This window comes from Pseudomonas sp. GL-B-12 (assembly GCF_019955895.1).
Lineage (GTDB): Bacteria > Pseudomonadota > Gammaproteobacteria > Pseudomonadales > Pseudomonadaceae > Aquipseudomonas.
Genome location: NZ_JAHBCX010000015.1, coordinates 57,320 through 105,078 on the forward strand (window position 1 = coordinate 57,320; position 47,759 = coordinate 105,078).

The window sequence follows — 47,759 nt, forward strand, 5'->3', positions numbered from 1 at the left end:
GGCGGCAACAACGGCTTCACCAACTTCCGCACGATTCTTGGCTTTGGCATCACCGAACCGGGCACCCGTGCTGTGCTGTTTTTCGCCACGGTGCTGTTGCTGGTGGCGAGCCTGTTTATCGGCTGGCGCCTGGCGCAAAGCAAGTTCGGTCGGGTGTTGACCGCGCTGCGCGATGCGGAAAACCGCCTGATGTTCTGCGGCTACGATCCGCGCGGTTTCAAGTTGTTCGTGTGGGTGTTGAGCGCGGTGTTGTGCGGCCTGGCCGGTGCGCTGTATGTGCCGCAAGTGGGGATCATCAACCCGAGTGAAATGTCGCCGACCAACTCCATCGAAGCAGCCGTTTGGGTCGCGCTCGGCGGGCGCGGGACCTTGATCGGTCCGTTGCTCGGCACCGGCGTGGTCAACGGCATGAAGAGCTGGTTCACCGTGGCGTTCCCCGAGTACTGGCTGTTCTTCCTCGGCGCGCTGTTCATCGTCGTGACCCTGTATTTGCCCAAAGGCGTGATCGGTCTGTTGAAGAAAAGAGGTGAGCAATGAGAGTCACTGCAACCGCTGAATTCATGCTCGAACCAGCGTTTTTTCCTGTGGAGCCCAACAAGGACGCCGGCAGCAGCCGCGATGCCATCGGCCTTGGCCAACGCGTCGGGCCAGGCCTGAACACCCGCCACGGCACCATCCTGACCCTGGAAGATATCAGTGTCAGCTTCGACGGCTTCCGCGCCCTGAACAATCTGAACCTGTACATCGGCGTCGGTGAGCTGCGCTGCATCATCGGCCCCAACGGCGCAGGCAAGACCACGCTGATGGACGTGATCACCGGCAAGACCCGCCCCAGCCACGGCAAGGCCTGGTTCGGCGAAACCCTGGACCTGACGCAAATGAGCGAAGTGCAGATCGCCCAGGCCGGCATCGGTCGCAAGTTCCAGAAGCCCACGGTGTTCGAAGCCTTGAGTGTGTTCGAGAACCTGGAACTGGCGCAGAAAACCGACAAGTCGGTGTGGGCCAGCCTGCGGGCGCGTTTGAGCGGCGAGCAGAGAGACCGCATCGCCGAAGTGCTGGAGACCATTCGCCTGACCAGCTCGGTCAATCGCCCGGCCGGCCTGTTGTCCCATGGTCAGAAGCAGTTCCTGGAGATCGGCATGTTGCTGATGCAGGACCCGCAATTGCTGCTGCTCGATGAGCCGGTGGCGGGCATGACCGACGCCGAAACCGAGTTCACCGCCGAGCTGTTCAAAAGCCTGGCCGGCAAGCATTCGCTGATGGTGGTGGAGCACGACATGGGCTTCGTCGGTTCGATTGCCGACCACGTCACGGTGTTGCATCAGGGCAGCGTGCTGGCCGAAGGGTCGCTGGAGCAGGTACAGGACAACGAGCGGGTGATCGAGGTTTATCTCGGTCGATAGACATGTGAACACTGCCCCATGTGGGAGCGGGCTTGCTCGCGAAAGCGGTGTGCCAGTCGATGCAAATGTTGAATGTCAGTCCGCATTCGCGAGCAAGCCCGCTCCCACAGGGTTCTGTGTAAAACAGAAGGAATTCGAACATGCTGCAAGTCGAAAAACTGCACCAATACTACGGCGGAAGCCACATCCTGCGCGGCCTGACATTTGACGTGAAGGTCGGCGAAGTCACCTGCCTGCTCGGCCGTAACGGCGTGGGCAAGACCACCCTGCTCAAATGCCTGATGGGCCTGCTGCCAGCGAAGGAAGGCGCAGTGAACTGGGAAGGCAAGCCGATCACCACGTTCAAGCCGCACCAGCGTGTGCATGCCGGCATCGCCTACGTGCCGCAAGGCCGGGAGATCTTCGGCCGCCTGACCGTGGAAGAAAACCTGCTGATGGGTCTGTCACGCTTTCCCGGCAGCGAAGCGAAGGAAGTGCCAGCGTTCATCTACGAGCTGTTCCCGGTGCTGCTGCAAATGAAGCAACGCCGGGGGGGTGACCTGTCCGGCGGCCAGCAACAACAACTGGCCATCGGCCGTGCGTTGGCCAGCCGCCCTCGCCTGCTGATCCTCGACGAGCCCACCGAAGGCATCCAGCCGTCGGTGATCAAGGAGATCGGTGCCGTGATCAAAAAACTCGCGGCCCGAGGCGACATGGCCATTCTACTGGTCGAGCAGTTCTACGATTTCGCCGCCGAACTGGCAGACCAATACCTGGTGATGTCCCGGGGCGAAATAGTGCAACAGGGTCGCGGCGAGAATATGGAAGCCGAAGGCGTGCGCGGTTTGGTGACGATCTGAGCAGTGAACTGTCAGCGCTCATTCAGAAACCGGGCCGATTCGTCACGCCCTCCCATAGGGCCGCCATCGAGCGTCCACCAAACCTGGAATATTCCAGAACGGACTGGTTTGTTCGACCGTCAGTACACCCATTGCCGCAACACGTCTGACGAAAAACCTCGGACTCATGCGCCCGGTAAGCAAGAACCTGTCGATGTTGACGCCCAACTTGCCATCTGCCTCGAACATCAGGGATTCGGCGTCCGAAAACGTACTGTGATACTTCAGCAGTGCGCCGTCCGGAGTCTGGCGGAATACGGAAAAGCCCTGGGAGACGTCCACCAACCCTGATGTTCTGCCCTGCTGGATGCTGAACAACAATGACCGGGGCGAGAAAAACTGCTGGTAAATGTCAGCCTGTTCTTCCGGTAGTGACGTCGCCAGCAACTCTGGCCCTAGGTACACACCTGCAAACGTCTGATTTTCTGGTAACAGAAAACCGTCTGGCGTCGCGGGGAATACCTGCTCGATTGCCAGCAATCCATCAGGTCGTTGCAACGGCAATGTCGCGACATATTCGTCACGGTCGCGATGCTTGAGGATCAGTCCCATGCGCAGATGCGCTGCGGTGGCGGGTACGCGACTCAAGGCAGCGTTCAACGCCGACGCCGGATCGTCAAAAACCGACGTATAGAACGGTTGGAGAGTGGGAGGTCCGGGCAGGACCGGCTGGTTGGGAGTCCATTGAGCCGTGATCGGGCCGCGAAATCCCCCCCAGACCGTGCCTGGATCAAGGACACGCATCTGGCCGATGGTCACGATCCTCTTGATTCGACTTTCGGGCGTGGAGCCCAGTCCGAACTGAGGATTGCCGGATGCGTTCTGCGGATTGATGGAATAGGCCACCAGAGAACCATCGTGACTTGAAATGTAATTGGTTTTAAAGACGTCGACATGCCTGAAAGCTGAATCGAGATCGACTGTCGAGGGGAGCGCCTGATGCAACTTGACCTGGTCTGCGCTGTAGCGGGGGTGAGCCCGGGCAATCTGTTCCGCATATTCCGGATGGCTGTGATAGCGGCCCACGCAAAGGTATCCCGCAGGATGAATGATCGTCCGGGTTTGTCGGTCGTAGGCCAGCAAACGCTCAAAATCAAATGTAGTTGCCTCACCTTTTATAGGTGTCGTGGCGACACATTTACCATCAGGGCGCTGCAACAGGAGCGCACCGTACTCTCTGTCGCTCACGTGTTCATGTTGGTGCAGCCAAAGCGCCGCATCGTCCACGCCAATGAAGGGCTGGCTCACAGGTGGCAACACCGGTGCGGTCGAAGATGCAGGTGGTGCAGGATCATAAGAAGTGGTCATCAAGAGACTCCAAGGCGTTCAATCACCCCTCTGGATGTGGGGCGTACGCTTGCATCCTCGGTTTTTCACGACCACCGATGGCGGTAGATATGTATACCTCAACAGGCACAAGGCACCATTTTGTTGCGCCATATTTCATGGGGCGCCTCCTGTTGGTGCACAAACCCAGGCAATAACCGCTTCCTGCCTGCGAATCCTTGCGGCACAGCCTTTGCAACCATCGTGACGACCTCAAGATAAGCACTGACTATGACTCTTCCCGCTTCTGGCGCCTTGTTTACCCCCAGCTGGCACGCCGAACTGGAGCTGGGTTACGCCCGCTTCGACGGCTGCACGCGCCCGGTCCTGCGTCGCCACCTGGGCCCACTGCGCGTGCAAAAACACCTGTATGCCGAAGGGCCGGAAGTCTGCCAGCACATCATCGTCCACCCGCCCGGCGGAATTGCCGGCGGTGATCGTCTGGACATCTCGGCCAGCGTCGAGCGCGATGCCTGGGCACAAATCACCAGCCCCGGCGCGGCCAAGTGGTATCGCGCCGCCGGCCCCGCCTATCAGCAGCTGAAGTTGAAGGTGGCGGCCGGTGCGACACTGGAATGGCTGCCCCAGGAGACAATCATTTTCAGCGCTGCCCAGGCTGAACTCAGCACTGGCATCGAGCTTGAAGGCGATGCGCGACTGTTCTACTGGGACGTCTTGGCTTTGGGCCGTCCGGCCAGTGGCGAGCGCTTCGATCTTGGGCACTTCCAGGCGCAACTGGATATCCGCCGCGACGGCCAGTTGCTCTGGCATGAACGCCAGCGCATTGTCGGGGCGGACGGTTTGCTGGACTCGCCCATCGGGCTAGATGGGCAACCGGTGTTTGCGACATTGCTGGTGACCGGGGAAATCGATAGCGGACTGCTGGAGCGCTGCCGCTCGCTGCCCAACGACGTGCGCGGGGATCTGACCCAGCTGCCGGGGTTGCTGGTTGCACGGTGCCTGGCCAGTGAAGCGTTGTTGGCGCGGGGATGGCTGATTGATTTGTGGCGATTGCTTAGGCCTGCGCTGCTTGGCCGCGAAGCAATACCTCCAAGAATATGGAACACCTGAATCATGCTTTTCTGTGCAAGCAGATCCAACACTTTTTTAATCTGCCCTGATGGATGTCTACGATGGACCTGACCCCACGCGAAAAAGACAAGCTGCTGATCTTCACCGCCGGCCTGGTGGCCGAGCGGCGTTTGGCTCGCGGTGTGAAGCTCAATTACCCGGAGGCCATGGCCTACATTTCTGCCGCGCTGCTTGAAGGCGCCCGTGACGGCCAGACCGTGGCCGACCTGATGCACCTGGGCACCACCCTGCTGACCCGCGAACAAGTGATGGAAGGCATCCCGGAAATGATCCCGGAAATCCAGGTCGAGGCCACGTTCCCCGACGGCACTAAACTGGTCACCGTCCACCAACCCATCGCCTGAGGCCGCGCCATGACTTACCACATCCGCGATGCCGTGCATGCCGATCTGCCAGCCATCCGCGACATCTACAACGACGCGGTGCTCAACACCACGGCGATCTGGAACGAACAGGCGGTCGACCTCGGCAACCGCCAGGCCTGGTTCAGCGCCCGACAATCCCAGAGTTATCCGATTCTGGTGATTGTCGATGCCGACGACACGGTGCTCGGGTACGCCTCGTTCGGCGACTGGCGACCCTTCGACGGTTTCCGCCACACCGTCGAGCACTCGGTCTACGTGCGCAGCGACCAGCGCGGCAACGGCCTCGGCCCGCAACTGATGGAAGCGCTGATTGAACGCGCCAAAGGCTGCGGCAAGCACGTGATGGTCGCGGCCATCGAAAGCGGTAACGCCGCCTCCATTCGCTTGCATGAGCGCATCGGCTTTATCACCACCGGGCAAATGCCGCAGGTCGGCACCAAATTCGGTCGCTGGCTGGACCTGACCTTCATGCAACTGACCCTCAATCCTGGCGCGCAACCACCCGCCGCCAACAAGGAGTGATCGCCCATGAACCCCGCCCAACTGCGACGCGTCAACGTCGAAAGCTTTGCGCATTATCGCCAGGGCCTGATCGATCTGCTGCTCGATGCCGTCGGTTATGGCGCCAGCGTCGGCTTTATGGCTGACCTCGATTCCACCCAGGCCCACGCCTATTTCGATGAAGTCCAGGACAACCTGAACAAGGGCAATGTGTTGCTGTGGGTGGTGGTCAATGACGAACAGGTGCAGGCCAGCGTACAGCTGAATCTGTGCCAGAAAGCCAACGGCCTGAACCGGGCCGAAGTGCAGAAGCTGCTGGTGCGCGAACATGCGCGGCGTCGCGGTCTGGGCCAGCAACTGATGAGCGCGCTGGAGGCGGCCGCCCTGCAGCACAAGCGCGGCATGCTTTACCTCGACACCGAGGCCGGCTCGCCCGCCGAAGACTTCTACCGATCACTGGGCTATACCCGCGCCGGTGAGATTCCCGACTACGCCTGCGACCCGAGCGGCCGCTACAAGCCGACCGCCCTGTACTACAAGATTCTCCAAGGAGCCCATTGATGATTCCCGGTGAATACCAGATCCAGCCCGGCGAGATCGAACTCAACGTCGGTCGGCGCACGATCAGTCTGAAAGTGGCCAACAGTGGTGATCGGCCGATCCAGGTCGGCTCGCATTACCACTTTTTCGAAACCAACGATGCCCTGACGTTCGATCGCGCCGCCAGCCGCGGCATGCGCTTGAACATCCCCGCCGGCACCGCGGTGCGCTTCGAACCGGGGCAGAGCCGCGAGGTGGAGTTGGTGGATTTGGCGGGGCATCGTCGGGTGTTCGGCTTTGCCGGCAGGATCATGGGTGATCTCTGAGGAGCAGCCACAAGCTGCAAGCCACAAGCTGCAAGAAAAAAGCAGTTTTGCGGCACTCACAATTTTGCTTTTACTTGAGGCTTGCAGCTTGAAGCTTGCAGCTCAGTTCCGAGGAACGAGGAAATGAAAATCAGCCGTCAAGCCTACGCCGAAATGTTCGGTCCCACTGTCGGTGACAAGGTGCGCCTGGCCGATACCGAGTTGTGGATCGAAGTGGAGCAGGACTTCACCACCTACGGCGAAGAAGTGAAATTCGGTGGCGGTAAAGTCATCCGTGACGGCCAGGGTCAGAGCCAGTTGCTCTCCGCCGAGGTGGTCGACACGCTGATCACCAACGCGCTGATCATCGATCACTGGGGCATCATCAAGGCCGACGTCGGTCTCAAGGACGGGCGCATCGCGGCGATCGGCAAGGCCGGCAATCCGGACATCCAGCCCAACGTCAACATCGCCATTGGCGCCAGCACCGAAGTCATCGCTGGCGAAGGCATGATCCTCACCGCTGGCGGCATCGACACCCACATTCACTTCATCTGCCCGCAGCAGATCGAAGAGGCGTTGATGAGCGGCGTCACCACCATGATCGGTGGCGGCACCGGACCGGCTACCGGCACCAATGCGACCACATGCACCTCCGGGCCGTGGCACCTGGCGCGCATGCTTCAGGCCGCCGATGCGTTTGCGATGAACATCGGCCTGACTGGCAAAGGTAACGCCAGCCTGCCCGAGCCGTTGATCGAGCAGGTCAAGGCCGGAGCCATCGGCCTCAAGTTGCATGAGGACTGGGGTACCACGCCAGCGAGCATCGACAACTGCCTGAATGTAGCCGACCGGTTCGACGTGCAGGTGGCGATCCACACCGACACCCTCAACGAATCCGGTTTCGTCGAGACCACCCTCGCCGCCTTCAAGGGCCGCACCATTCACACCTATCACACCGAAGGTGCCGGTGGTGGTCATGCGCCGGACATCATCAAGGCCTGCGGTTTTGCCAACGTGCTGCCCAGCTCCACCAACCCGACCCGGCCGTTCACCCGCAACACCATTGATGAACACCTCGACATGCTGATGGTCTGCCATCACCTCGACCCGAGCATTGCCGAAGACGTAGCGTTCGCCGAAAGCCGCATTCGCCGCGAGACGATTGCCGCCGAGGACATCCTCCACGACCTCGGTGCGTTCTCGATGATCAGCTCAGACAGTCAGGCCATGGGGCGCGTCGGCGAAGTCATCACCCGCACCTGGCAGACTGCCGACAAGATGAAAAAACAACGCGGGCCACTGCCCGGCGATGGTCAAGGCAACGACAACTTCCGCGCCAAACGCTACATCGCCAAGTACACCATCAACCCGGCGATCACCCACGGCATCAGCCATGAAGTGGGTTCGGTGGAAGTAGGCAAATGGGCGGACCTGGTGCTCTGGCGCCCGGCGTTTTTTGGCGTGAAGCCGACGCTGATTCTCAAGGGCGGAGCCATCGCGGCCAGCCTGATGGGCGACGCCAATGCCTCGATCCCGACGCCACAACCGGTGCACTACCGCCCGATGTTCGCCAGCTTCGGCGGCTCGCTGCACGCCACCAGCTTGACCTTCATCAGCCAGGCCGCACAGGATGCAGGCTTGCCCGAAGCCCTGGGCTTGAAGAAGAAAATCGCCGTGGTCAAAGGCTGCCGTGACGTGCAGAAAACCGATCTGATTCACAACGACTACCTGCCGAACATCGACGTTGATCCGCAGACCTACCAGGTCAAGGCCGACGGTGTGTTGCTATGGTGTGAGCCGGCGCAAACCTTGCCGATGGCCCAGCGTTACTTCCTGTTCTAATCCGGCAACCACGACACGAGCAAAGGCCTCGCACACCCTGTGTCGAGGCCTTTGTTTTTTCCGTGGTTACTGAGTGGATTCAATCCGCAGCCGATCCAGCCTGGCCCGATTCATCGCTTCCCGTGTCAGTTTTTTCAGCAACTGCGTAATCTGCAGATCGATGTCATCCAAGGCTTGAACATATTCCTCGTCAGTCATCAGCCTGCCATCGGCAAAGTCAGTTTCACTTTTGCCCAATTCACTGCACAGCCCTTTGATTTGCGCCTCCACCGCAGCCTTTTCCTCGGTGCTCAACCCCGCACCTTCAGCCCTGCGCTGCAACGCATCCTGCAAATCGATGGTGGCGTCAATCCGGCGTTTCAAGCCGTTCAACTCCTCGCGGTAAGTCGACTCCAGCCAGGTTTTCCAGAGCGGTTGCTCGAAGATCCGGTCGATCAGCAGGTCACCTTCCTCCAGCGCCTTGATCCGCTGGAACGCTGCCTCGATCATCTCTTTGCTGACCTCGGCGATGCTGCGAAACTGCATGCCCCGTGCCTGCCACGGCAAATCCAGGCGCTCCGCCAGATCGGTCATGTAGGCCAGGTGCACTTCCACTTCATCGATGGTGCCGGTCACTTCGCCATCGGCGTCGTAACGGCGAAACCGCTCTCCCTTTGCCAACCGCTCTGACACCCGGCGACGGGCAATGGCAGCGAGTTCATCGAGCCGGGACTTGCCCAGGGCCAGTTCCAGCAACTGTGTTTCGATCAGGTCCGCACGCTCCAGGGCGTAAGCTTCGTGGACCAACACCTGCACGCCCATGGCATTGAACAGTTGCGTAACGCCATCCACGCATTCGGTGGGTGTTGCAGCTTCGTTGAACAACTTGATGCGCAGTTCACTGTCACGGGCCATGGCTTCGAGCATGCGCCAGACCTTGGCCGTCAGTTCTGTCTGATAGGTCCCACCGGCCTTGAAGTCAGCGGAATTTGTGAGTTTGTCGAGTTCATTGAAAAACGGCATTGAATTGAACTCATCCTCGACCGCGTCCCAGACTTCCTGCTTTTTCTGCCATTCTTGCTCGGACATACCCGTCCCCCATTCCGCGCTATCGATTACGCCACGGGGCGGATAAGGACGCTCCGGGTCCATGCCGACCGACTCGATGTAAGACTTGAGGAAATCGAGATTCTCCGGCGAGATCCAGCGCGGGGACCGACTGATCACGGTGCGCGCCAATAGCTCTGCGCGAAATGAACCGGGCGCGACCTCGGGTATCCGGCTGATCGGATTATCGCTCAGATCAAGATAGATACTGCGCGGCCGCGGTTGCGAAAACAGCCCGACAGGCCAGCTGTCCAGTCCCGTTTCGCCCAGCAACAGCACCTGCAAATGCGGCATTCGGCTGATGTTCGGAATGAGCTTCAGCGGGTTGCCGCGCAAGCGCAGGAACATCATGCGCGTCAGATTCTTCAGGCGATCGACCGCCACAACATCCAGTTCAATGTTATTGCCGTCAAGAAACAGGTGAGTGAGATGACGCATGTCCTTCATTGCCTGCGGAAGCGCCGTCAGCAGATTGTCTTGCAGGTTGAGGTAACGCACCTGATGGAACGAGTCCAGGAACGACAGGTGCCCGGAACGCAACTGCCCACCGCGCAGGCTCAGGCTGGTGACGTGATCAAAGTTGGCCTCCAGCTTCGGCAGGGTTTCCAGCAGTCGGCTCAGCCTGGGAATGTTGTCCAGTCTCAACGCCTGTGGTCGCACTACGCTGGAGGCCTCGATGCCCTCAGGCCCGGTGCGCTGCCAGCATTGCCTGAGCGCTTTGTAGATATTGTTCCGCGCATGCCACTCCGCCACGCCCGCCGGGGTAAAACGAGAGGACTGCGTCGGCGAGTTCATCCAGCGTTGCAGGGTGCGGTTCAACTGATTGAACTCGGTCTCGAGCACGGCCAGTCGTTCATGCACCGCACCTTCGCCCTGGCTGAACTGCGCCAGCAGCGTCTCGACCTCCTCCGAGGTAAAATCCGGATACAGTGCCTGAGCCCGGCGCCGCAGCCCCATGCCATGCGGTGCTTGCCGGGCATAGCCACGCATGCCGCCGCGCAGGCGCAAGCCGGTCGGATCGTAGGTCGGCTTGTAATTCGGGTTGTCCCGCAGAATCGGCTCAAACACCTGACGATCCAGGGGGCGTGCCTTAATCGCTTGCTCCAGTCGCGCAGCCTCGTTGATGCCGAAGCCCAGGGTTGTTCGCTGTGAATCCGGAAACGCATGCAGCACCGCGGCATACAGATTGTCCGCGCCGTGCAGGTGTTGATCGCTGTCGTCCCGCGCTTGGTATTTGCCATCCTCATCCAGGATCAGCACTTTGCGGATCGGCGCGTCGACGGGGCCCAGACTGTCGGTCAACGCTCCCCCGAATGAATACTCACGAACCTCCAGGCGCAAATCCGTCGGCCAGCCTGGCAGGGCCGCCAGGGAGTGCAACTTCAGGCGCGCGGTGTCAGCACTGTGCAAGGCGTCGAGGTAAAGTCCCTCATAGGCCCGTGTCACCCGCAATTGCTCGGCGGCCTTCCTCGCTTGTTCAGCCAGCCGCAAAGGCACGCGTTTTTTTTCGCTCAGGTGTTGCACGTCCGAGGGGTGCGCCTCACCCAGCAGTTCTTGCGCCTGGCTGATCGATATCTCTGCAAAATCCTCCTTGAGCAGATTCACCAAAGGATCGTCCGAACGGGTCCAATGACTGTACAGGAGGTCGAACAACTGCCGCTTGCGCCGGCCCACCTGTGCCGCCCATTGCTCGCGCAATGCTTGCGCACGCTTCTGCGCGTCACCGGATAACCATTCGGGGAGCAGTTCGCGAAGCGCCTGTTCGTCAAGGAACCCCACCACGCGCTCGGGCAGCGCCCCCGCCAGCAGGTAAGATCTGGTCATCTGCAACGTGTTGGCCAGTGACGCCTGGGCATAGCCGTTCTTGATCGACGCCCCCGTCAGTCCCGGCCCCTGGAAGACTTCTATAGCCTTGTCGCCGGACCAGCCGCCCATTTCGGTCATGGATCGCACGGCGTAATCGGCCCATTCCTCGCCGATCCGGTTGGCCATAATCTGCTCTGCGCAGGCTTGCGCATCAGCATGGGCCTTGAAGCGCTTGAGGGTATCGGCCAACAGAGCGGGAGGGGTCTGCTGTTCGACGTGAAGCCGGCGCAGCACATTTTCGTGCACGCCACTGGCGGTCAGAATCTGCTCCAGGGTTTCATCGGAGAATCCATCCACCGAAGCGCCCAGACGCCTGAGTATTTGCCCCTTGTCCCATTCGAGCGGTTGGTCGAGTTCCGTCTTCCAACTGCCGGCACCGTTGTGCTCCAGCAGCGGCTGATAGGCATCGGCGCGAGTCGCGTGTTGAAGCCGGTGCCGGCCGGTGTCCGGGTCTTGCCTGACTGCGTAGCATTTGTCATCGAGCCGCAGCAGGTCCTGATCCTGATGACGGTACAGCCCTGTGTCACTGGCCTTCGCCCCATCGGGCAACACGACCGGTTGTTCATAGGGAGCGAGGTCAGGGTTCCACAAACGCTCTTTGCCGCCGACCTCCACGGGTTTGAGGCCCTCGACAAACGGCGACACCTTGATCGGCGCGACACCGGTGCCGGGCAGCACATGTCCGGCGCCCATGAGTGCCAATTGCGCGAAGTTGATCAAGACCCCGTTGAAATAGGCAGAGGCTTGCTCCTTGTCACCCTTGCTCCAGTCCTCGACGCCTTCGGCCACCTCGGCGAGCATCTGCGCGACCATGATGCCGAGCATGGCTTCGCCCAGGCCGGGCACCAGCATTGCGGCGAAATTGAACAGGTTCCAGCCAATTGACAGGTAACTGGTCAGGCGTTTGAAGCGTGCATTGGCATCTTCATCGCCGGTCGGTACAGCGATGAGCCTGGCATCGGCGATGGCCTTGTCGCGGCGCTGCAGAAACAGCGCCACCCACAGATCACCCGTCATCTGGTTGGTGATGGGCTCTGCATCGGGGTTTTCAACCGCTGCTTCACGCCACCACGGGCCCATGTCGAGCGGCTCGCGCTCGTGCCAGGTGAAGGTCGTGAGACGCTCGTTGACCCGGGCGAAAAACAGCCCTTTGTCCTTCTGCGCGACGAAGCGGCTGAAAAAGGCCTGGTAATCGGCATTTCTCAACTGACCGATCAGCGTTTTCATGAACGCGGTCAGCGACGGATACTCCTTGAGGGGATGCTCCGGATCATCCGGGACATAGGCGATCAACGGACCGGTCAATCGGCTCTGTTGATATATATCTTCGCGGCGCAACAGCTCATCGCTCAGCCCCTGCGGTCCGTTGGCAAAGAAGGCTTGCAGCAGTTTGAATCGATCATATTCCTGGCCCGGCAGTACAGGGATGCGGCGCGACCAGTCTATCCAGAACCTCAACAGGGCCGGCGTCAACGCTTCAACTTCGCGCTTTACTTGCGATGGCTCAATGACTGCACTGAACAACACGATGCCAGTCATTCGAAAGCCCATCAGCGACAACCGATGACACTGCAACGGCTGGTCGTACAGCGTGATATCTGCCCGGCCCTCACGCACCTGGCCCAATTTTCCGTAGGCATGGTCACTGATATCACCCTTCAATCGGGCAATCAGCGCGGCCACATGAAGGGCCGCCTTTTCACTGGCCACCGAATTCCGTTGCAAGGTTCGCTGTGCCTGTGGGGTTTCGGACAACAGGACGGACTTGATGTGTCGCTGGTATTGCCCGCCGATGTCCAGGCTTCGGCACAAGGCTGCAAACGCAGGGAGGGTGATGGCCGTTTCAAGACTGAGACTGCCCCGACTGTCCTTGCGGTAAATACCGGAGCTGCTGCGCAACGCGCCAGGTGCCGTTTCGTCTTCTTCGAAATTGTGCAGCGCTGCTTCCAGTAACGTGGATCGGCGGACACGACTGGCCCCGGTATCGATGCCGAAAATGATCGTGCTCGGCACCTCGAGCTGTACGGTGAGCCCGTTGATGTTCTCGACCGTGTTGAATTTCGACTGCAAAGCCGTTTTGAGCAACGGTTCGGCGAAGGCATTGATGTCATGTTGCAAGTCGCCCAGGGTCTGGTCCAGTACGCCTTGCAAACGCCAGCGCTCATCCATCAACTGCTTGAGGTATTGACGGTCGATTTCCCGCGCGCCGCTATACCACTCGGGCATTTGCGGCTCGAGCGCCAGCAGGGACTTCAGCCTCGCCAGCGGCGCATTCTTGATGGCAGCGGGGATCACGTCGTTTGTTCGACGGTAATGTTTCCCGTGACTATCGATGGACACTCCGCCCGGGATTTCTTGTGAATTGCTTCCATGCAAATCAGACACTTTTGAATCACCTTGATGACAGGAAAAGAACCACCAGCTTATTCACCTACACCTGAAACAAAAGTCCAAATAGCTGCTTGGCCGGCCCCCTGAAAAGGCTCCGGAGGATCGAAAATCAGGGAGCCAAAAACATATATCTACCGCCATCGGCATGTCCGCCTGTGCCTCGGCATGAGCGGTCGTGTTTTTTTCGGCAAAGGGACTACTACCAGGGGACGATCGAGGTCAGTTCCCGTGAGATTGATGGCACGACGTTTACCGTGGTGTTGCCGAGGAAGCTTTAAGCGCTTTTGTGGCGAGGGGGCTTGCCCCCGTTCGAGCGCGCAGCGGTCGCAGAATCGGTGAAAGCGGTGTGTCAGACGATTACGGTGATTGGCTTTTGGGGCTGCTTCGCAGCCCAGCGGGAGCAAGCTCCCTCACCACAGGTTGGGTGCCACTCTTTGAGTTACTCCACCACCAACCGCCCCAATCGCTGCTTGAGCATGCGGTTCTCGGCCCGCAGTTGCTGGACTTCTTCGAGCAGGTCCAGCGCCAGGGCGACGCCTTCCCATTCCAGGTCAAGGTCGCGCCGCAGCTTGGCGGCGCGCTTGGCCAGGGTCAGCTCGTAGTCGTTGAAAACCCAGTCCTTGGGCTGAGCACCCTGAGGTTCGAGGATGCCGTGTTCGACGATTTCGATCACGTAGACGTCCGACAGCTCGGCCGCCTCACAGAATTCTGCCATGTCCAGTTGAACGATCAGGGGACTGCTCATAGTCAGTGACTCCTTGGTTCTAAGGGATCAAAAATGCTCCCGCGGGTCGAATGCGGCTTTTTTCGCCAGCTCCTGCCACAGGGCCTTGATGTCATCGTCGGATTTCTTCGGCATCACGGCCTTCAGTTGCACGAACAGGTAACCGCGCTCACCGGCCTTGTTCATCAGGCCGTGGCCCTTGGCCCGCATGCGCTGGCCGTTCTGGCTGCCGGCCGGGACCTTGAGGTTGATCTTGCCGGTCAGGGTCGGCACGGCGACTTCGGCGCCCAGCGCCAGCTCCCACGGTGCCAGTGGCAAGGTGATGATCAGGTTCTCGCCTTCGACGTCGAATTTCGGGTGCGGTGCAAAACGGATCGTCAGGTACAGGTCGCCATTGGCCCCGCCACCCACACCCGGAGCGCCCTGCCCCTTGAGGCGAATGCGCTCGCCGTCACTCACACCGGCCGGAATCTTCACATTCAGGCTTTTGCTGGTGTTGCTCACGTGCTGGCCGGCCGCGTTGTACTGCGGTACCTGGAAGGTGACCTTCTTCGATTCGGTCGACAGTGTTTCTTCGAGAAAAACCCCAAGTTCCATTTCCACGTCCTGCCCTCGACGTCCGGTGCTGCGACGTGACTCTCCACCCCCACTGAAACCAGGCCCACGGTTGCCGAAGATCGAACTGAAAAAGTCCGAGAAATCGCCCGTGTCCTGGCCACCACCACCGAAACCGCCACGGCTTTGCCAGCCCGGTGGTCCCTGGAACGGCTGGCCGTGCTGGCCATAGCGGCGCAAGTCATCGTATTCGGCGCGCTTGTCGGCGCTTTTCAGCGCTTCATAAGCTTCCGAGGCGTCCTTGAACTTCGCCTCGGCATCCTTTTCCTTGCTGACGTCGGGGTGGTATTTGCGCGCCAGCTTGCGATAGGCGGCCTTGATCGCCTTATCGTCTGCGGTCGGCTCCACACCGAGAATCTTGTAATAGTCTTTGAAGTCCATCGCGGGAATCACCATCCGTTATCAAATCGCGCCACGGGCCACAGCATGCGCTTGTTTGCAGCCATTGGTTTGACCGATCTCAAATTTGTGACCGGGCGGCGCGGCAGAAGTTTATCGGCAGCCGGCGGGGCTTCTTGCAAGCACTCCCGCGGCTGTCCGGTTGATGCAGGGTAGTTTGGGGGTAATGGTTCGTCTTTCAAGGATCATCAGGCGAGATTTAGCAGATAACCGGCCTTCGAATCTGGCGCGCACTGGCATACACTGCGCGGCCGTTTTTTAACCGGAACCTGAAAGACATGAACAACGCATCTCCAGCCCGTGCCTTGGGTATCGACTTTGGCACGTCCAACTCCACTGTCGGCTGGCTGCGCCCCGGCGTGGAAACGCTGATCGCGCTGGAGGACGACAAGATCACCCTGCCGTCGGTGGTCTTCTTCAATATCGAAGAACGCCGCCCGGTGTACGGCCGGCTGGCGCTGCACGAATACCTGGAAGGCTATGAAGGCCGCCTGATGCGCTCGCTCAAGAGCCTGCTGGGTTCCAAGCTGATCAAGCACGACACCAGCGTCCTGGGTACGGCGATGCCGTTCAAGGACCTGCTCGGGTTGTTCATCGGCCAGCTCAAGAGCCGTGCCGAAGCCGCCGCCGGTCGGGAATTCGAAGAGGTGGTGCTGGGTCGGCCGGTGTTTTTTGTCGATGATGACCCGATGGCCGACAAAGAAGCCGAAGACACCCTGGTAGACGTGGCGCGCAAGATCGGCTTCAAGGAAGTCTCGTTCCAGTACGAGCCGATTGCCGCTGCGTTCGACTACGAGTCGACCATCGAGAAAGAAGAGTTGGTACTGATCGTCGACATCGGCGGTGGTACCTCCGACTTCTCGCTGGTGCGCCTGTCGCCGGAGCGTCGGGGTGTGGATAACCGCCACGAGGACATCCTCGCCACTGGCGGTGTGCACATCGGCGGAACCGACTTCGACAAACAGCTCAGCCTGCAAGGCCTGATGCCGCTGTTCGGCTACGGCAGCCGCATGAAGAGCGGCGCCTACATGCCGACCAGTCACCACATGAACCTGGCGACCTGGCACACCATCAACTCGGTGTACTCGCAAAAGTCGCAACTGGCCCTGGGCAGCATGCGCTACGACATCGAAGACACTGGCGGCATCGACCGCCTGTTCAAGCTGATCGAACAGCGCGCCGGGCACTGGCTGGCCATGGAAGTGGAAGAAACCAAGATCCAGCTTACCCACGCCGAGAGCCGCCACGTGCCGCTGGACCGCATTGAAGCGGGCCTGAGCGTGGACCTGAGCCGTGCACTGTTCGAGTCGGCCATCGACAGCCTGCTGGAGCGGGTGCGCAACAGCGTCACCCAATTGCTGGCGGACGCCGATGTGCGGGTCGATCAGGTGGATACGGTTTTCTTTACCGGCGGTTCGAGCGGGATTCCGGCGCTGCGCAACAGTGTTTCGGCGATGTTGCCGAATGCGCGGCATGTGGAAGGGAATATTTTTGGCAGTATCGGTAGCGGTCTGGCGATCGAGGCTGCAAAACGCTACGGCTGAGGAGCAGCTGCAAGCTTCAAGTAAAAGCAGGGCGGCGCTTGTTCTTGGCTTTTACTTGCAGCTTGAAGCTTGAAGCTTGTGGCTGCCGTCAGACCATCCCCACTTGCTTCAACTCACTCTTCAGATACGCGTAGTAAATCGGCCCCGCCACCACCCCCGGCAGGCCGAACGCGGCCTCGAACACCAGCATCGCCAGCAGCAACTCCCACGACTTGGCACTGATCTGCCCGCCGACGATGCGCGCGTTGAGGAAGTATTCGAGCTTGTGGATAAAAATCAGGTAACCCAGCGCCGCCACAGCGACCCAGATCGACAACGACAAACCGACGATGGTGATCAGGGTGTTCGACATCAGGTTGCCGATCACCGGCAGCAGGCCGAGCAGGAACGTCAGCACGATCAGGGTTTTGGTCAACGGCAGCTTGATGCCGAACATCGGCAGCACCACCGCCAGGAAAATCCCGGTGAAGAAGGTGTTGAGCAGGGAAATCTTGATCTGGGCGAACACAATGTTGCGAAACGCCTGGACCAACAGGTGCAGGCGATCGAACAGCGCCGCCGCCAGCGGTTTGCGCTTGGTCAGATCCGGCACGCGCTGCAAGGCGATGATCGCGCCGAGCACCATGCCGATCAGCAGCGTCACGAACATGTGCGCCGCATCCTTGCCCACCAGTTGCAAATCACTGAGGTGCTTGCTCACCCACTCGCCAATCGCTACACGAAACTCCGCGGCACTGGCAGGCAGGTAAGCGTCGATGAACGGTGGCAGTTGTCCGCGCGCGCGGTCGACCACGCCCATGAATTTATCGAGGGAAGCGCCGGGGTTCTCTGCTTCGTGCAGCAGGAAGCTGATGGCACCGGCGAAGATCAGCGTCAGCACACTGACGATCAACGTCCCCAGCAAGGCCACGGCGAGCCAGCGCGCGCGCCGGCCTTCGATCAGCCGTTGCAGTTGCGGGGTGAGCATGTTGACCAGCTCGAAGACCAGCAATCCGGCCAGCAGACTGGGTAACAGACGCAACGGCAACACCAGCAACAAACCGCCAAAGATAATGACCCAGCTGATGACCAGCAAAACTTGACGCTGAGAAAACGTTGGCATACAGCCTCAAAAACGAACGGCGTAAAAAGGATTGGCAGTCTGCCAGCGATCCGGTGCGAGCACTAGGGATTGTGTGGGGCGACCTTAGTGGGGTGGCAGCTCGAGTGCGGGCCCCATCGCGGATCGTCGTACACATATCTGAAAATCGCCATCAATCAAATGTGGGAGCGGGCTTGCTCGCGAAGGCGTCGTGTCAGTCAACTTCAATGCTGTTTGAGGCACCGCTTTCGCGAGCAAGCCCGCTCCCACACTCGACTTAGTTGATCCCTGTGAATCATTTTTTCTTCAGGCAATCACTCATGAACGCCTTGCGCTCATCACCCTTGAGGGCTTTGGTGGCGGCGTCGGCGTTGCAGGTCTTCATCTTCTCTTGCTGTGGGGTCAAGGCCTTACCGACATCGTTTGCCGCCGGAGTCGCCTTCAGGCAGGTGCTCATGAATGCTTTGCGCTCGTCGCCCTTGAGGCTTTTAGCCGTAGCGTCGGCATTGCAGGTGGTCATCTTCTCTTGCTGGGCCGTGTTGGCGGCAAAGCCCTGGGAGCACAGCAGCAAACCGATCATCAACAAAGGGACACGCATCATCTTCATGGAGTTTTCTCCTGGTCGCCACACCGAGGGGCGCGGCCTTGTACTGGAGTGTAGACAACCCCTGTTACACCTTCCTGCTCTCCAGGTGGCTGCGGCGATACTGTTTTGGCGTACACCCGGCCTGGCGCTGGAACATCGCGATAAACGCCGAGCCGGTGCTGTAGCCCATGTCGAAGGCGATTTCCTGAATGCTGCGCTGGCTATCTAACGCTTCGATCGCCGCCAGAAAACGCAGGCGCTGGCGCCACTCACCGAAACTCATGCCCAGTTCCCGCACGAACTGCCGCGCCAGGGTGCGCTCGCTGACATGGATGCGTGCGGCCCATTCCGACAGGGGTCGGTTATCCCCAGGCTCGGCCTGCAATGCTTCGAGAATTCCGAGCAACCCGGGGCTGCTGGCATAGGGCAGGTAGCACTCGTGCACCGGAGCCTGTTGCAACTGGTCCACCAATACTTGGGCCAGACGCTGGTCGGCGGCCTGCTCGGGGATTTTCACGTCCCGCGCGGCGAAGTCCTTGAGGATTGCTTTGAGGATGTCGCTGATGGCCAGGGTGCAGGCTCGTGGCGGCAGATCGGCACACACCTTGGGTGCCAGGCACACGGCGCGGTAGTTGACCGGTTGGTGGCTGTAGAAACTGTGCTCGATCTGCGGCGGTACCCACACCGCGTATTGCGGTGGCGACATGAAGCGGCTGCCCTCGACGTCCATGTGCAACACACCGTGGGCTGCGTATTCCAGGGTCCCCCAGGAATGTCGATGGGGCGCGGCGTATTCGTGGGCGTCGAAATCGGCGTAGCGGAAGTACACCGCCGACGGCAGTTCGCTGAAATCCAGCAGGTCGATGTGTTTACTGCTCATGCTGTCCGTCATCAGGGGCGGGTTGTCTGGATCGAAGTATAGGCTTGCATCCAGACAAGCGGATAATTGCCCTTCATTAACGTTCTGGTTTTTCCCGATGCAATACGCTTATCCCCTGCTGGCCATTTTTATCTGGGCCGGCAACACCGTGATCACCAAAATGTCGGCCGGGGCGATCTTCCCCGCCGAGATCGGTTTCTACCGCTGGCTGCTGGCCGGGTTGCTGTTCACGCCCTTCATGCTCAAACCGGTGCTCGCCCATTGGCCGCTGATCCGCCCGAAACTGGGCAAGATCTTTGTCCTTGGTGTTCTCGGCATGGCGGTCTACCAAAGCCTGGCGTACTTCGCTGCGAGCCTGACCTCGGCCACCAACATGGGCATCATCCTGTCGCTGATGCCATTGATGTCGCTCGCCATGGCGATCATCAGCCTCGGCCAGCGCCTGACCATGGGGGCCTTGGCCGGTGCGGTGCTGTCATTCGCCGGTGTCCTGGTGGTGGTGTCGTCCGGCAGCCTTGGCGCATTGCTCGAACACGGGGTCAACCTGGGCGACGCGATGATGCTGATCGCCACCCTGGCCTACGCGGTCTACAGCACCCTGTTGAAAAAATGGCAGCTGAAACTGCCGCCGCTGGTGCTCCTGTATTTGCAGGTGCTGGTGGCCGTTGTGGTGCTGTTTCCGTTGTTCCTCGCCTCACCGAAAGTCGGCCCGACCCTGCAGAACATACCACTGGTGCTGTACGCCTGCCTGCTGGCTTCGATGGTCGCGCCGCTGGCGTGGATGCAGGCCGTGGTGCGGTTGGGGCCGAGCCGGACCACGCAGTTTTTCAACTTGCTGCCGCTGATTACCGCATTGATTGCGGCGGTGGTGCTGCATGAGCAGCTGGCGCTGTATCACCTGGTGGGCGGGGTGTTGACGTTGGGTGGGGTGATTGTTTCCGAGCGTTGGACGACGGTGTTGGGGCGCTCCTAGCTTTTTGTGGAGAGGGAGCTTGCTCCCTCTCCACAGGGCGGACTAAAGCCCAGCCGCATTCAACCGCGCCGCATGCTCGACAAACAAGCGGATCGGCTCGGCCCCCTTGCCCACCAGCCCCAGCGACTGGTTGACGATATCGAAGTGATCCAGCGGATACTCATCGCCAATCACCATGCCCAGATGCGAGCTGTAGCGCCCGACCATGCCGTCGCAATGCCCGGCTTCGCGGACGAAAGTTTTAGCGAACAGCCGGCAACTGCGGTTGGTGCCGTCCAGCAGATTGCGCCCGCGATCGGTAATGCCCGGTTGCAAAGTACCGGACCAGGAGTAATAGCGTACACCGTTGACCTCTTCCGGCCCGTGACCGCCCCAGGTGTCGGGCAGCCCCTGTGGGTAACGCTGGTTGAACAGCGCGACGCCTGCGCTGGTAAGGGAGTGATGGGACGCACGGATATCCACCGGCAGCTTCGGCCCGCGGTAACCGGTATCCAGCCACCCCATCAGCGCGCCGACCATCCGCAGCAAAAAGCACAGCAGACGACCGCGTACGCTGTCATGGGGATAATGCTCGTGCAGGTAATCGGCGAGCTCCGAACCGTGATTCGGCCCCGCCACCGAGGTCACCGATGCCACTAGGTCCGGGCGTTTGGCCGCTGCATAACGGGCGGTCAGCGAACCCTGGCTATGGCCGATCAGGTTGACCCTGGCGGCCCCGGTTTCCCGCAGGATTTCGTCGATGCGTGCCAGCAGTTGCTCGCCGCGCACTTCGTTCGAATTAAGCGGCGAGACCTGCACCGCGAACACCACCGCACCGCCGCGGCGCAGCGCCTCGACGATCCCGTACCAGTACGGATAAAGCACCAACCGGATGAACCCGAGCATTCCCGGGACCAACACCAACGGGTAGCGCGGGGCAAAACCTTGCGACATGGGCGGACATCCTTGTGGTCGGGCGGTGACGCAAGGCGGGATGCGAGACATCCGCCAAGCATCACCAGCGAAGATGACAACTCGACGACAAGTCTATGTCATCCGCCCTACTTCAACCCGACCACGCCCGCCACGATCAGGCCGACCGAGACCAGCTTGATCACGCTCAGGCTTTCACCCAGCAGCGCGAAACCGAGAAACACCGTGCCCAGCGAACCGATGGCGGTCCAGATCGGGTACGCGATGCTCACCGGCAACTCGCGCATGGCCAGGGTCAGGAAGTAGATCCCGCCCACAGCGGCCACCACGGTGATCAGCGAAGGCCAGGGCCGGGTAAAGCCCTCGGCATACTTCATGCCCATGGCGAAGGTGACTTCGAACCCGGCGGCGACCAGCAGAAACAGCCAGGCCATCTAGAACTCCCCGGCCAGCGCCAACAAGCGCTGCTCAGCCTCGGCGGCAGAGATCTCAAAGCTGCGCTCGGCGGACTCTTCGCCCTCGGCAGCTACCACGGTGATGTCCGTGATGCCGATGAATCCGAGCACTGTACGCAGTAGCGTGTCGGCATGGTTCATGGCTTCCAGCTCGCCGCCCGGGCCAAAACCGAAGCCGCCACGGCTGGTGATGATCAGGGCTTTTTTGCCCTGCACCAAGGGTTGGTACTGGGCCACGCCATTGTCCAGGGTGTGATCGAAGGTCACCCCCACCCGCACGATCTGATCGATCCAGGCCTTGAGGCCGCTGGGTACGCTGAAGTTGTGCATCGGCGTGGATATCAGCAACACATCGTGGCCAAGCAGCTCACCGACCAGTTCGTCGCTGAACGCCAGATCGGCCTGCATCGACAGCGGCCGAGCGGCAGGCTCGGGGTAAAACGCGGCGGCCACGAATGCCTCGTTGACCGGCGGTATCAGCGCTCGCCCGACTTCGCGTCGGGTCAACTGTGAGTGTGGATGACGGGCCTGCCAGGCCGACAGAAACACTTCGGCCAAACGCCGGGAGTGCGAACGGTCACCACGGGGGCTGGCGTGAACAGCAAGAATTCTACTCATCTGTCTCTCCTCAGGGCTAAACTCAAACGGCTTGTGGCTTGCAGCTTGAAGCTCACAGCTGCTCTTATTCAAATGAGCAGAAATCAGTCTGGATGAATCCATTTCATCCATGGAGTGTTCAATGTTTGCCTCGTTGCCGTTGACCGCCCTGCGGGCCTTTGAATCCGCCTCACGCCTGTTGAGCTTCAAGGCCGCCGCCGAAGAACTGTCCGTCACCCCGACGGCGGTGTCCCACCAGATCCGCTCCCTGGAGAGCTGGCTCGGCGTGCCGTTGTTCGAGCGCCTGCCACGCCAGGTACGCCTGACCGAATGCGGCGAACGGCTGTTCCAGAGCCTGCACGGGGCGTTCCTTGAAGTGGCGCAAAGTGTCGACACCCTGCGCCCGCAACGCAGCGGCGCCAGCCTGACGGTCTCCACCACCGCTGCCTTTGCCGCGCTGTGGCTGGTGCCACGGCTGGGACGCTTCTACGCCGGGCACCCGAACATCAACGTGCGCCTCGATACCCACTGCGAAGTCATCGATCTGCATCAGGACGCCAGTGTCGATCTGGTGCTGCGCTACAGCCTCGACGATTACCCCAACCTGTACGGGTTGTGCCTGTTTGATGAGTCCTTCGGTGTCTACGGTTCGCCCGAACAAGTGGCCCTGGCATCGAGTCGCACCCCCACACTGATCAGCGTGCGTTGGCACAACTCCAAACTCTATGCCCACGGCTGGGAAGCCTGGTGCGCACAGTCAGGCGAAACCTGGCTGAGCGGCCGGCCCGCCGTGCGCGAATACGACGAAGAGCATTACACCCTGCAAGCCGCGATTGCCGGGCAAGGCCTGGTGTTGGCAAGTAATATTCTGGTGTCGGAAAGCGTGGCCAGTGGTCTGTTGTTGCCGTACCGGGAGGAAATCCAGGTCGATGGCGCCGGCTACAGCGCCCTGTGCGTGCCGGGACGCGAACGTCATCCACCGGTTCGGGCGTTTTTTGCATGGCTGCGTGAAGAGGCATTGGCGTCGGGACATGCTTTGGCATAAGCAACCAAATGCAGTGCCTGCAAAACCGCCATCGCGAGCAGGCTCGCTCCCACATTAGTCCTGCATGCACAGATCCCCTGTGGGAGCGAGCCTGCTCCGGGCGGCGCTCCGACGATGGGGCCCTTATAGACACCCGATTATTTGGCTGGCTTGACGGTGACAGGCGCCTTGCCCGCTTTCATCTGCTCCAGCAACGGCGCGCACTGGTTCGTCTCGCCGCCGCTTGGCGCCACCAGCGCCAGCAACCCGGCCGCCGGGGCGGCGATCACGCCCAGCGCCACCATCCCCGCTCCACGCAACATCAACGGCACGGCCTTGACCCCGGCATCGGGCTTGATGAACTTGCCGCGCACATACAGCGGCGAGCGTAATGAAATCAGGCGCCAGCCCTTGGATTCCGGGGTGATGGTCAGGTCCAGTTGTTCGGTCGCCATGTTCGCCGTGCCATCGATGTAAACAATGGCGTTCTCGGTGTCGAACACAAACAGGCGGGTACTCGCCAGGCCGGACTGGATGCCAAAGTCGGCGGCGGCGCAGTTGATCTTCACTTCCTTGTCGCCAAAGATCTTGCCAACCACGTAGTTGCCGACGTTCAGGCCCGCCAGCTCCATCAGTTCGCGACTGATGGCGCCATCGTTGATCAGCATTTTCAGATTGCCATTGGCGCTGCCCAGCAGTTTGGCCACCGAATTACCGCGCCCGCTGAGATCAGCGTCGCCATTGAGTTCGCCGAAACTGGTTTTCATCGGTTCAAAGCCGGGGAACAACTGCTTGAGCTTGAAGCCTCGCGCCGAGAGTCTGGCCTGGCCTTCCAGTGGATCGGTGTGGCCGTTCAGGCGAATCTGCGCATCCAGCTTGCCGCCAGCCACGCCGAAGCGCAGCGGCTCGAGGCTGAGCACGCCATCGGTGAGCACCAGATGGGTATAGAGGTCGTTGAACGGCAGTTTTTCGCTGTGCGCGATGCGCTTGCCGGTGAACTCGACATCGGCGTCCATATCGCGCCAGCGATCGGTCTTGAACTCTTCGACCGGCAGCACTTTGTCCGCCGGTTGTTTGCTGTCTCCGCCGCGGGCCTTCTGTTCGGCATTGGAGTCGGCACCGATCAGCGGTGCCAGGTCAGCGAACAGCAATTGATTAGACAACAGCGAGCCGCTGAGTTTTGGCCGTGGCTGGCTGGCCACGTAAGTCAGATTGCCGTGGATGTCGCTTTCGCCGATCTTGCCGTTGAACTCTTCATAGCGGAACACCGCGCCACCCGCCTCGTGCAACTTGGCGATCAGATGGCCGTCGGTGGCATAGGGTGGCGTGTCCGGCAGGATCACGCCGGTCAGCGGGTAGAGATTGCCCAGGCTGGTGCCGGCCAATTTCAGGCGCAGGTCCAGGGCGCCGAGATTCAGCGGATCGGTCAGGGTGCCGGCCAGTTCAACGCTGGAGTCGGCGATCTTCACCTGTGCCTGAAGCGGAAACGGCCGCGCCGCGTCCTGCAGCGCCAACAGCCCGCCAATCTTGCCCAGGCCCGCGAGTTTCTGTCCGTGGTACTCACCGTTGACCTTGAGCGCGAACGCATAATCCTGGGGGGAAGAGCCCTTTTCCTGCGCGGCTTTCGCCGCTTTGTCGCCGACGATATCGCTGAACGGAACCGGTTTGCCCAATGGATCGATCAGCACGTCGAGTTGAGTCTTCAGGTTCTGGTCGTCGAGGGTGACGTGGCCCTTGTCGAAGCCGATCGCACCGATATCCACCACCCAACTGGAAGGCTCGGCGTTCGGATCTTCAGGGTCGAACTTGAACGTCCAGTTGGCACGCCCGTCAGCCAGGCGTTGCAGCTGGGCATTCGGCTCGGTGAGATCAATACGCGGAATCACCACCCGCTGCGCCAGCAACGCCAGGGGTGAAATACGCAGCTCCACCCGCTTGAGGGTGGCCATCTGCGGTTGTTTCGACCAGTCGGGATTGCCCAGGCTCAAGTCTTCGGCCACCACATGGGGCCACGGCACCCAGGCGCGCCAGCCGCTTTCATCGGGCTCGGGCTGCCAGACCACCGACAGATTGCCGTTGATGGCGAAAGCGCGGTGCAGCTCTTCGGAAACTTTGGCGTTGAGCGGCGGTTTGATCCGGTTCCAGTCGAAGAACACGATGATCAGCACCAGTACCGTCAACAAGGTAAGAAAAGTGGAAAGGGTCCAGACAAACGTTTTTTGAGTGCGCGTCATTGCACAGGGCTCCTGATACGACTGAGCGCCCCGACTGCGACGCACATGTGAAACGGTGAGCCGCAAGCGACCCGCCATGAAATCTACGACTGATAAAAAACCGGCAGGTTTAATCGATAGCCCGATTTCGCCGAATCCATCCAGTCCAATACTGACCAGCCAGTCGACCGGCGTTACCGGACCTGCACTTTTGCACGCTAAAGGTGGGTCGAAAATACCCACTTCGGTGCAAGACTGCTCGCCGGAAACGCCCGGTCTAGAGCTTCCGCAGCAAACAATCAATTCCGTTGATTATTACCATTGCGTTTATGAACTTTCATATCGACTTATCGAGAGTAGCATTGCTCTCGTACCCACTTATTCGCACCCCCAAGGAGCAAAACAATCATGAAACGCCAACTACTGCTCAGCCTTACACTCTCGATGCTGGCCAGCACTGCTTTTGCCCTGCCAGCGGCTGACCAGGCCACTCCACAAGTGAAACAGAACCACTCGGTGTTCAGCCAGACCGTCGCCGCCGATGGCGCCGACCGTACCCCACAAGGCCAAACCCTTGCCGAAGGTGGTAATGATCGCCTGAAAGAAAAAGGCCTGATCACTCAGGATGGCTCGGACCGCACCCCACAAGGCCAGACCCTCGCCGCAGATGGTTCCGATCGTACTCCACAAGGCCAAACCCTCGCTGCTGATGGCTCCGAGCGTACTCCACAAGGTCAAACCCTGGCTGCTGATGGTGCCGACCGTACTCCACAAGGCCAAACCCTCGCTGCCGACGGTTCGGATCGCACTCCACAAGGTCAAACCTTTGCTGAAGGCGGTGGTGACCGTGTAATCGAACGCAACAGCGCCGTGAGCTAAGCCCCATGGCGGCCCTGAAAAAAAGCCCAATCCCCGGATTGGGCTTTTGACTTTTCAGCGGTCCGCTTGATAGATGCCGCACTTCCCCGCTTGATCCCCCCACAGTCGTTCGACGCCGGCAAAGCCGATTTGCTAGAGTGCGCCGCGTCCCTGTCCAGAAAACGCCCTTGCGATGCTGCCCCGCGCCGAACAGAAACAACAAACCCGTAACGCCCTGATGGACGCTGCCCGGCGCCTGATGGATGGCGGCCGAGGATTCGGCAGCCTGAGCCTGCGCGAAGTCGCGAAAAACGCCGGGATCGTACCGACCGGTTTCTACCGCCATTTTGCCGACATGGATGAATTGGGCCTGGTACTGGTCAGCGAAGTCGGCCAAACATTCCGCGAAACCATTCGCCTGGTACGACACAACGAATTCGTGATGGGCGGCATCATCGATGCCTCGGTGCGCATTTTTCTCGATGTGGTCAGCGCCAACCGTTCACAGTTCCTGTTTCTCGCCCGTGAGCAATACGGCGGTTCGCTACCGGTGCGCCAGGCCATCGGCCGTTTGCGTGAAGACATCAGCTCGGACCTGGCGGCGGATTTGTCACTGATGCCGAAACTGCAGCATCTGAACATCGCCGGCCTGAGCGTCATGGCGGACCTGATCGTCAAAAGCGTGTTCGCCACCCTGCCAGACATCATTGATCCACCAGCCGACGCCTTGCCTGAGCACCTGACGCCCCAGGCGAAAATAACCCAGCAACTGCGGTTTATCTTTATCGGCCTCAAACATTGGCAAGGACTTGGCAGCACCGAGTAATGCCCTCGTTTCAGACTGCCCCCGAACCCTGTGGGAGCGAACCTGCTCGCTCCCACACTGAACCGTGCCGCTTCAACTTGGTGCGCAACTCAAAAACAACGCACCAACTTCAACCAAAAAACTCACTCCATCGACACCAGTCCCACGTCTCTTTCAGCCATTTCCTACGCATCATGTCGATTGGCAAGCCCCTTGCTCTAGCCTGAGCATTGTCCATTGCTGGAAGCCTTCCGATGCTGGTGATCCATCGCAGAATCGACCCTCAACCCGTTTGGGCCGCCGAACTGCACCTGACGTTCGAAGCCCGCAGCAAAAGCCGATTGCGCTGTTTCAGTGCCGAAGGCGAAGACGTCGGGTTATTTTTGGAGCGCGGCCAGCCGCCATTACATGATGGCGAATGCCTGCAAGCCGAAGACGGGCGAATCGTGCGGGTCTGCGCCCGCCCCGAACAATTGCTGCACGTCACCTGCGCCAATGCCTTCGAACTGACCCGCGCGGCCTATCACCTGGGCAACCGCCATGTCGCCCTGCAAGTCGGCGACGGCTGGTTGCGCCTGCTCGACGATTACGTGCTCAAGGCCATGCTCGAACAACTCGGTGCCGTTGCCTCGAACATCGAAGCGCCGTTCCAGCCGGAACATGGCGCATACGGCGGTGGCCATCACCACTCGCGCCACGGTGATGCAGCCTTCAACTACGCGCCGAAACTGCACCAGTTCGGCATACGCACATGAACCCGGCTTGGGCGCTGTTGCGTCTGGCCAGCCCGCAACTGCCGATTGGCGGCTACAGCTACTCCCAAGGGCTGGAAATGGCTGTGGATAACGGCCGCGTTCACGACCCCGACAGCGCCCGGCGCTGGATCAGCGATCAGTTGCTTTTGAATCTGGCTCGCTTCGAAGCGCCGTTGTTGCTCGCCCATTGCGTGGCCGCCAGCGAGGAAAACTGGGACGAATTGCTGCAGAGCTGCGAAGAGCATCGCGCCAGTCGCGAAACCCGCGAGTTGCATCAGGAGAGCCGGCAGATGGGCTACTCGTTGCAGCAATTGCTCAATGGCTTGCCGGAACTCGACGCGCCGGCCCGTGCCTTCCTCGAACAACGCCGCGAGCCACATCTGGCCCTGGGTTGGGCCTTGGCCGCGCGCGCCTGGCAGATCAGCCCGCAGGACGCCTTGGCCGCGTGGCTCTGGAGCTGGCTGGAAAACCAGTTGGCAGTGCTGATGAAAACCCTGCCCCTGGGCCAGCAGGCCGCCCAGCGCCTGACCAGCGAACTGCTGCCGCTGCTTCAACAAGCTCAACAGAACGCCACTCAAATCGATCCCGATCATTACGGCAGCGCCGCTTTCGGCCTGTCCCTGGCGTGTATGGCCCACGAGCGCCAGTACAGCCGTCTGTTCCGTTCCTAGGGCCTGTTATTTTGGAGAATCACATGAACACACAACCCCTGCGTGTCGGCATCGGCGGCCCGGTGGGCTCCGGCAAAACCGCCCTGACCCTGGCCCTGTGCCTGGCCCTGCGCGAGCGCTACAACCTGGCCGTCGTGACCAACGACATCTACACCCGCGAAGACGCCGATTTTCTGGTGCGCAATGAAGCCTTGGCGCCGGAACGCATCATCGGCGTGGAAACCGGTGGCTGCCCGCACACGGCCATCCGCGAAGACGCCTCGATCAACCTCGAAGCCGTGGATCAACTCAATCGCCGTTTTCCGGGGCTGGACCTGATTCTCGTGGAGTCCGGGGGCGACAACCTCTCCGCGACCTTCAGCCCGGAACTGTCCGACCTGACGATCTACGTGATCGACGTCTCGGCCGGCGACAAGCTGCCGCGCAAGGGCGGGCCGGGGATCTGCAAATCCGACCTGCTGGTGATCAACAAGATCGACCTCGCGCCGCTGGTCGGAGCCTCGCTGGAGATGATGAACAGCGACACCCAGCGCATGCGCAACGGCAAGCCGTTTGTGTTCAGCAATCAGAAAACCGGCCTGGGTCTGGAAGAGATCATCGCCTTCATCGAGCGCCAGGGTTTGCTGACCGCTGCCTGATCACGACTTATCAACAAGGAAGCTTATCCATGACACTCAAACGCATTCTCGGCGCCCTGGTCCTGCTGCTGGCCCCGGCCCTCGCCTTCGCCCATCCGGGACATGGCGACAACGGCTTGATCGCCGGTATCAGCCATCCGCTTGGCGGTCTCGATCACTTGCTGGCGATGCTGGCGGTCGGTCTTTGGGCAGCGCAGCAACAAGGTGCTGCACGCTGGGCGCTGCCGTGCACCTTTGTCGGCACCCTGTTGATTGGCGGGCTGTTGGGTTTTGAAGGATTGAACCTGCAGGCACTGGAGAGCGGGATTGCTGCGTCGGTGCTCGCATTGGGCCTGGCAGTGGCGTTGGCGGTGCGCCCACCGTTGAGCATGGCGGTTGGTGCGACTGCGTTGTTTGCGCTGTTCCATGGCGTTGCGCATGGTCTTGAGTTGCCGGACATGTCGAGTCCCTGGACCTACGCCGCAGGCTTTGTCGTCGCGACGGCGGTGTTGCACGCGGCGGGTTATGCACTGGTGCGGGTGTTGCCGCAGGCGGCGGCGCCATTGGTGCGATTGGCGGGTGCGGCCTCGGCAGCGACCGGGGTGTGGTTGCTGGCGGGCTGATTCCTCAGCGCCTGACCTGACCTCTTCGCGGGCAAGCCCGTTCCCACAGGTTTTTGTAGTGTGGTTACGATCGCATGTACACCGCGGGTCCCTGTGGGAGTGGGCTTGCTCCGGGCGGCGTTCCGACGAAGGCGGCCTGACAGACACAGCCTCTCTCAGGTCAGCCTCTCTGCTAACATGTCGCGCAATCGCCCCTGCCGTGACGACGCCAGCCAATGCCGCCTGTTTCCCGCTCCGCCTCTCAGCCTGAATTGACCGCCCTGTTCGCCTCGGTGCAACAGCACTTCCTGAACGTCATCGTGCCACTCTGGCAAGGTCCGGGCTGGAACGCCGACATGGCGTTGCCCTACGAGGCGCTGGATGCCGAACACCAACCGCTGCCACCGCAACGCTACCGGGCCATGGCCTGTGCGCGGCAGTTGTATCTGTTTGCCAGCCTGATCGGTCAGGTGCCGGGCGCCGAAGAGCGTGCCGCCGCGTTGTTTCGCTCGTTGCAGCGGCACTTCCACGATGCCGAGCACGGTGGCTGGTTCTACAGCGTCGATGCACAAGGTGCGCCGCTGGATCAGCGCAAGGACCTCTATACCCACGCCTTCATCCTGTTCGCCTGCGCCCATTACTGGGACAAAGTCCGCGAGCCACTGGTGGAGTCGGTACTCAACGCCTCGCTGGAAGTGATTGTGCAGCGATTCGCCACGGACGACGGTCTGTACGAAGCCACGCTTGAGCGTGACTGGTCGTTGCTGGACAGCGGCCCTTTGCAAAATCCGCTGATGCACCTGGCCGAAGCATTCCTCGCCACCCTGTCGGTGCGTGAAGACCTCGACGTGCAACAGGCACTCGTCGAGTTATGCACAGCCATGCACGCGCGCTTCATCGATCCGCAGCAAAACGTGTTGATGGAAAAGCCGCTGGGATCTGTGGATAACTGGTTTGAACCGGGGCATCAGTTCGAGTGGTATTTCCTGCTGGAATCCTCGGCGCTGTTACGCAATTCGACACTGCATGCCGATCTGGAGCGGGCCTTCGCCTTTACCGAGCAAGTGGGCGTCGATCAGCAGACTGGCGCCGTGCGGGCGATGCTCGACTTCGCAGCGGATCACGGCGTCCGGGACGCCACGCAGCGTATCTGGGCCCAGGCCGAGTACCTGCGCGCATTGACGCTGCGTCCGGACAGCCAGGCCGTCGTGCTGCGCCAATTGCAAGCATTGCAGCAGCGCTCGCTGCACGCGGGAGGCTGGTTTGAATGCCGTGACGAGCACGGTGAAGTCAGCCGCCGCGACATGCCGTCGACCACGCCCTATCACCTGGCGACCTGTTATCGCGGCTTGGCGGAATATCTCGCCACAAGGTGAAATCCAATCACTCAGTCCACTTGCGATCCCCGGTAAAGCTGATGGTCAGCCATCGCGCGGCATCCGGCTTACCGAGCTTCGCGGAAATTTCCTCGCGCAAACTGTCCAGTTGCCCCACACCGTCCAGCCAGTAATCCTTCGGCAATACGATGTGAATCTCGATAAAACAGGCCCTGCCGTGTTTCTGCACGTAGGAAATGTAATCGTCAAAACCATGCTCGACCTTCGCCACCTCCATCACCTGACGCACCTTGTCGTCCAGTTGATTCGGGACGATCCCCAGCACATCGCGCAATGCCGGTCCGAGGATTTTGAACGCAGGAGGAAGCATGCCCAAGGCCAGCAGGATCAGGATCATCGGGTCGACATACACCGCCCACTTGTCGTAACCCTGAGTCTTGAGCAGCAGCGCGATGAGGAAACTCACCAGCAGTCCCGCCGACAGCATCGCATCCACCAGCCAACTGATGTTGTCGAACTGGATCAGCGATGACTTGAGTGTGCGATTGCGATGGCGGACGTAGAAGAAGTAAATCAGTTCAACGACGGTGAACACCGCCGCGTAGAGGATCACCAGACCGAGCTCGACCTCGCGGCCACCACTGATGATGCCAAACACACCGTTGAGAAAGGCATAAATGGCAACCAGGAACAGGAAGCTGCCTTCGATCACCAGCACCATGGGTTCCAGGTGCCAGTAACCGAACTGGAAGCGCTGATTGCTTTCCTTGGCGATCAGCCTGGCGGTGATCAGCATCAGGACCTTGATGAAGGCCGCAACTAACGAAAAGAAGCCATCGAACAGGATGGATTGGGCGCCCGAAACAAAACCGGTGATGATCCCGGCGAATGTCACGGCGAGCATCAGGAAGGTCGATTGTTTGAGCAGCGACTGCTCGCCTCGATTACTCACTTGATCTCCTCTAAAACCTCTAGACCGCCGGGTGTGGCGGGTTGCTTGAGGGAGGAGTCTAGCTGATGTCCTGATTTATCCGTTCCGGCCCCTTCGCGAGCAAGCCCGCTCCCACAGTGATTCAGGGTGCACACAAGTTGTGTAGACGACACAAAATCCTGTGGGAGCGGGCTTGCTCGCGAAGAACGATGACTCGGTATTAAGCCTTGCCACCACTGCGATCAATAGTAAACCCGGCCCAGGTCTGGCTCACCGGCATCAGCTCCAGGCTGTTGATGTTGATGTGCGCCGGCGCATTGAGCACCCAGAAGATTGTTTCGGCGATGTCCTGCGGCTGAATCGGCTCGGCGCCGGCGTAAGTGGCGTTGTAGCGCTCCTGGTCACCGGCAAAACGCACCAGCGAGAACTCGCTCTCGCACAGGCCCGGTTCGATGTTGCTGACCCGTACCCCCGTGCCTTGCAGGTCGCAGCGCAGGTTCACGGAGAACTGTTTGACGAATGCCTTGGTCGCGCCATACACATGGCTGCCCGGGTACGGATAGTTACCGGCGATGGACCCCAGGTTGACGATACCAGCACCACGACCATGGGCAATCAGGCGTGGCAACAGCAGACGGGTGCTGTACATCAGGCCTTTGACGTTGGTATCGACCATGGTGTCCCAGTCGTCCAGGTCGCACTTGGGCGCCGGATCAACCCCCAGGGCCAGCCCGGCGTTGTTGATCAACCCGCGCAGTTTGGCAAAGGATGGCGGCAGATTGGCAATCGCCTCCTCCATGGCCTTGCGATCACGCACATCGAGCACCAGGCCATGGACTTCGGTCTGCTTCGACAGCTCGGCGCACAACGCATTGAGGCGCTCTTCACGACGGCCAGTCAGCACCAGTTTCCAGCCGGCCTCGGCAAAACGACGGGCACAGGCTTCACCAAAACCGGAGGTCGCGCCGGTAATAAACAGGGTGTTGGACATCGTGTTCTCCTTGCTTCGGCTGATCGCCAGCCATTGGAATAGAAAATCAGCAGGCAGCATGCCCGGCCTTGTTCACAGCGGCAACCACCGTTCAATCTGTTCAAAAAACGCTCAATTCCGGCAAGCCCTTGACCAGCGCGGCCTACAGCCATGTGCGCGCACGTTATCCACAGGCCGGTCCACAGTCTCTGGGGGCAAGTGGAAAAGCTGCAAGCCGCTATCCACAAGGCTTTGCGCGAGGTTTTGAAACTTTTTTGCTTGACCCTCAACCACCTGCTGTGTAGCCCTTGGCCATTTTCATGACTGACGGGTCAAACCGGCGATGGCGCCAGGCCAGTAACCACGGCCTTCAGCCGAGTCTTTCCAGAGTTTAATCACAGACTTATCCACAGGCTTTTCCACGCCGATTTCACGCACTTGCGCCCCGAACAAAAAGGTTGACAAAGCGGCCCGCAAGCTGCGCAAAAACACCTGATCAAAAAACAACCATACCTCTGCAGACCACGGTTTAAAAGGCCTCCAGCCAGCTACTCCCACGTTATTCACAGCCGGTTCCACAGCAAACGGGGACAAGTCAAAACCGTGACAAAACAACTATTTGCAGCGGCTTTATGTCGCGCTTTGCGAGCTTGGGAATATTGTTTTCCACAATTTCCCAGAGGCATGCCAAAACCCTGTCGGAGCGGGCTTGCTCGCGAAAGCGGTGGATCTGTCCTGATGATGTTGAATTTGACGCCGTCTTCGCGGGCAAGCCCGCTCCCACAGGGATTAGTGGGGCATTGGAGATGTAAAAAAGCCCCGGCGATTGCGCGCCGGGGCTTGTGCATAACAAAGCAGACTCAGTGCCCGCCGAGATAGGCGTTACGCACATCCTCGTTGACCAACAACTCCTTGCCGGTGCCGGTCATGCGGATTTCGCCGTTGACCATCACGTACGCCCGGTCCGACAACCGCAGGGCGTGGTTGGCGTTCTGTTCCACCAGGAAGATGGTCATGCCGGTCTTGGCCAGTTCCCGCAGGGTGGCGAAGATCTGCTTCACCACGATCGGCGCCAGGCCCAGGCTCGGCTCGTCCAGCAGCAACAACTTGGGCCGGCTCATCAGGGCACGGGCGATGGCGAGCATTTGCTGTTCGCCACCGGACATGGTCATCGCCCGCTGGGTACGCCGCTCTTCGAGCCGTGGGAACAGCTCGAACATGCGCTGCATGTCCTCCTTGGCGTACTTGTCACCGATAGGGATGGTGCCCATCAGCAGGTTCTCCTCGACGGTCATGTCGGGGAACACCCGCCGCCCTTCCGGCGATTGCGCGATGCCGTTGGAGGCGATGTAGTGGGACGACTTGTGGGTGATGTCCACACCCTGATAAAAGATCTGCCCGTCCGCCGCCCGTGGCTGACCGAAAATCGACATCAACAGGGTCGATTTTCCGGCGCCGTTGGAGCCGATCAGGCTGACAGTTTCACCTTCGTTGATGTGCAGCGAGACTTTCTTCAGGGCCTGGATCGGCCCGTAAAACACGTCCAGTTCCTTGAGTTCGAGGATGGGCTTGGTCATACCACTTCCTCTTCATCGGCGCCCAGGTAGGCCGCAATCACTTTCGGGTCGTTGCGGATCGCTTCAGGGCCACCCTCGGCGATCACGTTGCCGTGGTCCAGCACCACGATGTGGTCGGAAATGCTCATTACCATGCCCATGTCGTGTTCAATCAGCACCACGGTAATATCGTGGTCGTCGCGCAGATGTCGAATCATCGCGCTGAGCGCCTCGGTTTCCTGCGGGTTGAGGCCCGCAGCCGGTTCGTCCAGGCAGATGATCTTGGGCCGGGTGCACATGGCCCGGGCGATTTCCAGGCGGCGCTGCTGGCCGTAGGAAAGCTCGCCGGCCAGACGGTTGGCGCAGTCCACCAGATCGACCACCTCCAGCCAGTAGAACGCATGGTCCAGGGCATCGCTTTCGGCCTTGCGGTAACCTTTGGTGTTGAGAATGCCGGACACCAGATTGCGGTTAACCCACATGTGCTGGGCCACCAGCAGGTTCTCGATCACCGACATTTCCCTGAACAGGCGAATGTTCTGGAAGGTTCGCGCCAGGCCGGCACGGTTGATCAGGTGCGTGCCACCGAACATCTTGTAGTGAAGCCGGCTGAAGAAGCTCTTCGGCGAAACAAAATCGGTCGCCTTGAACGGTTCCCCGAGCATTTTGATGACGTTGGTTTTTACACCACGGGTGTCAAGTTCAATGTGCCCGCCGGTGGCCTTGTAGAAGCCGGTCAGGCAGTTGAACACCGTAGTCTTGCCCGCACCGTTGGGGCCGATCAACGCGAAAATCGAGTTACGTTTGACTTTCAGGCTGACGTCGCTCAGGGCTTTGATGCCGCCGAAATGCATCATCAGGTTCTCGACCTTTAGAACGATTTCTTCGCTCATGGCGCGGCCCTCTCAGTCAAGGCACCTTTACGCGGAGTTACACCGGTCCGGCTGATCCGAATCAGGCCGCGCGGTTTCCAGATCATCATCAGTACCATGAGGATGCCGAACAGCAATACGCGGTATTCCGCGAAGCTGCGCAGCAGTTCCGGGGCGACAGTCAGCACGAACGCCGCGATCACCACGCCGACCGTCGAACCCATGCCGCCGAGCACAACGATGGCGAGGATCAAGGCCGACTCGAAGAACGAGAACGAGGTCGGGTTGACGAAGCCTTGATAGCTGGCGAAAAACACACCGGCCAGACCGGCAGTGGAAGCACCCAGGGTAAAGGCCGACAGTTTGACCAGTACGTGATTGAGGCCCATGGCGCGGCAGGCAATTTCATCTTCGCGCAAGGCCTCCCAGGCACGCCCGACCGGCATGCGCGTCAGGCGATGCTTGATGTACAGCACCAGCATCACCACGAGGAACAACACGCCATAGATGAGCATGAACTTGACGTTCGGGTTGTATTCAGTCCCGAAGAATTGATGGAAGGGTATCCCGCCATCTTTCGCCACACGCCCGAACTCGATACCGAAAACCGACGGTGATGGCACCGGCATGCCGTTAGGCCCGCCCGTGAAGGACAGCCAGTTGGTCAGTATCAGGCGAATGATTTCACCGAAGCCCAGGGTCACGATGGCCAGGTAGTCGCCATGCATGCGTAATACGGGAAAGCCGAGTATGCATCCTGCCATCGCTGCCATGAGTGCCGACAGCGGCAACATGGTCCAGAAACCCAGGCCAAGGTAGTGATAACCCAGTGCCAGGCCATAGGCACCGATGGCATAAAATGCCACGTAACCCAGGTCGAGCAAACCTGCCAGACCGACCACGATGTTCAGGCCAAGGCCCAGCAACACGTAGATCAATCCCAGGATCACCACCGTCAGCAGGTACTTGTCGGCGAAAATCGGAAACACCATAGCGATCACGATCAAACCCGGAATGATCAAGCGCAGCCGCGACTTGTAATCAGGTGGTAGCACATGCACGCCTGAGCCGATGACTTCGAAGCTTTGCTGAACCTTCACGCCCTTGGCGGTCTGCAAAAACAGACTGAGGACAAAACGCCCGACCATCACCGCCCCGACCATCCAGGCCACACGCGTCGGCTGCAGGTTGTAGCTATAACCTTCAAGTACTACGCCCACGATCGGGCCGAAGACAATCAGGGCAATCAACCCGGCCAGAACCGTGTCGACGAGGCTTTTTTTGACATCGATAGTGTTTTTATTAGCGTCGGACATACTTATACCTTCGCCACAAGTGGGCGACCCAGCAGGCCTTGAGGACGGAAAATCAGGATCAGTACCAGCAGCGAGAAGCTGAAGACGTCCTTGTAGTCAGAGTTGATCACGCCGGAAAACAGCGACTCGGATACGCCGAGAATGATCCCGCCGAGCATGGCGCCAGGCAGCGAACCAATCCCGCCGAGCACCGCAGCGGTGAAGGCCTTTATGCCGATCACGAAGCCTGCGTAGAAGTCGAAGGTGCCGTAGTTCACCGTGATCAAGACACCGGCCAGCGCAGCCATGGCGGCACCGATGATGAACACGTAGGAGATCACCCGGTCGGTGTTAATCCCGAGGATCGAGGCCATCTTGCGGTCTTGTTGGGTCGCACGACACATGCGCCCCAACTTGGTGTATTTGATGATGTAGGTCAGCAGGGCCATTCCGATAAACGCTGCGACCAGAATAAAGATCTTGGTGAATGTAATCTGCACAAACCCGGTACCGATTTCGAATCTCAGCCCACCACTCAGCAGCGTAGGAATACCCTGTTGCCGTGAGCCCTGAGCAATCTGTGCGTAGTTCTGCAGGATCAGAGAAACGCCGATAGCACTGATCAGCGGTGCCAGTCGGGTGGAGTTGCGCAGCGGTTTGTAAGCGATGCGCTCGATGACCCAGCCATACACACCGGTCACGAAGACAGTGAACAGCAGGGTACCGAGGATCAACAACGGAAAGGATTCGACACCGAAGTAGGACAGCAGAGCCAGGCTGATCGCCGCGAGGTACGCGGAAATCATATAAACCTCGCCGTGGGCGAAGTTGATCATGCCAATGATGCCGTAGACCATTGTGTAGCCGATGGCGATCAGGCCGTAGACCGATCCGAGAGTCAGACCGTTGATTACTTGTTGCAGGAAAATACCGTCCATCTTGCACTCTCACTAACTTGAGAGGCCACCGCGAACCCGGTGTCGATGAGCCCTTATGAGGCTCATCTGCCCAGGTTCACGTGGCTCAGAAGAAAAATACCGGGTCGGCACGATTGCAGAACCCATGACCCAAGCCAGGCCTGCGCCCCACGATTCATGTCGAGAGACCCAGGCTTGGCAATGCGCTTATCTCACTTCTGTTTATCCAGCTGGTGGTATTTGCCTGCAGCATCCCACTGGTAAACCACGTAGTCGGAGACTTTCAGGTCGCCCTTGCCGTCCCACTCCTTCTTGCCCATCACGGTTTCCACCGGATGCTCTTTCAGCCATTTGCTGGCGTCTTCACCTTTGTTCGACTTGGCACCGTTGAAGCCGGCAGCCAGGGCTTGTACCGTGGCGTAGGCATACAGGGTGTAGCCTTCTGGCTCGTAACCGGACTTGCGGAAGGTTTCTACAACAACCTTGCTGTCTGGAATCAGACGCGGGTCAGCGCCAAAGGTCATGTACACGCCGTCGACGAACGGAGCACCACCGGCAGTCGTCACCATTTCGTCAGTCACGATGCCGTCATCGGACATGAACTTGACGTCTTTCAGACCTTGCTCGCGCAGTTGGTGGACCAATGGGCCGGCTTCCGGGTGCAGGCCGCCGAAGTAAAGAACATCAGCCCCTACCGAGCGGACTTTGGTGATCAAGGCGCTGAAATCCTTCTCGCCACGGGTCAGGCCTTCTTCAAGAACCGGTTTCACGCCACGAGCGGTCAACTGCTTGGCAGTCGCGTCCGCCAGGCCTTTACCGTAGGTGTCTTTATCGTTGATGACGGCAACTTTCTTGCCTTTCAGGACGTCGACGATGTAGTTACCCGCAACGATACCTTGCTGGTCATCGCGCCCGCACAAACGCAACATGGCAGGCAGGCCGCGCTCGGTGACCGCCGGGTTGGTAGAACCTGGAGTAATTGCGATGATGCCTGCGTCAGCGTAGACCTCAGAAGCCGGGATGGTCGACGACGAGCAGAAGTGCCCGACAACGCCGATAACCTTGTCCTGCACCATTTTGTTCGCGACAGCTACAGCCTGTTTCGGTTCGCAGGCGTCATCGCCCTGAACCAGTACAATTTTTTCGCCGTTGATGCCGCCCTTGGCGTTGATTGCATCCGCCGCAGCTTGCGCGCCTTTCATGTATTGCAAGCCGAAGGAAGCGTTGGCACCGGTCATCGGACCCGCCACACCAATTTTGACATCCGCCTGAACAAACGAAGAAACACCCAATGCAGTAGCAACTGCGAGTGCCAGAAAACCTTTCCTGTAAAACGTCTGCGACATGTGATGGTGCTCCTGAGGTTTTTTTAGTTAGCACAGCTACTTCAGCGGAAGCTTTGATTCAGCTACAAGCGCAGAGCAAGTGGCGTGCCATCGGTTTTTTATTCTGAAAAAAGTCGCTGCTTTCTTGTTATTTCGACTGTTTCGGGCCCATTTTCATTGGGCGTGCAACCGTCTAAACCGCGGAAGGTAAAACCATTATTTTTTTGAGGCGCAACCCGCCTGCGCCATCATTGCAACCGCGGCTTTAAACGACGTGCAACCAGCCTGTAACAACGTGCGTCACCGAAGTGCACACTGCTGGTGCGAGACTGCTACAACCCGCACCACTACAGGCTAGCTGCAGATCGAAAAAGCGCCGCTTCCACTGCAAAAATCAACCTTCAGATCACGATCCGCAGGCACTGGCCTGCGTGATACAGCGAGAATCCCGCCTCATACAGACAGCTGCGCAACCCCACCCCGGTCAGTGGCTGCATGGGCGCGAAAGGAATCGGTAGTGCTTGAGGATTTCCGTTACACAGGTAATCGGCAAAGGCCTTGCCGACCACCGTTCCCGTGGTCACGCCCCGGCCGTTGTAGCCGGTGACTGCCACTAAACCGGGCGCGGGTTCGAACAGACGCATCAAATGATCGGGGGTAAACGCGATGCAACCGGTCCAGGTGCACTCCCATTCCACCGGTTTCAGGTAAGGGAAGTAATGTTGCTGCACGCGATCGGCCCAGGCCTTGAGAAACCAGGCCGGTTTCTGATTGCCATTACCCAGACTGCCAAGCAGCAACCTTCCGTTTTTATCCCGACGGATGCTGCTCAGGACCTGGCGGGTGTCCCAGGAACCCTGGCCACCGGGCAGAATTTGTTGTGCGGCCTCTTCGGTCAGCGGCACCGATGCCACCTGATAGTAATAACCGGGAAAAAAATTGCGCCGCAGTTCCGTCCAGTCGCCCTCGGTGTAGGCATTGGAGGCAATCACCACTTTCTCGGCCATGACCGAGCCCTGGGCGGTTTGCACAGACCAGCGTTGGCCCTGACGCTCAAGTCGGGTAACCGGGGAGTGATCGAATAATTGACCGCCCAGGCCGATGGCCGCTTTGGCCAGCCCCGTGGTATAGGCCATCGGGTTGAGCGTGCCGGCGCGGCGATCGAGCAGCGCGGCGGCGATCTTTTTCGTGCCGGTGGCTTGTTCGCAAGCTTGCCCGGTGAGCAGCTCTACTGGCGCACCGCGACGTTTCCATTGTTCTTCACGACTGCGCAGATCGGCTTCGCCGCGGGCGTTGTGTGCCATGTGCAGCGTGCCTTCGCGACGCAACTGGCAATCGATGTTGTACTTGTCCACAAGGCTGAACACCAGGGATGGCGCCGCCCCCAGCATGCGGTTGAGCTGGCTGCCGACCTCCTTGCCGAACCCGGCTTCGATCTCGTCCGGGGGAATCCACATCCCGGCATTGACCAGCCCGACGTTGCGCCCCGAACCACCGTGGCCGGCGCGATGGGCTTCCAGCACACAAACGCTCTTGCCCTGCTCCAGCAGATGCACCGCCGCCGACAAACCGGTAAAACCGGCGCCGATGACGCAGACATCCACCGTGACCTCACCCTTGAGGGCCGAATTGTCCGGCCTTTGCGGCGTCAGTTTTTCCCACAGACACTCTTCGCGTAACGGCATTGCAAGCTCCTGTCGGAGCAGCTACAAGCCACAAGCTACAAGCCGCAAGCCAGTTTGCTTGAAGCTTGAAGCTTGTAGCTTGAAGCTGCTTAATCGAACGTAATACCCTGCGCCAACGGCAACTCCAGCGAATAGTTCACGGTGTTGGTCTGGCGGCGCATGTAGCCGCGCCATGCATCGGAGCCGGATTCGCGACCGCCGCCGGTTTCTTTCTCGCCGCCGAACGCACCGCCGATTTCCGCGCCGCTCGGGCCGATGTTGACGTTGGCGATGCCGCAGTCGCTGCCCACCGCCGACATGAACTGCTCGGCTTCACGCACGTCGGTGGTGAAGATGCACGAGGACAGGCCTTGTGGCACGGCGTTGTTCAGGCGCAGGGCTTCCTGGAAATCGCTGTAACCGACCACGTACAGGATCGGAGCGAAGGTTTCATGGCAGACCACATCGCTCTGCTCCGGCATTTCGACGATGGCCGGCGACACGTAGTAGGCATTCGGGAACTTGTCTTGCAGCTGACGCTCACCGCCAAACACCCGGCCGCCTTCGCTCAAGGCCTGTTCCAGCGCGTCCTGCATGTTGTCGAAGCTTTGCTTGTCGATCAGCGGGCCGACCAGGTTGCCTTCCAGCGGATGGCCGATACGTACTTTCGAGTACGCGGCTTTCAGGCGGGTGACGATTTCTTCTTTCACCGACTCATGGGCGATCAGGCGACGCAGGGTGGTGCAGCGCTGACCGGCAGTGCCGACGGCGCTGAACAGGATCGCGCGAACGGCCATGTCGAGGTCGGCGCTTGGGCCCAGGATCATCGCGTTGTTGCCGCCCAGCTCCAGAATGCTGCGGGCGAAACGTGCGGCGATTTTCGGCGCCACTTCACGGCCCATGCGGGTGCTGCCGGTGGCGCTGACCAGCGCGACACGCGGATCATCGACCAGGGCTTCGCCGGCATCGCGACCGCCAATAATCACCTGGCTCAAGTGCGGAGGTGCATCGCTGAAGTTCTTAAGCACGCGATCAAACAGCGCCTGGCAAGCCAGTGCGGTCAGTGGAGTCTTTTCCGACGGTTTCCAGATCACCGGGTTGCCACAGACCAGCGCCAGCGTGGCGTTCCAGGCCCAGACCGCGACCGGGAAGTTGAACGCACTGATCACCCCGACAACGCCCAGCGGATGCCAGGTTTCGCGCATGTGGTGGCCAGGACGCTCGGAGGCGATGGTCAAACCGTACAGCTGACGGGACAGGCCGACGGCGAAGTCGCAGATGTCGATCATTTCCTGAACTTCACCCAGGCCTTCCTGGGTGATCTTGCCGGCTTCCCAGGACACCAGTTCGCCGAGGTCGGCCTTGTATTCACGCAGGATGTCACCCAGTTGCCGCACCAGCTCGCCACGGCGCGGCGCCGGAACCTTGCGCCACAGTTCGAACGCATGATCTGCGCGACTGATGTGCTGCTCGACTTCAGCAGCGCCTTCCCAGTTCACGGCGGCGATCCTGCTGCCATCGATCGGCGAATGCACCGGCACTTTGCCGTTCTGGTACAGGGCCGGGTTCACACCAAGACGATCAAGCAATGCGGCAACCATGGGTCACTCCTCAAGCAAAAGACAGAACATGTGCAGCCGGAAATTCACGGCTGATCAGACCTGTAGTTTTAGCTGCCCGGAGGTTACTCAACAAACGACCATTAAGAGAGATATCATTCCGTTTATTCATGCTGTGCATTGCTGGCAATAAAGAGACAAGAACCAAGGACCGCCCATGCTGAATAAACGCTACTTGCCATCGATCGCTGCGTTGCAGTGCTTCGAGGCCGTCACCCGGCACTTGAGCTTCACCCGGGCCGCCGAAGAGTTGAACCTGACCCAAAGCGCCGTGAGCAAACAGGTCGCGCAACTCGAAGAGCTGTTGCAGCACCTGCTGTTTCGCCGGGTGCGCCGACGCCTGCAAATGACGCCGGCCGGCGACCTGTACCTGGTTGAGGTGCGAAAAATCCTCACCCAGGTCGAGATGTCGACCCATTACCTGCGCTCCTACGGTGGCGAAACAGAAGTCCTGCGGGTTTCGACACCTCCTACCTTCGGTGCGCGCTGGCTGGTGCCGCGCCTCAAAGGCTGGCGCCTGCGGCACCCGTCGATCCACCTGGACCTGTGCAGCGAGCAGGAAGCCGACGATCTGCTGCAAGGTCGCAGCGACCTGGCGTTCTACTTCGGCCAGGGCTCACGGCCGGGCACCGAATGCCTGAAGCTGTTCGGCGAAGAGCTGGTGCCGGTGTGCGCCCCGGGCAGCCTGCCGGATACGCCGTTTACCGATCCGACACAACTGACTGATCTGGTCCTGCTGCAAAACGCTTCCCGCCCCCAGGCCTGGCATGACTGGTTCGACCATCAGGGCTACCACACCGAGCACAGCTACCACGGCCCACGCTTCGAAACCTTTTATATGTGCATCCGCGCCGCCCAGGTCGGTTGCGGCGTGGCGTTGCTGCCCCGCTTTCTGGTGGAAGAAGAACTGGCTGACGGCAAGCTGGTCATTCCCTGGCAGCATGCAATGCCCAGCACCGACGCCTATTACCTTGCGTACCCGGAGCATTCGGCGGAAGTGCCTAAGGTGCGGAACTTTGTGAAGTGGATGCTGGAGCAGATAGATAGCCCGGAGACGGTGCAGCACTAACGTCTTGCACTTTCCCTGTGGCGAGGGGGCTTGTCGGAACGCCGCATCGCCCCGTTGGGTTGCGTAGCAGCCCCAAAATTTGCAACTCCGTAGCTAGAGCTATTGCGACTGCTGCGCAGCCGAACGGGGCGATGCGGCGTTCCGACAAGCCCCTTCGCCACAGAAGCTCACACCTGCAGGGATCTGCTGCGGTCTAAAAAATTGCTGGCAATACCTGCCGCTGATATGCGCCACTAGCGCCATTGTTCAATACCGCTGCAACGCTGGAGATTCCCGTTATGAGCGAGAGTGTGTTTGCCGATCGCATCGTGCAGAACCTGCTCGACACCGACTTCTACAAACTGACGATGATGCAGGCGGTGCTGCACAACTACCCGAACGTCGAAGTCGAATGGGAGTTTCGTTGCCGTAACAGCGAGGACTTGCGCCCGTACCTGGCGGAAATCCGCTTCCAGATCGAGCGCCTGGCCGAGTTGAGCCTGAGCGCCGACCAGTTGAGCTTTCTGGAGCGCATCAGCTTCCTGAAGCCGGACTTCCTGCGTTTTCTCGGGTTGTTTCGCTTCAACCTGCGCTACATCCACACCGGCCTCGAAAACGGTGAGCTGTTTATCCGCCTGCGGGGCCCCTGGCTGCATGTGATCCTGTTCGAAGTGCCGCTGCTGGCCCTGGTCAGCGAGGTGCGCAACCGCTATCGCTACCGCGAAGTCGTACTGGAGCAGGCCCGCGAGCAGCTCTACCGCAAGTTCGACTGGCTGAGCGCCAATGCCAGCAGCGATGAATTGTCCGAATTGCAGGTGGCCGATTTCGGCACGCGCCGTCGTTTCTCGTATCGCGTGCAGGAAGAAGTGGTGAATGTGCTCAAGCACGATTTCCCCGGACGCTTCGTCGGCACCAGCAACGTGCACCTGTCCCGGGAGCAGGACATGAAACCCCTGGGTACCATGGCCCACGAATGGATCATGGCGCACCAGCAACTCGGCCCGCGGCTGATCGACAGCCAGATCGCCGCACTCGATTGCTGGGTCCGTGAATACCGTGGCCTGCTGGGGATTGCCCTGACCGACTGCATCACCATGGATGCCTTCCTCGGCGATTTCGATCTGTTTTTCGCCAAGCTTTTCGACGGTTTGCGCCACGATTCAGGTGATCCGGTACTGTGGGCGGAAAAAGCCATCGCCCACTATCACAAGCTCGGCATCGACCCGATGAGCAAGACGCTGACCTTCTCCGACAGCCTGACCCTGCCCAGAACCCTGGAGATATTCCGGGCGCTGCGCGGTCGGATCAATGTCAGCTTCGGTATCGGCACCAACCTGACCTGTGATATTCCGGGTGTCGAACCGATGAGCATCGTGCTTAAAATGACCGCCTGCAACGGCCAGCCGGTGGCGAAGATCTCCGACGAGCCAGGCAAGACGCACTGTAAAGACCCGAATTTCGTCGCTTACTTGCGACACGTTTTCCAGGTTCCTGCCGCCCTTTCAAGTACATCAAGCAAGGAGTGAATTCATGCAAGCCGTACAGCGTGAGATTGCTGAACAGCTCAAGGTCCAGCCACCATTCGCCGACGAGGCCGCCCTTGAGGCCGAAGTCGCCCGGCGGGTGACCTTCATTCAGGATTGCCTGGTCAACTCCGGGCTCAAGACCCTGGTACTGGGCATCAGTGGCGGGGTCGACTCCCTGACCGCCGGCCTGCTGGCCCAACGGGCCGTCCGTGAACTGCGCCAGCGCAGCGGTGATGCCGCCTACAAATTCATCGCCGTGCGCCTGCCCTACGAAACCCAGTTCGATGAGCACGACGCCCAGGCTTCGGTGGATTTCATCAAGCCGGACGAGCGCCACACCGTGAACATCGGCCCGGCGGTCAAGTCCCTGGCCAATGAAGTGGCGGCCTTCGAAGGCAAACATGCGGTGTCGGTGGATTTCGTTCTCGGCAACACCAAGGCGCGCATGCGCATGGTCGCCCAGTACACCATCGCCGGTGCGGCCCATGGCCTGGTGATCGGCACCGATCACGCGGCGGAAGCGGTGATGGGTTTCTTCACCAAGTTCGGTGACGGCGCCTGCGACCTGGCGCCACTGAGTGGCCTGGTGAAAAACCAGGTCCGCGCCATCGCCCGCAGCTTCGGCGCGCCGGAGTCGCTGGTGGAGAAAGTCCCAACCGCCGACCTCGAAGACCTATCGCCCGGCAAACCGGACGAAGCCTCCCACGGCGTGACCTACGCCGAGATCGACGCCTTCCTGCACGGCAATCCGGTGCGTGAAGAGGCGTTCAAGATCATTGTTGATACGTACAACAAGACGCATCACAAGCGAGTGATGCCGTTCGCGCCTTGAGGCGTAAGTGAATGAAAAAGCCCGCTGAGGAGTGATCCTCAGCGGGCTTTTCTTTGGCCATTAGATTCATTGATGCTGATGGCCCCTTCGCGAGCATGCTCGCGAAGAACGATGACGCGGTGTGCCTGATTACTTGAGGGTCACGGTGCCTTTCATCATCGAGATGTGGCCCGGGAACGAGCAGAAGAAACCGTATTTTTCAGCCGCATCCAGCTTGGACACATCGAAAGTCACCGAATCGGTTTCCTTGGCGCCGATGACCTTGGTGTGGGCGATCACGCGGGCGTCGCCTTCTTTCAGGTAGTTCTTGTCGATACCGGCGCTCAGTCCGTCGGTGGCGATCGGCTGCATGTCGGCTTCTTTACTCAGCACCCAGTTATGGCCCATGACGTTCTTCGGCAAGCTGCCGGAGTGCTTGAGTTCCACGGTAAACGTCTTGCAGCTCTTGTCGATTTCAATGGCCTTCGTGTCGAAAGACATCTGGTCGGTGGAGTCGACGGTGACTTTGCACTCTGCAGCCATCAATTGGCTGCTGGCCAGTGTCAACAGGGATACCGCAACAAGTTTGGCAAACATGGTGAATCTCCAAGGCAGGGTTAACGAAATCGCGAATGAACAGAAGACTGCCTGAAAACTTCGCAAGTTCATATGACTTGAATCAAAAATTGTATACAACTTTCGGGCTATGACGCTGATGCAAATTATCTACCGGCCAAGTGTCTGGCCCGGGCCTATCATCAGGCCGTCCCCCTTCAAATGGAACGTCTGTCATGTCGATCAACAGCCTGTTGTGCAGTTTGCTGGCCGCCTACGCCTGCGGCGCCAGCGGTACGTACGAAACACCAGAACACAAAGTCTAGCCCTTGGAGTGCCGTGCGCCTGCCTTTACTCTGTGGCCCTGATCGACCATGGAGCAAGGCATGTCTTTAACATCCGTTTGTGTATTTTGTGGTGCCAGCACCGGCACCAACCCGGCTTACCGCGAAGCAGCCGTGGCCCTTGGCCGGGCGTTGGCCGAGCGCAAGCTGACCCTGGTGTATGGCGGTGGCGCCGTGGGCCTGATGGGCATCGTCGCTGATGCGGCCCTGGCGGCCGGCGGTGAAGTGATCGGCATCATCCCGCAAAGCCTCAAGGACAAGGAGATCGGCCACAGCGGCTTGACTCGCCTGGAAGTCGTCGATGGCATGCACGCGCGCAAGGCGCGGATGGCCGAGCTCAGCGATGCCTTTATCGCGCTGCCCGGTGGCCTTGGCACCCTCGAAGAACTGTTCGAAGTCTGGACCTGGGGCCAGCTCGGCTACCACGGCAAACCGCTGGGTTTGCTGGAAGTGAACGGTTTCTACAGCAAATTGACGTCTTTTCTCGATCATATCGTCGGCGAAGGCTTCGTTCGCGGGCAGCACCGTGACATGCTGCAAGTGAGCGAATCGCCGCAAACCCTGCTCGATGCTCTGGATGCCTGGCAACCGTCCATAGCGCCAAAATGGGCCGAGCAAAAACCCAGCTAACGGCTTGGCACCGATACAGGGCAGAATATGCGCCGCTCAACCTCACCTTCGACCCCAGAGGATCGCCCATGGCCAAACCTAATTATTCCTTCGCCAAACGTCAGAGAGACTTGGCCAAGGAGCAGAAGAAAGAGGAAAAGCTTCAGCGCAAGAAAGCTACAGCTGAAGAAGCGGCACTGAACCCTGAGGGTGAAGTAGCGGCAGAAGACGATGTTGATGCACCGAAAGACTCGGCGCCCGACGCCTGAGAACCTCCGGGCCGGTTGATCTGATCAGGCCCACCGGATCTGTGTAAAGGGTTGGCAGCTTTGCTGCCGATCCTCACAGGCCAATCTGAAATACCCCTATCCAGAAACCACTGCACATCCCCTGTGGGAGCGGGCTTGCTCGCGAAAGCGTAGTGTCAGACAACAACCGTCTTGAATATGAAATTGCTTTCGCGAGCAAGCC

The 47,759-nt window shown here is 59.9% G+C and carries 46 protein-coding genes (1 of these 46 cut by a window edge); 24 read left to right on the forward strand and 22 right to left on the reverse strand.

Features of this window, described 5'->3' with window-relative positions:
- The 3 genes from urtC to urtE form a co-directional block, all read left to right on the forward strand.
- Positions 1-537, forward strand: partial view of an urea ABC transporter permease subunit UrtC gene (urtC, locus tag KGA85_RS09945; protein ID WP_223543084.1) — the 3' portion only. It extends 543 nt beyond the left edge of the window; the window shows 537 of its 1,080 coding nt (coding positions 544-1,080); its start codon lies off the left edge, out of view; its stop codon occupies positions 535-537.
- Entirely contained in the window at positions 534-1,403 is an 870-nt protein-coding gene (urtD, locus tag KGA85_RS09950) for an urea ABC transporter ATP-binding protein UrtD (RefSeq protein WP_223543085.1), read from the forward strand. Before urtC ends, urtD begins: the two co-directional genes overlap by 4 nt.
- Positions 1,404-1,543: 140 nt before the next feature.
- Positions 1,544-2,242, forward strand: coding sequence for an urea ABC transporter ATP-binding subunit UrtE (gene urtE / locus KGA85_RS09955; protein ID WP_007979642.1), 699 nt, complete (start codon positions 1,544-1,546; stop codon positions 2,240-2,242).
- Between the two features lie 42 nt (positions 2,243-2,284).
- Here the strand turns inward: urtE and KGA85_RS09960 are convergent, their stop codons facing one another.
- Positions 2,285-3,589, reverse strand: a complete 1,305-nt coding sequence (locus tag KGA85_RS09960; RefSeq protein WP_223461640.1) for a DUF4329 domain-containing protein — start codon at positions 3,587-3,589, stop codon at positions 2,285-2,287.
- Between the two features lie 249 nt (positions 3,590-3,838).
- On the opposite strand from KGA85_RS09960, the gene KGA85_RS09965 reads away from it, so the two are divergent.
- From KGA85_RS09965 to ureC, 6 genes are all read left to right on the forward strand, one after another.
- On the forward strand, positions 3,839-4,678 hold the full coding sequence (locus tag KGA85_RS09965) for an urease accessory protein UreD (RefSeq protein WP_223461638.1): 840 nt from the start codon (positions 3,839-3,841) through the stop codon (positions 4,676-4,678).
- Positions 4,679-4,740: 62 nt separating this feature from the next.
- Positions 4,741-5,043, forward strand: coding sequence for an urease subunit gamma (locus tag KGA85_RS09970; protein ID WP_007999380.1), 303 nt, complete (start codon positions 4,741-4,743; stop codon positions 5,041-5,043).
- Positions 5,044-5,052: 9 nt separating this feature from the next.
- Positions 5,053-5,586: a GNAT family N-acetyltransferase gene (locus KGA85_RS09975; RefSeq protein WP_223461636.1), complete on the forward strand. Its 534-nt coding sequence runs from the start codon at positions 5,053-5,055 to the stop codon at positions 5,584-5,586.
- Between the two features lie 6 nt (positions 5,587-5,592).
- Positions 5,593-6,126, forward strand: coding sequence for a GNAT family N-acetyltransferase (locus KGA85_RS09980; RefSeq protein WP_223461634.1), 534 nt, complete (start codon positions 5,593-5,595; stop codon positions 6,124-6,126).
- A complete protein-coding gene (locus tag KGA85_RS09985; protein ID WP_223461633.1) occupies positions 6,126-6,431 on the forward strand; it encodes an urease subunit beta in 306 nt (101 codons plus the stop codon). Before KGA85_RS09980 ends, KGA85_RS09985 begins: the two co-directional genes overlap by 1 nt.
- 123 nt (positions 6,432-6,554) lie before the next feature.
- Positions 6,555-8,255 carry an urease subunit alpha gene (gene ureC, locus KGA85_RS09990; RefSeq protein WP_223461631.1) on the forward strand — a complete coding sequence of 567 codons (1,701 nt, stop codon included), beginning with the start codon at positions 6,555-6,557 and terminating at the stop codon, positions 8,253-8,255.
- A gap of 66 nt (positions 8,256-8,321) precedes the next feature.
- On the opposite strand, the gene KGA85_RS09995 is transcribed toward ureC, so the two are convergent.
- The 3 genes from KGA85_RS09995 to KGA85_RS10005 form a co-directional block, all read right to left on the reverse strand.
- Positions 8,322-13,592 carry a dermonecrotic toxin domain-containing protein gene (locus KGA85_RS09995; RefSeq protein ID WP_223543086.1) on the reverse strand — a complete coding sequence of 1,757 codons (5,271 nt, stop codon included), beginning with the start codon at positions 13,590-13,592 and terminating at the stop codon, positions 8,322-8,324.
- Positions 13,593-14,037: 445 nt separating this feature from the next.
- A complete protein-coding gene (locus tag KGA85_RS10000; RefSeq protein WP_223461628.1) occupies positions 14,038-14,343 on the reverse strand; it encodes a chaperone modulator CbpM in 306 nt (101 codons plus the stop codon).
- A 27-nt stretch (positions 14,344-14,370) separates the two neighbouring features.
- Entirely contained in the window at positions 14,371-15,318 is a 948-nt protein-coding gene (locus KGA85_RS10005; RefSeq protein ID WP_223461626.1) for a DnaJ C-terminal domain-containing protein, read from the reverse strand.
- Between the two features lie 296 nt (positions 15,319-15,614).
- Between KGA85_RS10005 and KGA85_RS10010 the strand changes: the two genes are divergently transcribed.
- Positions 15,615-16,880, forward strand: a complete 1,266-nt coding sequence (locus KGA85_RS10010; RefSeq protein WP_223461624.1) for an Hsp70 family protein — start codon at positions 15,615-15,617, stop codon at positions 16,878-16,880.
- 88 nt (positions 16,881-16,968) lie between these two features.
- Here KGA85_RS10010 and KGA85_RS10015 read toward each other — a convergent pair whose 3' ends face one another.
- From KGA85_RS10015 to KGA85_RS10025, 3 genes are all read right to left on the reverse strand, one after another.
- The gene (locus KGA85_RS10015) at positions 16,969-17,982 is read right to left on the reverse strand and encodes an AI-2E family transporter (RefSeq protein WP_223461622.1); all 1,014 of its coding nucleotides are present in this window, start codon (positions 17,980-17,982) and stop codon (positions 16,969-16,971) included.
- A 274-nt stretch (positions 17,983-18,256) separates the two neighbouring features.
- Positions 18,257-18,568 carry a PsiF family protein gene (locus tag KGA85_RS10020; protein WP_223461620.1) on the reverse strand — a complete coding sequence of 104 codons (312 nt, stop codon included), beginning with the start codon at positions 18,566-18,568 and terminating at the stop codon, positions 18,257-18,259.
- 64 nt (positions 18,569-18,632) lie between these two features.
- Positions 18,633-19,427, reverse strand: coding sequence for an AraC family transcriptional regulator (locus KGA85_RS10025; RefSeq protein ID WP_223461618.1), 795 nt, complete (start codon positions 19,425-19,427; stop codon positions 18,633-18,635).
- 97 nt (positions 19,428-19,524) lie between these two features.
- Here KGA85_RS10025 and KGA85_RS10030 point away from each other — a divergent pair, with 97 nt between their 5' ends.
- The gene (locus KGA85_RS10030) at positions 19,525-20,400 is read left to right on the forward strand and encodes a DMT family transporter (RefSeq protein ID WP_223461616.1); all 876 of its coding nucleotides are present in this window, start codon (positions 19,525-19,527) and stop codon (positions 20,398-20,400) included.
- Positions 20,401-20,442: 42 nt separating this feature from the next.
- Here the strand turns inward: KGA85_RS10030 and KGA85_RS10035 are convergent, their stop codons facing one another.
- The 3 genes from KGA85_RS10035 to KGA85_RS10045 form a co-directional block, all read right to left on the reverse strand.
- Complete coding sequence (locus KGA85_RS10035; RefSeq protein ID WP_223461614.1) at positions 20,443-21,333, reverse strand: esterase/lipase family protein; 891 nt, start codon at positions 21,331-21,333, stop codon at positions 20,443-20,445.
- A 107-nt stretch (positions 21,334-21,440) separates the two neighbouring features.
- Positions 21,441-21,746 (reverse strand): DMT family transporter, encoded by a 306-nt coding sequence (locus tag KGA85_RS10040; protein ID WP_223461612.1) that lies wholly within the window; start codon positions 21,744-21,746, stop codon positions 21,441-21,443.
- Positions 21,747-22,385, reverse strand: coding sequence for an FMN-dependent NADH-azoreductase (locus KGA85_RS10045; protein ID WP_223461610.1), 639 nt, complete (start codon positions 22,383-22,385; stop codon positions 21,747-21,749).
- 109 nt (positions 22,386-22,494) lie between these two features.
- Between KGA85_RS10045 and KGA85_RS10050 the strand changes: the two genes are divergently transcribed.
- Complete coding sequence (locus tag KGA85_RS10050; protein WP_223543087.1) at positions 22,495-23,409, forward strand: LysR substrate-binding domain-containing protein; 915 nt, start codon at positions 22,495-22,497, stop codon at positions 23,407-23,409.
- A 137-nt stretch (positions 23,410-23,546) separates the two neighbouring features.
- On the opposite strand, the gene KGA85_RS10055 is transcribed toward KGA85_RS10050, so the two are convergent.
- On the reverse strand, positions 23,547-25,622 hold the full coding sequence (locus KGA85_RS10055) for an AsmA family protein (protein WP_223461607.1): 2,076 nt from the start codon (positions 25,620-25,622) through the stop codon (positions 23,547-23,549).
- 387 nt (positions 25,623-26,009) lie between these two features.
- Here KGA85_RS10055 and KGA85_RS10060 point away from each other — a divergent pair, with 387 nt between their 5' ends.
- From KGA85_RS10060 to KGA85_RS10090, 7 genes are all read left to right on the forward strand, one after another.
- Entirely contained in the window at positions 26,010-26,480 is a 471-nt protein-coding gene (locus tag KGA85_RS10060) for a hypothetical protein (protein WP_223461605.1), read from the forward strand.
- Positions 26,481-26,652: 172 nt separating this feature from the next.
- The gene (locus KGA85_RS10065; protein WP_223461603.1) at positions 26,653-27,285 is read left to right on the forward strand and encodes a TetR family transcriptional regulator; all 633 of its coding nucleotides are present in this window, start codon (positions 26,653-26,655) and stop codon (positions 27,283-27,285) included.
- A gap of 233 nt (positions 27,286-27,518) precedes the next feature.
- Entirely contained in the window at positions 27,519-28,019 is a 501-nt protein-coding gene (gene ureE / locus KGA85_RS10070) for an urease accessory protein UreE (protein ID WP_223461601.1), read from the forward strand.
- A complete protein-coding gene (locus tag KGA85_RS10075) occupies positions 28,016-28,690 on the forward strand; it encodes an urease accessory protein UreF (protein WP_223461600.1) in 675 nt (224 codons plus the stop codon). Before ureE ends, KGA85_RS10075 begins: the two co-directional genes overlap by 4 nt.
- A gap of 23 nt (positions 28,691-28,713) precedes the next feature.
- Positions 28,714-29,328 (forward strand): urease accessory protein UreG, encoded by a 615-nt coding sequence (gene ureG, locus KGA85_RS10080; protein ID WP_046039876.1) that lies wholly within the window; start codon positions 28,714-28,716, stop codon positions 29,326-29,328.
- Between the two features lie 29 nt (positions 29,329-29,357).
- Positions 29,358-29,930, forward strand: a complete 573-nt coding sequence (locus KGA85_RS10085) for a HupE/UreJ family protein (RefSeq protein ID WP_223461598.1) — start codon at positions 29,358-29,360, stop codon at positions 29,928-29,930.
- Positions 29,931-30,145: 215 nt separating this feature from the next.
- Positions 30,146-31,285 (forward strand): AGE family epimerase/isomerase, encoded by a 1,140-nt coding sequence (locus tag KGA85_RS10090; protein WP_223461596.1) that lies wholly within the window; start codon positions 30,146-30,148, stop codon positions 31,283-31,285.
- 7 nt (positions 31,286-31,292) lie between these two features.
- On the opposite strand, the gene KGA85_RS10095 is transcribed toward KGA85_RS10090, so the two are convergent.
- From KGA85_RS10095 to KGA85_RS10140, 10 genes are all read right to left on the reverse strand, one after another.
- Positions 31,293-32,198 (reverse strand): cation diffusion facilitator family transporter, encoded by a 906-nt coding sequence (locus tag KGA85_RS10095; protein WP_223461594.1) that lies wholly within the window; start codon positions 32,196-32,198, stop codon positions 31,293-31,295.
- Between the two features lie 199 nt (positions 32,199-32,397).
- A complete protein-coding gene (locus KGA85_RS10100; protein ID WP_223461592.1) occupies positions 32,398-33,168 on the reverse strand; it encodes an SDR family oxidoreductase in 771 nt (256 codons plus the stop codon).
- A 297-nt stretch (positions 33,169-33,465) separates the two neighbouring features.
- A complete protein-coding gene (locus KGA85_RS10105; RefSeq protein WP_223461590.1) occupies positions 33,466-33,714 on the reverse strand; it encodes a hypothetical protein in 249 nt (82 codons plus the stop codon).
- Positions 33,715-34,007: 293 nt separating this feature from the next.
- Positions 34,008-34,724 (reverse strand): ABC transporter ATP-binding protein, encoded by a 717-nt coding sequence (locus KGA85_RS10110; protein ID WP_223461588.1) that lies wholly within the window; start codon positions 34,722-34,724, stop codon positions 34,008-34,010.
- Positions 34,721-35,596: an ABC transporter ATP-binding protein gene (locus KGA85_RS10115; RefSeq protein WP_223461586.1), complete on the reverse strand. Its 876-nt coding sequence runs from the start codon at positions 35,594-35,596 to the stop codon at positions 34,721-34,723. The genes KGA85_RS10110 and KGA85_RS10115 overlap by 4 nt, the downstream gene beginning before the upstream one ends.
- Positions 35,593-36,891: a high-affinity branched-chain amino acid ABC transporter permease LivM gene (gene livM, locus KGA85_RS10120; protein WP_223461584.1), complete on the reverse strand. Its 1,299-nt coding sequence runs from the start codon at positions 36,889-36,891 to the stop codon at positions 35,593-35,595. Before livM ends, KGA85_RS10115 begins: the two co-directional genes overlap by 4 nt.
- A 2-nt stretch (positions 36,892-36,893) precedes the next feature.
- A complete protein-coding gene (locus tag KGA85_RS10125; RefSeq protein WP_223461582.1) occupies positions 36,894-37,808 on the reverse strand; it encodes an ABC transporter permease subunit in 915 nt (304 codons plus the stop codon).
- A 191-nt stretch (positions 37,809-37,999) separates the two neighbouring features.
- Positions 38,000-39,133 carry a branched-chain amino acid ABC transporter substrate-binding protein gene (locus KGA85_RS10130; protein ID WP_108230419.1) on the reverse strand — a complete coding sequence of 378 codons (1,134 nt, stop codon included), beginning with the start codon at positions 39,131-39,133 and terminating at the stop codon, positions 38,000-38,002.
- 380 nt (positions 39,134-39,513) lie between these two features.
- Positions 39,514-40,797: an NAD(P)/FAD-dependent oxidoreductase gene (locus KGA85_RS10135; RefSeq protein WP_223461580.1), complete on the reverse strand. Its 1,284-nt coding sequence runs from the start codon at positions 40,795-40,797 to the stop codon at positions 39,514-39,516.
- Positions 40,798-40,886: 89 nt separating this feature from the next.
- Complete coding sequence (locus KGA85_RS10140; protein WP_223533784.1) at positions 40,887-42,377, reverse strand: aldehyde dehydrogenase family protein; 1,491 nt, start codon at positions 42,375-42,377, stop codon at positions 40,887-40,889.
- A gap of 175 nt (positions 42,378-42,552) precedes the next feature.
- Here KGA85_RS10140 and KGA85_RS10145 point away from each other — a divergent pair, with 175 nt between their 5' ends.
- From KGA85_RS10145 to nadE, 3 genes are all read left to right on the forward strand, one after another.
- On the forward strand, positions 42,553-43,464 hold the full coding sequence (locus tag KGA85_RS10145) for a LysR family transcriptional regulator (RefSeq protein WP_223543088.1): 912 nt from the start codon (positions 42,553-42,555) through the stop codon (positions 43,462-43,464).
- A gap of 278 nt (positions 43,465-43,742) precedes the next feature.
- Positions 43,743-44,969 (forward strand): nicotinate phosphoribosyltransferase, encoded by a 1,227-nt coding sequence (gene pncB / locus KGA85_RS10150; protein ID WP_223461575.1) that lies wholly within the window; start codon positions 43,743-43,745, stop codon positions 44,967-44,969.
- Between the two features lie 4 nt (positions 44,970-44,973).
- The gene (gene nadE / locus KGA85_RS10155) at positions 44,974-45,801 is read left to right on the forward strand and encodes an ammonia-dependent NAD(+) synthetase (RefSeq protein ID WP_090452833.1); all 828 of its coding nucleotides are present in this window, start codon (positions 44,974-44,976) and stop codon (positions 45,799-45,801) included.
- A gap of 129 nt (positions 45,802-45,930) precedes the next feature.
- On the opposite strand, the gene azu is transcribed toward nadE, so the two are convergent.
- On the reverse strand, positions 45,931-46,377 hold the full coding sequence (gene azu, locus KGA85_RS10160) for an azurin (RefSeq protein ID WP_223461573.1): 447 nt from the start codon (positions 46,375-46,377) through the stop codon (positions 45,931-45,933).
- 344 nt (positions 46,378-46,721) lie between these two features.
- Here azu and KGA85_RS10165 point away from each other — a divergent pair, with 344 nt between their 5' ends.
- Positions 46,722-47,309 (forward strand): TIGR00730 family Rossman fold protein, encoded by a 588-nt coding sequence (locus KGA85_RS10165; RefSeq protein WP_057397746.1) that lies wholly within the window; start codon positions 46,722-46,724, stop codon positions 47,307-47,309.
- Between the two features lie 68 nt (positions 47,310-47,377).
- A complete protein-coding gene (locus tag KGA85_RS10170) occupies positions 47,378-47,557 on the forward strand; it encodes a hypothetical protein (protein WP_007973286.1) in 180 nt (59 codons plus the stop codon).
- Positions 47,558-47,759: the final 202 nt, after the last annotated feature.

Bases quoted from the DNA above. Each gene is read 5' to 3' on its own strand.
- nadE (WP_090452833.1), top strand. From the start codon at position 44,974: ATGCAAGCCGTACAGCGTGAGATTGCTGAACAGCTCAAGGTCCAGCCA.
- KGA85_RS10000 (WP_223461628.1), bottom strand. From the start codon at position 14,343: ATGAGCAGTCCCCTGATCGTTCAACTGGACATGGCAGAATTCTGTGAG.
- KGA85_RS10065 (WP_223461603.1), top strand. From the start codon at position 26,653: ATGCTGCCCCGCGCCGAACAGAAACAACAAACCCGTAACGCCCTGATG.
- KGA85_RS10085 (WP_223461598.1), top strand. From the start codon at position 29,358: ATGACACTCAAACGCATTCTCGGCGCCCTGGTCCTGCTGCTGGCCCCG.
- urtD (WP_223543085.1), top strand. From the start codon at position 534: ATGAGAGTCACTGCAACCGCTGAATTCATGCTCGAACCAGCGTTTTTT.
- KGA85_RS10040 (WP_223461612.1), bottom strand. From the start codon at position 21,746: ATGGCCTGGCTGTTTCTGCTGGTCGCCGCCGGGTTCGAAGTCACCTTC.
- KGA85_RS10010 (WP_223461624.1), top strand. From the start codon at position 15,615: ATGAACAACGCATCTCCAGCCCGTGCCTTGGGTATCGACTTTGGCACG.
- KGA85_RS10045 (WP_223461610.1), bottom strand. From the start codon at position 22,385: ATGAGTAGAATTCTTGCTGTTCACGCCAGCCCCCGTGGTGACCGTTCG.
- KGA85_RS10115 (WP_223461586.1), bottom strand. From the start codon at position 35,596: ATGAGCGAAGAAATCGTTCTAAAGGTCGAGAACCTGATGATGCATTTC.
- KGA85_RS10135 (WP_223461580.1), bottom strand. From the start codon at position 40,797: ATGCCGTTACGCGAAGAGTGTCTGTGGGAAAAACTGACGCCGCAAAGG.
- KGA85_RS10030 (WP_223461616.1), top strand. From the start codon at position 19,525: ATGCAATACGCTTATCCCCTGCTGGCCATTTTTATCTGGGCCGGCAAC.
- KGA85_RS10145 (WP_223543088.1), top strand. From the start codon at position 42,553: ATGCTGAATAAACGCTACTTGCCATCGATCGCTGCGTTGCAGTGCTTC.
- KGA85_RS09975 (WP_223461636.1), top strand. From the start codon at position 5,053: ATGACTTACCACATCCGCGATGCCGTGCATGCCGATCTGCCAGCCATC.
- KGA85_RS10140 (WP_223533784.1), bottom strand. From the start codon at position 42,377: ATGGTTGCCGCATTGCTTGATCGTCTTGGTGTGAACCCGGCCCTGTAC.
- KGA85_RS09960 (WP_223461640.1), bottom strand. From the start codon at position 3,589: ATGACCACTTCTTATGATCCTGCACCACCTGCATCTTCGACCGCACCG.
- KGA85_RS10035 (WP_223461614.1), bottom strand. From the start codon at position 21,333: ATGTCGCAAGGTTTTGCCCCGCGCTACCCGTTGGTGTTGGTCCCGGGA.
- KGA85_RS10060 (WP_223461605.1), top strand. From the start codon at position 26,010: ATGAAACGCCAACTACTGCTCAGCCTTACACTCTCGATGCTGGCCAGC.
- KGA85_RS10020 (WP_223461620.1), bottom strand. From the start codon at position 18,568: ATGAAGATGATGCGTGTCCCTTTGTTGATGATCGGTTTGCTGCTGTGC.
- pncB (WP_223461575.1), top strand. From the start codon at position 43,743: ATGAGCGAGAGTGTGTTTGCCGATCGCATCGTGCAGAACCTGCTCGAC.
- KGA85_RS10130 (WP_108230419.1), bottom strand. From the start codon at position 39,133: ATGTCGCAGACGTTTTACAGGAAAGGTTTTCTGGCACTCGCAGTTGCT.
- KGA85_RS10090 (WP_223461596.1), top strand. From the start codon at position 30,146: ATGCCGCCTGTTTCCCGCTCCGCCTCTCAGCCTGAATTGACCGCCCTG.
- KGA85_RS10075 (WP_223461600.1), top strand. From the start codon at position 28,016: ATGAACCCGGCTTGGGCGCTGTTGCGTCTGGCCAGCCCGCAACTGCCG.
- KGA85_RS09980 (WP_223461634.1), top strand. From the start codon at position 5,593: ATGAACCCCGCCCAACTGCGACGCGTCAACGTCGAAAGCTTTGCGCAT.
- KGA85_RS09970 (WP_007999380.1), top strand. From the start codon at position 4,741: ATGGACCTGACCCCACGCGAAAAAGACAAGCTGCTGATCTTCACCGCC.
- KGA85_RS10100 (WP_223461592.1), bottom strand. From the start codon at position 33,168: ATGTCCAACACCCTGTTTATTACCGGCGCGACCTCCGGTTTTGGTGAA.
- ureG (WP_046039876.1), top strand. From the start codon at position 28,714: ATGAACACACAACCCCTGCGTGTCGGCATCGGCGGCCCGGTGGGCTCC.
- KGA85_RS10165 (WP_057397746.1), top strand. From the start codon at position 46,722: ATGTCTTTAACATCCGTTTGTGTATTTTGTGGTGCCAGCACCGGCACC.
- livM (WP_223461584.1), bottom strand. From the start codon at position 36,891: ATGTCCGACGCTAATAAAAACACTATCGATGTCAAAAAAAGCCTCGTC.
- KGA85_RS10025 (WP_223461618.1), bottom strand. From the start codon at position 19,427: ATGAGCAGTAAACACATCGACCTGCTGGATTTCAGCGAACTGCCGTCG.
- KGA85_RS10005 (WP_223461626.1), bottom strand. From the start codon at position 15,318: ATGGACTTCAAAGACTATTACAAGATTCTCGGTGTGGAGCCGACCGCA.
- KGA85_RS10015 (WP_223461622.1), bottom strand. From the start codon at position 17,982: ATGCCAACGTTTTCTCAGCGTCAAGTTTTGCTGGTCATCAGCTGGGTC.
- ureE (WP_223461601.1), top strand. From the start codon at position 27,519: ATGCTGGTGATCCATCGCAGAATCGACCCTCAACCCGTTTGGGCCGCC.
- KGA85_RS10055 (WP_223461607.1), bottom strand. From the start codon at position 25,622: ATGACGCGCACTCAAAAAACGTTTGTCTGGACCCTTTCCACTTTTCTT.
- KGA85_RS09965 (WP_223461638.1), top strand. From the start codon at position 3,839: ATGACTCTTCCCGCTTCTGGCGCCTTGTTTACCCCCAGCTGGCACGCC.
- KGA85_RS10050 (WP_223543087.1), top strand. From the start codon at position 22,495: ATGGAGTGTTCAATGTTTGCCTCGTTGCCGTTGACCGCCCTGCGGGCC.
- KGA85_RS10125 (WP_223461582.1), bottom strand. From the start codon at position 37,808: ATGGACGGTATTTTCCTGCAACAAGTAATCAACGGTCTGACTCTCGGA.
- azu (WP_223461573.1), bottom strand. From the start codon at position 46,377: ATGTTTGCCAAACTTGTTGCGGTATCCCTGTTGACACTGGCCAGCAGC.
- KGA85_RS10170 (WP_007973286.1), top strand. From the start codon at position 47,378: ATGGCCAAACCTAATTATTCCTTCGCCAAACGTCAGAGAGACTTGGCC.
- KGA85_RS09985 (WP_223461633.1), top strand. From the start codon at position 6,126: ATGATTCCCGGTGAATACCAGATCCAGCCCGGCGAGATCGAACTCAAC.
- urtE (WP_007979642.1), top strand. From the start codon at position 1,544: ATGCTGCAAGTCGAAAAACTGCACCAATACTACGGCGGAAGCCACATC.
- KGA85_RS10110 (WP_223461588.1), bottom strand. From the start codon at position 34,724: ATGACCAAGCCCATCCTCGAACTCAAGGAACTGGACGTGTTTTACGGG.
- ureC (WP_223461631.1), top strand. From the start codon at position 6,555: ATGAAAATCAGCCGTCAAGCCTACGCCGAAATGTTCGGTCCCACTGTC.